General features: G+C 43.9%; 49 protein-coding genes (1 of these 49 only partly in view). 30 read left to right on the forward strand and 19 right to left on the reverse strand.

Features of this window, described 5'->3' with window-relative positions; genetic code table 11:
- Positions 1-4: 4 nt before the first annotated feature.
- Together K5609_RS07720 and xseA are read right to left on the reverse strand one after the other, a co-directional pair.
- On the reverse strand, positions 5-1834 hold the full coding sequence (locus tag K5609_RS07720; RefSeq protein WP_221076659.1) for a bifunctional helix-turn-helix transcriptional regulator/alpha/beta hydrolase: 1830 nt from the start codon (positions 1832-1834) through the stop codon (positions 5-7).
- A gap of 477 nt (positions 1835-2311) precedes the next feature.
- Complete coding sequence (gene xseA / locus K5609_RS07725; protein WP_246611958.1) at positions 2312-3646, reverse strand: exodeoxyribonuclease VII large subunit; 1335 nt, start codon at positions 3644-3646, stop codon at positions 2312-2314.
- 131 nt (positions 3647-3777) lie between these two features.
- Between xseA and guaB the strand changes: the two genes are divergently transcribed.
- The 6 genes from guaB to rlmM all read left to right on the forward strand — a co-directional run bounded on the left by guaB (position 3778) and on the right by rlmM (position 11169).
- Entirely contained in the window at positions 3778-5238 is a 1461-nt protein-coding gene (gene guaB / locus K5609_RS07730) for an IMP dehydrogenase (RefSeq protein WP_221076661.1), read from the forward strand.
- A 77-nt stretch (positions 5239-5315) separates the two neighbouring features.
- Complete coding sequence (gene guaA / locus K5609_RS07735) at positions 5316-6896, forward strand: glutamine-hydrolyzing GMP synthase (RefSeq protein ID WP_221076662.1); 1581 nt, start codon at positions 5316-5318, stop codon at positions 6894-6896.
- Positions 6897-7228: 332 nt separating this feature from the next.
- Entirely contained in the window at positions 7229-8413 is a 1185-nt protein-coding gene (locus K5609_RS07740) for an MFS transporter (protein WP_221076663.1), read from the forward strand.
- Between the two features lie 407 nt (positions 8414-8820).
- Positions 8821-9747 carry a transcriptional regulator GcvA gene (locus K5609_RS07745; protein WP_016401212.1) on the forward strand — a complete coding sequence of 309 codons (927 nt, stop codon included), beginning with the start codon at positions 8821-8823 and terminating at the stop codon, positions 9745-9747.
- Positions 9744-10115, forward strand: coding sequence for a DUF423 domain-containing protein (locus K5609_RS07750; protein ID WP_221076664.1), 372 nt, complete (start codon positions 9744-9746; stop codon positions 10113-10115). The genes K5609_RS07745 and K5609_RS07750 overlap by 4 nt, the downstream gene beginning before the upstream one ends.
- The gene (gene rlmM / locus K5609_RS07755; protein ID WP_221076665.1) at positions 10108-11169 is read left to right on the forward strand and encodes a 23S rRNA (cytidine(2498)-2'-O)-methyltransferase RlmM; all 1062 of its coding nucleotides are present in this window, start codon (positions 10108-10110) and stop codon (positions 11167-11169) included. Before K5609_RS07750 ends, rlmM begins: the two co-directional genes overlap by 8 nt.
- A 74-nt stretch (positions 11170-11243) precedes the next feature.
- On the opposite strand, the gene K5609_RS07760 is transcribed toward rlmM, so the two are convergent.
- The 8 genes from K5609_RS07760 to queF form a co-directional block, all read right to left on the reverse strand.
- Complete coding sequence (locus tag K5609_RS07760; protein WP_221076666.1) at positions 11244-12251, reverse strand: isocitrate dehydrogenase; 1008 nt, start codon at positions 12249-12251, stop codon at positions 11244-11246.
- 194 nt (positions 12252-12445) lie between these two features.
- Positions 12446-12604, reverse strand: coding sequence for a hypothetical protein (locus K5609_RS07765; protein ID WP_221076667.1), 159 nt, complete (start codon positions 12602-12604; stop codon positions 12446-12448).
- Complete coding sequence (locus K5609_RS07770) at positions 12597-13865, reverse strand: glycoside hydrolase family 5 protein (protein ID WP_221076668.1); 1269 nt, start codon at positions 13863-13865, stop codon at positions 12597-12599. The genes K5609_RS07765 and K5609_RS07770 overlap by 8 nt, the downstream gene beginning before the upstream one ends.
- A 3-nt stretch (positions 13866-13868) precedes the next feature.
- Positions 13869-14645, reverse strand: coding sequence for a flap endonuclease Xni (gene xni, locus K5609_RS07775; RefSeq protein WP_221076669.1), 777 nt, complete (start codon positions 14643-14645; stop codon positions 13869-13871).
- 24 nt (positions 14646-14669) lie between these two features.
- The gene (gene ppnN, locus K5609_RS07780) at positions 14670-16031 is read right to left on the reverse strand and encodes a nucleotide 5'-monophosphate nucleosidase PpnN (RefSeq protein WP_221076670.1); all 1362 of its coding nucleotides are present in this window, start codon (positions 16029-16031) and stop codon (positions 14670-14672) included.
- Between the two features lie 92 nt (positions 16032-16123).
- A complete protein-coding gene (locus tag K5609_RS07785; protein WP_221076671.1) occupies positions 16124-17716 on the reverse strand; it encodes a GGDEF domain-containing protein in 1593 nt (530 codons plus the stop codon).
- A 115-nt stretch (positions 17717-17831) separates the two neighbouring features.
- Positions 17832-20006, reverse strand: a complete 2175-nt coding sequence (locus tag K5609_RS07790; RefSeq protein WP_221076672.1) for a tetratricopeptide repeat protein — start codon at positions 20004-20006, stop codon at positions 17832-17834.
- A gap of 14 nt (positions 20007-20020) precedes the next feature.
- Positions 20021-20884 (reverse strand): NADPH-dependent 7-cyano-7-deazaguanine reductase QueF, encoded by an 864-nt coding sequence (queF, locus tag K5609_RS07795; RefSeq protein ID WP_221076673.1) that lies wholly within the window; start codon positions 20882-20884, stop codon positions 20021-20023.
- Between the two features lie 60 nt (positions 20885-20944).
- Between queF and syd the strand changes: the two genes are divergently transcribed.
- Complete coding sequence (gene syd, locus K5609_RS07800; RefSeq protein WP_221076674.1) at positions 20945-21487, forward strand: SecY-interacting protein; 543 nt, start codon at positions 20945-20947, stop codon at positions 21485-21487.
- On the opposite strand, the gene K5609_RS07805 is transcribed toward syd, so the two are convergent.
- From K5609_RS07805 to K5609_RS07815, 3 genes are read right to left on the reverse strand one after another with little or no spacing between them, the layout of a single operon-like run.
- Positions 21484-22257 carry a Zn-ribbon-containing protein gene (locus tag K5609_RS07805; protein ID WP_221076675.1) on the reverse strand — a complete coding sequence of 258 codons (774 nt, stop codon included), beginning with the start codon at positions 22255-22257 and terminating at the stop codon, positions 21484-21486. The genes syd and K5609_RS07805 overlap by 4 nt on opposite strands.
- 2 nt (positions 22258-22259) lie before the next feature.
- Positions 22260-22544, reverse strand: a complete 285-nt coding sequence (locus K5609_RS07810) for a hypothetical protein (RefSeq protein ID WP_221076676.1) — start codon at positions 22542-22544, stop codon at positions 22260-22262.
- Positions 22545-22553: 9 nt separating this feature from the next.
- Positions 22554-23600 (reverse strand): DUF3549 family protein, encoded by a 1047-nt coding sequence (locus K5609_RS07815; protein WP_221076677.1) that lies wholly within the window; start codon positions 23598-23600, stop codon positions 22554-22556.
- Between the two features lie 127 nt (positions 23601-23727).
- Here K5609_RS07815 and K5609_RS07820 point away from each other — a divergent pair, with 127 nt between their 5' ends.
- The 4 genes from K5609_RS07820 to K5609_RS07835 all read left to right on the forward strand — a co-directional run bounded on the left by K5609_RS07820 (position 23728) and on the right by K5609_RS07835 (position 27684).
- Positions 23728-24039, forward strand: a complete 312-nt coding sequence (locus K5609_RS07820; RefSeq protein ID WP_221076678.1) for a YqcC family protein — start codon at positions 23728-23730, stop codon at positions 24037-24039.
- The gene (truC, locus tag K5609_RS07825; RefSeq protein ID WP_221076679.1) at positions 24039-24800 is read left to right on the forward strand and encodes a tRNA pseudouridine(65) synthase TruC; all 762 of its coding nucleotides are present in this window, start codon (positions 24039-24041) and stop codon (positions 24798-24800) included. Before K5609_RS07820 ends, truC begins: the two co-directional genes overlap by 1 nt.
- Before the next feature lie 418 nt (positions 24801-25218).
- Positions 25219-26583 (forward strand): carbohydrate porin, encoded by a 1365-nt coding sequence (locus K5609_RS07830; protein ID WP_221076680.1) that lies wholly within the window; start codon positions 25219-25221, stop codon positions 26581-26583.
- A gap of 96 nt (positions 26584-26679) precedes the next feature.
- Complete coding sequence (locus K5609_RS07835) at positions 26680-27684, forward strand: MalM family protein (protein WP_221076681.1); 1005 nt, start codon at positions 26680-26682, stop codon at positions 27682-27684.
- A gap of 330 nt (positions 27685-28014) precedes the next feature.
- Here K5609_RS07835 and lamB read toward each other — a convergent pair whose 3' ends face one another.
- On the reverse strand, positions 28015-29307 hold the full coding sequence (gene lamB / locus K5609_RS07840; RefSeq protein WP_040307021.1) for a maltoporin LamB: 1293 nt from the start codon (positions 29305-29307) through the stop codon (positions 28015-28017).
- A gap of 543 nt (positions 29308-29850) precedes the next feature.
- Here lamB and ptsG point away from each other — a divergent pair.
- The gene (gene ptsG, locus K5609_RS07845) at positions 29851-31284 is read left to right on the forward strand and encodes a PTS glucose transporter subunit IIBC (RefSeq protein WP_221076682.1); all 1434 of its coding nucleotides are present in this window, start codon (positions 29851-29853) and stop codon (positions 31282-31284) included.
- 60 nt (positions 31285-31344) lie between these two features.
- Here ptsG and K5609_RS07850 read toward each other — a convergent pair whose 3' ends face one another.
- From K5609_RS07850 to map, 4 genes are all read right to left on the reverse strand, one after another.
- Positions 31345-31722 carry a DUF3461 family protein gene (locus K5609_RS07850; RefSeq protein ID WP_016401191.1) on the reverse strand — a complete coding sequence of 126 codons (378 nt, stop codon included), beginning with the start codon at positions 31720-31722 and terminating at the stop codon, positions 31345-31347.
- Between the two features lie 190 nt (positions 31723-31912).
- The gene (dapD, locus tag K5609_RS07855; RefSeq protein ID WP_221076683.1) at positions 31913-32950 is read right to left on the reverse strand and encodes a 2,3,4,5-tetrahydropyridine-2,6-dicarboxylate N-succinyltransferase; all 1038 of its coding nucleotides are present in this window, start codon (positions 32948-32950) and stop codon (positions 31913-31915) included.
- 36 nt (positions 32951-32986) lie between these two features.
- Positions 32987-35596: a bifunctional uridylyltransferase/uridylyl-removing protein GlnD gene (gene glnD, locus K5609_RS07860; RefSeq protein ID WP_221076684.1), complete on the reverse strand. Its 2610-nt coding sequence runs from the start codon at positions 35594-35596 to the stop codon at positions 32987-32989.
- Positions 35597-35619: 23 nt separating this feature from the next.
- Complete coding sequence (map, locus tag K5609_RS07865; RefSeq protein WP_221076685.1) at positions 35620-36414, reverse strand: type I methionyl aminopeptidase; 795 nt, start codon at positions 36412-36414, stop codon at positions 35620-35622.
- Positions 36415-36720: 306 nt separating this feature from the next.
- On the opposite strand from map, the gene rpsB reads away from it, so the two are divergent.
- The 18 genes from rpsB to tilS all read left to right on the forward strand — a co-directional run bounded on the left by rpsB (position 36721) and on the right by tilS (position 56947).
- The gene (rpsB, locus tag K5609_RS07870) at positions 36721-37455 is read left to right on the forward strand and encodes a 30S ribosomal protein S2 (protein WP_016401186.1); all 735 of its coding nucleotides are present in this window, start codon (positions 36721-36723) and stop codon (positions 37453-37455) included.
- 102 nt (positions 37456-37557) lie between these two features.
- Entirely contained in the window at positions 37558-38406 is an 849-nt protein-coding gene (gene tsf / locus K5609_RS07875) for a translation elongation factor Ts (protein ID WP_221076686.1), read from the forward strand.
- Between the two features lie 75 nt (positions 38407-38481).
- Positions 38482-39231 carry a UMP kinase gene (pyrH, locus tag K5609_RS07880; RefSeq protein WP_040307020.1) on the forward strand — a complete coding sequence of 250 codons (750 nt, stop codon included), beginning with the start codon at positions 38482-38484 and terminating at the stop codon, positions 39229-39231.
- 11 nt (positions 39232-39242) lie between these two features.
- Entirely contained in the window at positions 39243-39800 is a 558-nt protein-coding gene (gene frr / locus K5609_RS07885; protein ID WP_221076687.1) for a ribosome recycling factor, read from the forward strand.
- Between the two features lie 69 nt (positions 39801-39869).
- A complete protein-coding gene (uppS, locus tag K5609_RS07890; protein WP_221076688.1) occupies positions 39870-40661 on the forward strand; it encodes a polyprenyl diphosphate synthase in 792 nt (263 codons plus the stop codon).
- The gene (locus K5609_RS07895) at positions 40654-41496 is read left to right on the forward strand and encodes a phosphatidate cytidylyltransferase (protein ID WP_221076689.1); all 843 of its coding nucleotides are present in this window, start codon (positions 40654-40656) and stop codon (positions 41494-41496) included. The genes uppS and K5609_RS07895 overlap by 8 nt, the downstream gene beginning before the upstream one ends.
- A gap of 6 nt (positions 41497-41502) precedes the next feature.
- Positions 41503-42705 (forward strand): 1-deoxy-D-xylulose-5-phosphate reductoisomerase, encoded by a 1203-nt coding sequence (gene ispC / locus K5609_RS07900; protein WP_221076690.1) that lies wholly within the window; start codon positions 41503-41505, stop codon positions 42703-42705.
- Complete coding sequence (rseP, locus tag K5609_RS07905; protein WP_221076691.1) at positions 42702-44054, forward strand: sigma E protease regulator RseP; 1353 nt, start codon at positions 42702-42704, stop codon at positions 44052-44054. Before ispC ends, rseP begins: the two co-directional genes overlap by 4 nt.
- 27 nt (positions 44055-44081) lie before the next feature.
- A complete protein-coding gene (gene bamA, locus K5609_RS07910; RefSeq protein WP_221076692.1) occupies positions 44082-46511 on the forward strand; it encodes an outer membrane protein assembly factor BamA in 2430 nt (809 codons plus the stop codon).
- Positions 46512-46535: 24 nt separating this feature from the next.
- On the forward strand, positions 46536-47045 hold the full coding sequence (locus K5609_RS07915) for an OmpH/Skp family outer membrane protein (protein ID WP_016401177.1): 510 nt from the start codon (positions 46536-46538) through the stop codon (positions 47043-47045).
- A 2-nt stretch (positions 47046-47047) separates the two neighbouring features.
- Positions 47048-48073: a UDP-3-O-(3-hydroxymyristoyl)glucosamine N-acyltransferase gene (gene lpxD / locus K5609_RS07920; protein ID WP_221076693.1), complete on the forward strand. Its 1026-nt coding sequence runs from the start codon at positions 47048-47050 to the stop codon at positions 48071-48073.
- Between the two features lie 14 nt (positions 48074-48087).
- The gene (gene fabZ, locus K5609_RS07925) at positions 48088-48543 is read left to right on the forward strand and encodes a 3-hydroxyacyl-ACP dehydratase FabZ (protein WP_221076694.1); all 456 of its coding nucleotides are present in this window, start codon (positions 48088-48090) and stop codon (positions 48541-48543) included.
- A gap of 12 nt (positions 48544-48555) precedes the next feature.
- Positions 48556-49344 carry an acyl-ACP--UDP-N-acetylglucosamine O-acyltransferase gene (lpxA, locus tag K5609_RS07930; protein WP_221076695.1) on the forward strand — a complete coding sequence of 263 codons (789 nt, stop codon included), beginning with the start codon at positions 48556-48558 and terminating at the stop codon, positions 49342-49344.
- The gene (lpxB, locus tag K5609_RS07935; protein WP_221076696.1) at positions 49344-50486 is read left to right on the forward strand and encodes a lipid-A-disaccharide synthase; all 1143 of its coding nucleotides are present in this window, start codon (positions 49344-49346) and stop codon (positions 50484-50486) included. The genes lpxA and lpxB overlap by 1 nt, the downstream gene beginning before the upstream one ends.
- Before the next feature lie 30 nt (positions 50487-50516).
- Entirely contained in the window at positions 50517-51113 is a 597-nt protein-coding gene (gene rnhB, locus K5609_RS07940) for a ribonuclease HII (RefSeq protein ID WP_221076697.1), read from the forward strand.
- A 2-nt stretch (positions 51114-51115) separates the two neighbouring features.
- A complete protein-coding gene (gene dnaE, locus K5609_RS07945) occupies positions 51116-54607 on the forward strand; it encodes a DNA polymerase III subunit alpha (protein WP_281423338.1) in 3492 nt (1163 codons plus the stop codon).
- Positions 54608-54619: 12 nt separating this feature from the next.
- Positions 54620-55576, forward strand: a complete 957-nt coding sequence (accA, locus tag K5609_RS07950; RefSeq protein WP_221076698.1) for an acetyl-CoA carboxylase carboxyl transferase subunit alpha — start codon at positions 54620-54622, stop codon at positions 55574-55576.
- A 48-nt stretch (positions 55577-55624) separates the two neighbouring features.
- Positions 55625-56947 (forward strand): tRNA lysidine(34) synthetase TilS, encoded by a 1323-nt coding sequence (gene tilS, locus K5609_RS07955; RefSeq protein ID WP_221076699.1) that lies wholly within the window; start codon positions 55625-55627, stop codon positions 56945-56947.
- On the opposite strand, the gene K5609_RS07960 is transcribed toward tilS, so the two are convergent.
- Positions 56925-57671: the 3' portion of a GGDEF domain-containing protein gene (locus K5609_RS07960; RefSeq protein WP_221076700.1), read on the reverse strand. Its footprint extends 135 nt past the window's final position; 747 of the gene's 882 nt are visible here — the last part of the coding sequence; the start codon falls outside the window, past its right edge — the gene reads right to left on this strand; the stop codon is at positions 56925-56927. The two genes, tilS and K5609_RS07960, sit on opposite strands and share 23 nt — an antisense overlap.

A 57671-nucleotide genomic window follows, 5' to 3' on the forward strand; every position in this document is an offset into this window, starting at 1 on the left:
TGCTTTAGTTGCTAGCAACACTTTTGAGTATTTCAGGCCATTGGCGATAAATCATATAGTGTCCTTGCTCAGGGATAACCGTAAGTTTGGCATTAGCTGCACGTTGGGTAAAACGCTCTGCAAGCACCAATGGAATATGCCTGTCTTGCTCGCCATGAAAGAGCTGAGTGCTTACCTTGATATCTTCTAGCTCAAAGCCCCAAGGTGACATCACTTGGCGCACTTCGTCAGAAAAGGCATTGCCGCCTTGGATCTTCGATTCTTTTAAATAGCGGCCAAACTTCTCCCTAAATTGTGGGCTCTCAAATAGTTCTACATCGGCACCTTCTAGATCGCGAGCCAATACCTTAAATAATTTGTTGGGGTCTTTGTGTAGTCCCTTATCTAGAATATTAGTAAACATGCGATGCATACTAGGGAAGTCACGAGCCAACTTCATGTGCATTCGATATAGTTTAGCCGTTGCCTCGTAATCGCTGTCGTAAGTGAGGGCATCACCCGAACTAACAATAGTCATCTTGCTGATCCGCTCAGGAATGGTTGCTGCGCAGCAGGCGGCATAAACGCCTCCTGTGGCATAGCCAAGTAACTGAACTTGCTCTAGCCCTAAGTGATCGAGTAATGCGGTTAAGTCTTTTGACCAGCTAACAAAACCGTAGTGTTCGCAGTAATCAGAGCCTCCGAAACCGGGACGATCGATGCTGATTAAACGCAGGCCTAGGTGTTTTGCTAAATCAACATCATCAAAAAAGTTCTCTAAGCGACTACCCAATATACTGTGGCAATAAACCACTGGCTTGCCCTTCGGGCTGCCGTATTCTTGGTAACACAACTTACGTTGGTCGGGCAGAGTAAAGTAGCGTGCGTTAAGATCGTGAGCTTCGGTAAAGTCAAAGTGACGGCTACTTTGCGATAGCATTCCCCAGGGCCCGGTTAGCACCAAACTGGCTAATTCGCTCTGGCTACTCACATTGGTTTTCTTGAACACTGATTTAAGCTGAGTGCGCACCGTGTTGTAACTAACAAAAATTTTGTCAGCAATATCGGGAGGCGACATGCCTTGCGCAATATAATTAACAATGCGCGCTTCTTTTGGGGTTAAGTTGTAACCGTCGGCAAATGCGGCTAAATCGAGCTCTACATCTGGGCGAGAAGGCGAGATAAACACCACCACACTGGCATTTCGCTCTAAGTTAGGGTTTTGCAGATGGTTTACCGGGCTCAGAATTACCATGGTTTGCACATCTGTTTCTTGACCAATTTGGATCGGTAAACCCCTGCTACTGGATTCATTCGGCCCCAGTGACGACAGCTCTTCTACGTACTGATTGAGCAAGTCTGTTGATTCACTTTGCTGGGTAACTAGGTTTTTGTTGCGCTGGTACAAACCTTGGCCGAGCTGCAGGGTTTCTTCTGCCAGTTCGTTTGTGAGCAAAATTTCACTTTTTGCATTCACCAAAATTACGCCAACTGGGATGTGGTCTAGCAAAGAGTTAAGTGAATGGTTTTTTTCTTCAAGCTGGTAAATACGCTTAGCGATATTTAATGCCTGGTTAAAGTGCTCAAGTAAAATCTGGTTTCGTTCAGAGTATTGGTTCTGAGCCATAGACAATTGCGGAGATACCGCATCGAGCATTTGGCTTAGTTGTGCCGAAGAGGGGTCTGAGTGGCCATGTTCTTCTGTGTTTTGAAGTTCTGGCATCATGTATAGGTGCTCAAGCAAATCGGGCCAATATTCAGGTTCTGCCGCTGCACGGTAAATCATACCGATTAACTGTTCCCTGTTATCGACACTGGTTAGCTCTCGCTCCTTGGTGCTATCCAATGAATTCATAGTATTGCTGCTAATTTACTTTTTATATTGATATCTAGTTAGTTACCCGAATGTTCGCTTCGTCTCTTAGTGGGTTTAGTCGACATTCTAGCTAAACTGCGAACCAACTAGCTATTCGGTTTAGTCGAATCAATCTTATGTCAGAATTAACTAAAATCCCATCAATTTTGATGACTAACTCACTAGATGTGAGCTTGGCGTTTAAAACGCTAGGGGCTGTTAGTCTTTCGTGGTTGAATTTTGTTCGCGAAAAAATCGTTTTAGGCGCAGCAAGGCGTGTGTAGCCTAGCATTCTAAGTGAATACGCCTTAACAAAGCATAAAACGATTTTAGCCGAACCCTTCGGGCAGCGTTTGTGGCTTATTTCTACTGCGTTATCAGCTTCTCATGTAGGCTCGCTACACATTAAAGCTTCTGCCTTGTATAAACCACAAACTGCTGCAAAAAACAGCTCGAAAGATAAACAGCCCCTAGAGCTTATTCAATAATTGTTGCCTTATGCTTGCCATCGGCAAACCTGATGTTGACTTGGTCTCCAATGCTTAAATCCGCAGCAGATTTAACAATTTTTTCTTGTTGAGTCACCAAGCTAAAACCTCGCTCCAATACCCGCAGTGGGCTTAAATTATCCATTTGTCGACAAGCGTTTAACAAAGCGTCTTGCTGATGCTGGAGGTGCTTATCACTGGCTAGATTCAGCCGCTGCTTAAGTTGAACTAAGCGTTGCTGATGACGATCGGTCTTTTGTGCTAAAAGAGAGTGTTTTAAACGTGAGTTAGCTTCTTGGTGACGCTGCTTGCCTCGGCTTAAGCTTTGTTGATGAGCAAAGCTCAAACGGTGGCTAAGCTCGTCAAAGCGTTGCTGCTGCTGTTCTAATAAATGGATAGGGGATTGGGTCTCTACTTGATGATGAAGCTGTTTGAGGCGGATCTGTTGCCGACTGAGCATATGTAAATAGCTTTGCTCTAGTTGCTGGCTTAGCTTATTTAAACTTATTGAAAGGTGGCTAGCTTGTTGGCTAACAATTTCTGCTGCAGCAGAAGGGGTTGCTGCGCGAATGTCTGCCACTAAATCACAAATGCTGTCGTCCACTTCGTGACCCACCGCAGATATCACGGGTATGTTTGAATTAAATACACAGCGTGCGAGTGCTTCATCATTAAAGGCGGATAAATCTTCTTTAGAGCCACCACCTCGGCCAACGATAAGCAGATCCACTTCTTCTCGTTGGTTGGCAAGCTCAATCATACTAATAATTTGGCTTGCAGCGGCATCACCCTGCACAGCTGCGGGATAAACTATTGCTTTTATGGCGGGCGCGCGACGTTGAAGCACCGACAAGATATCTTGTAAGGCTGCTCCAGAGGCAGAGCTAACTACGCCAATGGTGCTCGGATATTCAGGTAAGGCTTGCTTGTCAGCTTGGCCAAATAAGCCTTCGCTCGCCAGTTTCATTTTTAATTGTTCAAAAGCTTGCTGCTGGGCACCATCTCCAGCTGGGTGAATCGCTTCTGCAATGAGCTGGTAGTCGCCACGTGGTTCATACATGGTTATTTTAGCTTTCACTAATACTTGCATACCGTTCTCTGGAGTGAATACAGCCTTGCGATTAGCCCCTTTAAACATGGCACAGCGCACTTGAGCGCCATCGTCTTTTAAACTGAAGTACCAATGACCTGAAAATGGCGTAGCAAAATTAGATATTTCACCTGCTAACCAAACTGTGCCTAGAGAGTTCTCTAGTAATCGCCTAACTTGCTGGTTTAATTGACTTACACTGAGGATATTTTGGGCGATTTGATTGTTTTGCATTAGCCAACTCGAAGCTAAATTGAAAATAATGTAAGAAAATAACATTTTTCAATTTACCTTGGCCAGCTTTATACCTATAATCCGACCGCAATATTTTATCCCTTTATTAACTGATTTAGGCGAATGTTGCTATGTTGAGAATTTCCAAAGAAGCCTTAACCTTCGATGATGTACTACTACTTCCGGCTCACTCAGAAGTACTTCCAAATACCGCCAATTTGGCGACACGTCTAACCAAAGATATCCCGCTTAGTATTCCTATGGTGTCTGCTGCCATGGATACAGTAACTGAAGCTAATTTTGCGATTGCACTAGCGCAAGAGGGCGGTGTTGGCTTTATTCACAAAAACATGAGCATTGAGCAGCAAGCTGCTGAAGTGCGTAAAGTGAAAAAGTTTGAAGCAGGTATTGTACTTGAGCCAATTACGGTAACTCCTGAGTTAACTCTAGGCCAAATTGCTGAGCTGCGTCAGATCCATGGTTTTGCTGGTTTTCCGGTGGTAACTGAAGCTAACGACTTAGTGGGTATTGTTACTGGCCGTGATTTACGTTTTGAAACAGATTTTTCTAAAACAGTTTCTCAAGTAATGACTCCTAAAGAGCGCTTGGTGACAACTACTGACACTTCTCGTGACGTGGTTGAAAAGCTAATGCACGAGCACCGCATTGAAAAAATGCTAGTGGTTGATGAGGCCTTTAAATTAACTGGCTTAATCACCGTAAAAGATTTCAAAAAAGCCGAGCGTAAACCTAATGCTTGTAAAGATAGCTTCGGACGCTTACGTGTAGGTGCTGCGGTAGGCGCTGGCGCAGGCAATGAAGAGCGAATTGATGCCCTAGTTGAAGCTGGCGTAGACGTATTATTAATTGACTCGTCTCACGGTCATTCGCAAGGCGTATTGGATCGTATTAAAGCCACTCACGAAAAATACCCAGAGCTACCTATTGTTGGCGGTAACGTTGCAACAGGCGCTGGTGCTATAGCTTTGGCAGATGCCGGTGTAAGTGCGGTTAAAGTAGGTATTGGCCCTGGTTCAATTTGTACAACACGTATCGTAACGGGTGTGGGTGTGCCACAGATTACTGCAGTAGCTGATGCTGTAGAAGCGCTGAAAGGTCGTGATATTCCGGTTATCGCAGACGGAGGTATTCGCTTCTCTGGTGATATTGCAAAAGCTTTAGTTGCAGGCGCGTCTTGTGTAATGGTAGGCAGCATGTTTGCAGGTACTGAAGAAGCACCGGGTGAAATCGAACTTTATCAAGGTCGTTCGTTTAAGTCTTACCGTGGTATGGGCTCGCTTGGCGCAATGTCTCAAGGTTCGTCAGATCGCTACTTCCAAACCGATAACGCTGCTGACAAATTGGTGCCAGAAGGTATTGAAGGCCGCGTAGCCTACAAAGGCCCAGTTAAAGCGATTATTCACCAGCAAATGGGCGGCCTACGTTCATGTATGGGCTTGACCGGTTGTGCAACGATCAATGAACTAAATACTAAAGCAGAGTTTGTGCGTGTAACCAGCGCAGGTATGGGTGAGAGTCACGTACATGACGTTACCATTACTAAAGAAGCCCCTAACTACCGTATGGGTTAAGCCTAAGTAGATTGTTTTTTCTTCTCTAAGCGCCGCAAGGCGCTTAGTTTTATCAGCCTTTTTAAAAGTAAGTGATTATGAGCAGAGATATCCACGAACATCGTATTCTAATTTTAGATTTTGGATCGCAATATACCCAACTTATCGCACGTCGTATTCGTGAAATAGGTGTATATTGTGAGTTGTGGAGCTGGGATGTTGAAGAAGCTGACATTCGAGACTTTGCACCCAACGGTATTATCTTGGCTGGTGGCCCAGAAAGCGTAACTGAGAACAATTCTCCACGTGCTCCTGAGTATGTGTTTAACGCTGGGGTACCGGTACTCGGTATTTGTTACGGCATGCAAACCATGTCTGAGCAATTAGGCGGTGCGGTTATACAGGGCGAAGGCCAGCGTGAGTTTGGTTATGCTCAAGTTGAAGTGGTAGCACAATCTCCGCTGTTTAAGGCGATTGAAGACGCTGTAGCAGCTAATGGCAATGCATTGCTAGATGTATGGATGAGCCACGGTGATAAAGTGTCGGCCATTCCTGAAGGTTTCACTACCGTTGCGCAAACGCCAAGTTGTGAATTTGCCGCCATGATGAATCAAGAGAAACACTTCTACGGCGTGCAGTTCCACCCTGAAGTGACTCACACTCGCCAGGGCTTGCGAATGCTTGAGCATTTCGTGAAAGACATTTGTGCTTGTGACGCCTTATGGACCTCAGAATCAATTATTGAAAACGCGGTTGCGCAAATTAAGCAACAAGTGGGTGACGATGAAGTTATTCTCGGTTTGAGTGGCGGGGTAGATTCATCGGTAGTGGCAATGCTTATTCAGCGCGCCATTGGTGACAAGCTTACCTGTGTATTTGTAGATAATGGTTTGCTTCGCTTGAATGAAGGCCAGCAAGTCATGGATATGTTTGGTAACCATTTTGGTTTGAACATTGTTCACGTAAACGCTGAGAATCGTTTCCTTGATGCAATGGCTGGCGAAAGCGATCCTGAGAAGAAGCGTAAAATTATTGGCCACGTATTCATTGATGTGTTTGATGAAGAATCGAAAAAGCTGAAAAATGCTAAATGGTTGGCTCAAGGTACTATTTACCCTGATGTTATCGAATCGGCAGCGTCTAAAACCGGTAAAGCTCACGTGATTAAATCACACCATAATGTTGGTGGCTTACCAGACGATATGGAAATGGGCTTAGTTGAGCCTTTACGTGAGCTGTTTAAAGACGAAGTGCGTAAAATTGGCCTAGAGTTAGGGCTTCCTTACGACATGTTGTATCGCCACCCATTCCCGGGACCGGGTTTAGGTGTACGAGTATTGGGTGAAGTGAAGAAAGAGTACTGTGACTTACTTCGTCGCGCTGACGCTATTTTTATCGAAGAACTGCACAAAGCTGATCTTTACCATAAAGTCAGCCAAGCCTTCACCGTATTCTTACCGGTTCGTTCGGTAGGCGTAATGGGTGACGCACGTAAGTACGATTGGGTTGTATCACTGCGCGCAGTAGAAACCATCGACTTTATGACCGCGCATTGGGCACACTTACCTTATGATTTCTTAGGTAACGTAAGCAACCGTATTATCAACGAAATAGATGGTATTTCACGGGTTGTTTATGACATCTCTGGCAAACCGCCAGCGACCATTGAGTGGGAATAAATTTCCCTTCGTTGAATAAAGCGCCGTAATGGCGCTTTTTTTTGCTTCACATTCAGCCAAAGGCTTTCTCTGCGTGCCTCCTTGCTATTTAAAGCTGAACAACTAATTCACGTTCTCTATTTTTAAGATCTGCTCTATGATGATGTTTTAATACCAATCACACTAAAGTAAGTGAGCAGAAGTAACGCAGGGAAAAGGCTCGAGAATAAGGCAGGATTTTTCGATAAGTAGTTATTCTACAATCAAAAATTCTAACGCAGTTATCGAGTATTATTAACCAGTTAGGATGATTAGTTACTTAGTACGATTGGTATAACAGGGAGAGCCATAGCGTGAATGTTTTTGTATGGATGCTGGCTATTTGTCAGGCTTTATTAACTACCGGAAATATTTTGCTCGTGGCAGTCACCGGATTAATTGGCCAGCAATTGGCGCCTTCTGCAGCTTGGATTACCTTTCCTGTTGCGATGCAATTTTTAGGATTAATGCTTGCCACCATTCCCGCTTCTTTAATTATGGGGGCTACTGGCAGAAAAAAAGGGTTTGTTCTGGGTAATTCGATCGGAATTAGTGGAGCATTACTGGCTGTTTTTGCCTTACAAACCGCAAGCTTCTTGTTGTTCTGCAGTGCCACATTTTTGTTAGGTATTGGCATTGGTTTCGGGATGCTTTATCGATTCGCTGCCATCGAGCTGTGTGATGATGAGCAACAGCCGCGAGCAATTTCCACAATTATGGTAGGCGGCGTAATTGCTGCTGTGGTTGGGCCTAACTTAGCTATCTATAGCCAAAGTTGGTGGCCTGAACAGCCATTTATTGGGGCTTTTGTTGGCCTTTTGGCCTTATACATTATTGCGTTAATTCTATTGCTGCTGATTCGATTCAAACCCCTTGTTAATCCAAGATTAGAAAAACAAGACGCTAGGCCACTGTTAGAAGTTGTTAAAGGGCCTGGCTTTTGGGTTGCAATGCTCTCTGCTGCTGTGAGCTATTTTGTAATGAACTTATTGATGACAGCAACTCCGCTAGCCATGCACCATCATGGTTACGCTTTTTCTCAATCAGCTAGTGTTATCGAATGGCATGTATTGGGCATGTTTGCTCCTTCTTTTGTCACCGGGCATCTTATCCAGCGAATCGGTTTGCTTAGAGTGATGTTTATCGGCCTTTGGTTAATGTTTGCCTGCGTGGTGATAAATTTAATGGGCAATAGTTTTGGCCACTTTGCCTTGGCTTTAAGTTTGTTAGGCATTGGTTGGAACTTCATGTTTATTGGTGCTACCCAGCTGCTTACTCAGTCTTATCGACCATCAGAGAAAGCTAAAGCGCAGGCTACTAACGAGTTTACGGTGTTTTCTTTGGTGGCAATATCGGCTTTGTCTGCCGGTTGGTTAGAGCACACTATGGGCTGGCAAGCAGTCAATTACGCAGCGCTACCCATTTTGCTGTTGGGTTTGTTAAGCCTGTTGTTTTATCAATATCAACAAAAACGGCAACTATCTCTGTCTGTGTGGTGAACTAGGGCTGTTTAGTGAGTTGGATCAAGGATTATTTTTTTTAATGTTTGGTTTAGTGTGCTTTTCAAAAAAGTCATAATAATCTTACGTTTACTTCCTTGAATTTAAAGCAAAAAAAAGCCACTGCATAAGCAGTGGCTTAAAATTCTTTTTGACAGACAGGGTCAAAATAAGAAACAGGGAAGCCAGCAATAGGGCTGACAAATGCAAACACAACATAGCAATCAAAGTAATTACAAATCCGGTAACTACTCAAAGAGGCCTGACATAACACCTTGATTTTAGGTGCTGCGTCAGACCCCTTCGCCTGATTGCGTGTGCATAGTAATCTGCAACTGGTCCTACAACAACAGATAAATTATAATGCGCATAGATTAGAAAAACTTATCCGTTAATGGGATGTTAATATGGCGCGTCGTTTGCCCCCACTTAATGCCTTAAAAGCTTTCGAAGCAGCTGCAAGGCACCTTAGTTTTACCCGAGCTGCTGAAGAGCTTTTTGTGACTCAAGCAGCTGTTAGCCACCAAATAAAAGCCTTAGAAGAATTTTTAGGTTTAAAACTTTTTCGAAGAAAAAACAGGGCCTTACTGTTAACCGAAGAGGGTCAAGGTTACTTTCTAGATATTAAAGATATTTTTATCTCGTTAACTGAAGCCACCGATCGTCTGCTAGCCCGTGGCGCCAAAGGAACCATAACGGTTAGTTTACAACCTAGTTTTGCCATCCAATGGCTAGTGCCACGTTTATCGCAATTTAGTGAGATGCATCCCGATATTGATGTACGAATTAAAGCGGTAGATTTATACGAAGGCTCGTTAACAGAAGATGTTGATGTTGCTATTTATTACGGCCGGGGGAATTGGTCTGGCTTGCGAGCCGATAAGTTACATACCGAGTATTTAGTTCCTGTTTGCGCCCCTAGTTTGTTGGTAGGCGACAAAGCCTTAACCAAACCTGAGGATTTGCAATATCACACGCTATTGCACGATACCGCCCGTCATGATTGGAAAGCGTGGTTTAAGTTGGTGGGATTGCGGCAAATGAATGTAAACCACGGCCCTATTTTTTCTCACTCAACCATGGTGCTGCAAGCGGCAGTTTATGGGCAGGGTGTTGCTCTAGGGCATAGCGTATTGGCTAAGCCTGAGATCGAAGCTGGCCGTTTGGTGTGTCCCTTTGAACAGGTGCTGTTAAGCAAAAATGCCTATTACATGGTATGTAAACCCAGCCAAGCCGAACAAGGTAAGTTGGTTGCGTTTAGAGAGTGGATGATTTCACTGGTTGAGCAAGAGCAACAAGAGTTTGTTAATGAAGGTTTGGTGGATGCAGAATGAGTACGTTTAATCAAACGCCTTGGGCTTTACGACTGTTGTTAGCGCTTAGTGGTGCGATAACCGTGATAATGGGCGCTGGCGCGGCGCACGGCTTTAGTCGTTTTTTAGGTGAGGCGCAACTATCGTGGATTGAAACCGGTGTATTTTATCAAATCATCCATTTGGTGGCTGCCTTGGTAGTAATAGATAAACGCCGAACAACAGCCTTACTTTGGATTTTGGGTGGTTGGCTATTTTCCGGTAGCTTATACTGCTTAGCTTTTTTTGGTTCAAAGGTATTTGGGCCAATAACCCCTATTGGTGGGTTTATTTTGATTATTGCTTGGCTATGCCTAGCTTTGCCAATAAAGAGAAGTGCAAATGAGTAGTGTAATTTTGTATTGTCGTACTGGCTTTGAGAGCGACTGCGCCGCAGAGATCCAGTTTCATGCAGAACAGCTAGGCTTCTTTGGTTATGCCAAAGCCAGCAGTGGAGCAGGTTTTGTGGAGTTTAGCTGTTATCAAGCAGAGCACGCACAAGCTTTGTATCAAGCTATCGACTTTCGTCATTTGGTGTTTGCTAGACATTGGTTTTTAGCGCTTGCCGAGTTGCAACTAGATGAGGCAAACCGCGTCGCATCTATTCTTGCGGTGGAGCAAAAGCTACCCAAATGCGGCAGTTTGCGCTTGGAGTACCCCGATACTAACGATGGCAAAGCCTTGTCCAGCTTTTGTAAAAAGTTTACTCGTCCTTTGGAAAACGCCTTAGTTAAGCACCAGTGGCTGAGCAAAAATACCAATCCTAAGTTGCCAGCCATGCAGTTGTTTTTTGTTAGCGGTACTCATTGTTGGTTAGGCTATTCAGATACTCGAAATGGTAACGCACAGCACAACGGTATTTTGCGCCTTAAATTTCCTGCAGAAGCGCCAAGCCGCTCTACACTCAAGCTAGATGAAGCCTTTATGGTGCTTTTAAATGACCAAGAGCGAGAGCAGTATATTCAAAATGGCCAACATGCTGTTGATTTGGGAGCATGCCCGGGTGGTTGGACTTACCAATTGGTAAGACGGAATATGTTTGTCGCAGCCATTGATAACGGCCCAATGGCTCAATCGTTAATGGATACTGGCCAAGTGCAGCATTATCGTGAAGATGGTTTTAAATACCAGCCTGAGCGAAGCAATGTGAGCTGGCTAGTTTGCGACATGGTAGAGCGCCCGGCTAAAGTTAGCCGATTAATGTTGAAGTGGTTGGCAAATGGCTGGTGTCAATATGCCATGTTTAATTTAAAGCTGCCAATGAAGCAGCGCTTTGCTGAGGTAAACCAAGATCTTAACTTACTTAAAGAGGGCTTAAGCGAGTTAGGTTTTGAGCACGAAGTACGAGCTAAACATCTCTATCATGACCGAGAAGAGATCACCGTATTTGCGCGTGTTTACTAGGGTAGCAGCAAGATTTGAACATTAAAAAGGCAGCTTAGGCTGCCTTTGTGGTTACTTATACCGCTATTTGGTGTTTATAAGCGGTCTAGAATCGCTTGAGTAAACTCTTTAGTACCGGCTGTGCCACCTAAATCGCGAGTGGTTCTGTCACCGCTGGCGATAACGTCTTTCACTGCACTAAGAATACTTTCGGCTTTGTCTTCCATACCTAAATATTCAAGCATTTGAATGCTCGCTAGAATAACCGAGGTAGGGTTAGCAATGTCTTGGCCGGCAATATCTGGTGCGCTGCCGTGCACGGCTTCAAAAATGGCTGCTCGTTCACCAATATTAGCGCCAGGAGCCATACCAAGGCCGCCTACTAGACCAGCACACAAGTCTGACAAAATATCACCAAACAAGTTAGTGGTAACCATTACGTCGAAGCGCTCTGGGTACATCACTAAGTTCATACACGCCGCGTCTACAATCATCTCTTCAGATTCGATATCTGGGTATTGCTTAGCCACTTCACGAGCCACTTCTAGGAACAAACCTGAAGTTGATTTCATGATGTTTGCTTTATGAACGGCAGTTACTTTTTTTCGGCCTTCGCGGCGGGCTAATTCGTAGGCAAACTTAACGATACGCTCTGCACCATCTCGAGTGATAATACTCATCGCTTCGGCGCTTGAGCCATCTTCACTACGTTTTTGGCCAACACCCGAGTACATGCCTTGGGTGTTTTCTCGAACGGTAATAATATCTACGTCTTCGTAACGCGCTTTAGTACCAACAAATGAACGCACCGGACGCAGGTTGGCGTAAAGGTCAAAGTGCTTGCGCATAGATACGTTGATTGAAGTAAAGCCAGTGCCAACCGGTGTGGTTAGTGGGCCTTTAAGGGCGATGCCATTTTGCTCGATAAGTTGCAGTGATTTTTCAGGCAACAGGCTGCCATCGCTTTCTAGCGCTGCTAGGCCTGCGTTGGCAAAATCATATTCGAAACCACAACCCGCTTTATCCATAATCGCGATTGCACTTTCGATAATACTAGGGCCAATACCATCTCCAGGTATGACGGTGATTCGTCTTGTTGACATATCTCTTCCTAATTCGTAGGCATTTTTATTATCTAAGGGGGAGGAGGTAACACTCCGTGTTATTGCCCGAAGTTTGAGGTGTTCGGGCAACACACAGTTTACAATTTTTTAACGCGATACTCAAAAGGAAATAGCTAATACTAAGGTATTAGCTTGATTGCAATACAAAAATCTTTTAGTGCTATTGAGTCTCGTTAAAACTTGAATACTTCAACCGATTTATTCAAACGCGTGGCAATATTGCTTAACTCTTCAACCATTTTGCTATTGTTTTCTGAGCTATCAAAGGTGGTTTTAGCCAAGTCATTTATGCCTACAATGCTGCTGTTTATTTCAGCTGTTAGGCTATTCATAAGTTGGCGAAACAGCATCGTAAAAATTCGGATGCCAATGCATATTGGGAGAACTATTTCTAATATTATCTTTCGCAAATTCAATGACATCTTCGTAAAATCCCACAGGAGCCACTTGTTCATTTTTTATATAATAAGTTAATCGTTGATAGTTGCTGTTTGGGGGAATGGTCCACAAGGCTCTGTTATGCGAAAGTTTTTTGAACGACCAAGGGAAATAACCTGCAAGATGTTGCTTTGACCAAAGAGTAATGCGTTTTAAGTTTTGTTCATCAGTTTCACCATATTCACCAAGGATTAGTGGGATGTTTAGTTTGTTAGTGATTTTTTCGCGGCCAAAGGTATCTTTAGCTTGGCCGTAATGGTGGATTTGATACACCAATTTGTCGTCCCATTGGCTATCAATTCCGGTTTTTTGTTGAACTTTAGGATTGCTCCAATCTATTTTCGATAAGTCAGAACCCCACCAAGAGCCCTGCGCAACAATAATATGGTTGATATCTACTTCGCGAATAGCATTGCGAATGGTGATTAATGAGGGGAGAAGTTCGTATTCTCGTCCTGCTTTGGGAACGGGTTCATTTAGTAAATCGTAGCCCCAAATGGTAGGCTCATCTTGGTAGCGTCTGGCAATATGGCGCCATACTTTACTCGCAATATTTATATTTTGCGGATTATCCCAAAAACTTACAGAGCTTCTGGGTTGAGAGGCGTTAGAGTCTAGGTTATCGGCATGGTCGCCAGGATTTTGGTAGCCTGGTGCCGCATGCATGTCGAGTAGCACATAGATATTGTGTTTTTTTGCACTATTGATTAGTGCATCGAAATACTGAAAACCATGATCACTGAGTTGTTCGTCTTGCCAAAACATATTGAAATGAAATGGAACCCGGACAGCGTTGTATCCCAAACGGTTAAGCTCGGATAGGGTATCTTCATTAACATAGTTTAAACGCCATTGGTGCTCAAACTCTTTAGCCTTTTGCGTACTAGCAAAAACGGTTGTGAGTGAATGCAAAAACTGAGTATGAGTTCGATAGTTAAAGTCGCCCATCATCAAATACCCTTCCCAAAGCAACCAATTACCTAAATTTATTCCACTTAAAAATATAGGCTTGCCATGTTCATCGATTATGGCAGTGCCGTTAGTGCTGACAAATTTTGCGTGTACTGAATAACTGACACACATTAAACATAAGCAGATAATGACTAAACGGCTTAGAGTTTTTTTGTTCGCTGGAATGGTGCTTAATGGTTCCATCTTTTAGTTAACTCGCGAGTACCTAAGCTGTTTGAGAGAAAAGCCAAGTTGTAGATCAGTTCGCAGGCTTAGTAGTTGTTTAGCTAAGTTAAGCTGTGCGGAACTATTTTGTACTTTCTGAGCGAGTTTATTAGGTGAGGGAGCATCTAGAATGGCTTGGGCATCTGGGTAGTTGTTTAACAGGGTTTTTGCACTTTTGGCTCCAATTCCCGCAACGCCTGCAACATTAACGCTGCTAATTCCTACCAAGGCCCAGTAGTCGGTAAGCTGAGAGATAGTTATGCCAAATTTGTTTTCTACTTCATCTACGGATATATATTCTCGGCGAAAATAATCGTACAGACTAACCCCTTTGTTAAGCAGGCTGTAGTAGCCTCTGTCGGTAGACACTATTGTTACTGGGTAGTTAGCCGCTGCTGCTTTACTGGCAATAGTTGCGCAGATATCGTCGGCTTCTTCATCTGGAGCGGATACTGAATCAATGCCGAGATCCAATAAATGGTCTTTTAAGCTTTCTAACTGTTTGGCAAGCTTCTCTGGCATGGGTGAACGGTTTTGTTTGTAAGCAGGGAATAGCTGTTCACGCCAAGCGCAGCGTTCTCCATCAAATACCGCAATAATGTGTGAAGGTTTCAGGCTAGCAATAATGCGCTTACAGGCACTGCCCAAGGCCATAGTGGTGGCATTATCTAAAGCCCCATTAGGAGTTCTTTGCTGCTGCACAGCATAGATACGCCTAATGAGGTTTAACGCGTCGATGATGACAAGTTGTTTAGCCAATTTCGAGCTCGCCTATGGTCAAGGTCATTTAGCTTTTCCAACCTCGTAGCAGGGTTCGTAATTGCTTCCTGGTAGCTTCATACGGTGTTGAGAGACAAAATCTTTTAAGAGTTTATCTAACATTTTCATTATTTTAGGGTCACCGTCAATAATAAAAGGACCATGTTTTTCTATTTGTTTTATGCCTTCATCTTTAACGTTACCACTCACGATGGCAGAAAATGCTCTACGTAAGTTTGCGGCTAGATCCTGCGGTGCTTGGTCGAAGTGTAAATTAAGCTTCTCGACATTTTCGTGTAGCGGCTCAAAAGGGTGTTGAAAGTCGCTATCAATTTTTAAGCTCCAGTTAAATGAATAGGCGTCACCAATTGCTCGGCGGTAGTCTTTCACTTTTGGCATCATTTGTTTAATGACTTGGGCCGCGCGAGCCGCATCATCGATGATTATCTGATACCGTTGCTGCGCTTCGTGCCCTAATGTTGCACCAATAAACTCATCGATGCTTTTAAAGTATTCTTCGCTGGATTTGGGACCGGTAAGTACAATAGGTAAAGGTTGGCGGGCATTTTCGGGGTGCATCATAATGCCAAGAATATATAGTAACTCTTCAGCAGTGCCTGCGCCTCCTGGGAAGATAACAATAGCATGGCCTATTCGCACAAAGGCTTCTAAGCGTTTTTCTATATCTGGCAGTATGATCAGCTCGTTCACAATTGGATTGGGTGGCTCGGCAGCGATAATACTGGGTTCGGTTAAGCCAATATAGCGACCATCGTTAACCCGCTGTTTAGCGTGGCCTACAGCTGCTCCTTTCATTGGACCTTCCATGGCGCCTGGGCCACAACCTGTACAAATATTTAGCTCGCGTAATCCAAGTTGGCTGCCTACCTCACGGGTATATTGGTATTCAACATCATTGATCGAATGGCCACCCCAACACACTACCAAGTTGGGCTCTGTTCTTGGGTGAATAACTCGAGCGTTACGCAGCATCGAAAAGACTAAGTTAGTAATGTGTGATGATTGATTGAGGTCGAGGTGGGCTTGTTCTTTAATTTCGTTAGAAACATATAAAATGTCGCGAAGCACACTAAACAAGTGCTCTTGAATGCCGCGAATGATTTCGCCATCAACAAAGGCATCTTCAGGGGCATTGGCGAGCTCGAGTTTTACCCCTCGCTCTCGGCTTAATACATTTATTTCAAAGTTTTTGTAACGCTCTAAAATTTCCCGGCTGCTGTCGGTCTTACTGCCAGAGTTGAGCACCGCTAAGCTGCAGTTTCGGTACAATAAGTAAATATCTTCTGAGGCACTTAAGGTGAGTTGATCTACTTCGAGCTTTGACAGTAAGTTCATACTGCCCACAGGGTTTATATGGGTAATCATCGACACCTCACGGGTAATTTGCGGATCGCAATGTAGAGTATAGCGTGAGGAGAGGGGGTAGCGTTGAATTTCTCAATTCAACGCTAAACTAACTAGCTGATTATGTTAACTTTGTCACGACCGCTACTTTTAGATTCATACAGGGCTTGGTCGGCGCGTTCAAAGGCATCTAGTGGTTTGTCGCTTTCTTTAAACAAGGTAGCACCAATAGAAACCGAGATAGACACTTGTTGGTCTTTAAACCTAAAGGGCAACGCTTTTATTTGCTCTCGAATATTGTCTAGCGGCACCATTACCGCGTCGGGAGAAATATTTGGCATAAGCAGTACAAACTCTTCGCCACCAAAACGTGCTAGAAAGTCGGTATCTCGTAGGTTGTTTTGTAAGGCCCGAGCAATCACCTTAAGTGCTTTATCGCCTGCCATATGGCCAAACTTATCGTTAATCGACTTGAAGTGGTCAATGTCAATAATCGCCATGCCGAGATTGTAGCCGTAGCGCTTCCAGCGTTTGTATTCAAGCTCTAAACGCTCGTCTAGCGCTGCACGGTTATAAACTTGAGTTAGGCTATCAATAAACAGTTTGTGTTTATGCGCATTAAGGCGTTTTTTATATTCGTGAGTTTCTTCTCGAACCAGACGAAGTTTTAACTCAACACTGCCTAGTTCATCCAAGAGATCAGTTGTACGTTGTTCAAGTTGTTCTTTTTCTTTGAACACGTCGGCAATTTGAATCAAACGATTTTGAATCGAGCTTTTAAGAGTGTCTAAATCGTTACTTGAACGAACTTCAGCGCCTAGCTCTAGTAGACGATTTTTAAGTAAACCGTCACTTTGTTTTTGGTCTTTATGAATGGACTTAGATTGACTCAAGGAGTCACTAAATTGATCGTGTACTCCACCTAGGCTCTCATTGAGAGAATACAAGAACTCTTGTGAAGCTTTACGCTCTTCGCGACTGCCTTCAATAACTAACTGAATAACTTTTATACATAAGCTTGGTAGCTCTTCTGGCTCAATGCCTACTAACAGGTCTGAGCGAACTTGGCCAAGTTTAGTCCCTATATCACCGGTGTAATCTAGTTCAGTAATTAGCCGCTGCAGATCATCACAAATACGCTTGTGTAGGCGATTATTGAGAATGCTTTCTTTAGGTTTTACAGCAGGTGTTGAGTCATTTGATAAGGGAGCACCACCAAGAGCAGGTTTGTTGATTAATGCTTGGTAGTAATAATTGAGTAGTTGTTCAAGGCGTTGCTGATTGTCGTTGTGAGAATAAGCCGGTTCTTGTTCTAGAAAGTCGGTGAGCTTGCGACGTAATTGCGGTGGTAAACCGTTGATACGTTTAAGTGATTCCCCCGACGTTTTAATGATTCTTTGATTATGCGCCAGTAGTGTTTTTAGCGTTTCGCTATGTTGCTTGAATAGCCCATCTAATTCGTTTTGGTATTGAGAAATAGCCGACAGGTCGTCATTACTTTCAACTTCTTGGATAAGTTGTTCAAGCTTTTGATCGAGCTGTTCGTCTAGACCATAACAAATTTTTGACAGGCGAGAAATTAGCTGGCTTATTGCTTTTTTTTCCATTCTAACCTTTGCATCTTGGTTTGAAGGATTTTTGTTGGAACTGTCTATTTCGTTTCTCACCAACGCAAGTCGCTTCTTAATAGTGATGATATCGCTCATCGTTTAAACCAATACTTCCTAGCTTGCCTAACAATATAAAAGTTAGCATAACATGAGATCTTTGATAACTACAGCTGCTCAAGTGTCATAGTTTTGGGCTGCTGTTTGCATAAGTTTACCAATTTATTAAGCTCTTATCGCTGGAAGCGTTTACTTTAACTAAGCCTTTGGCAATGGCTTGTTTTACATCTTGAGTAAGGTCGCTACAAAAAAACGCAGCGTGTGAACCACTCATTGCTGTAAGCTCTACCCATTGGGTTTGATTAGTGTGTTTACAAAGCTGTTGAGCTCCTTCAAGCGCTAACCATACAACTTCGGTCATTCCTTTATCGTCAATTGCATCTTTAGCTTTAGCTAAAAATGGCAAGCTACAACATCCAATGGCCATAATTAGTTCTATTTTTTGTTGCTCTGCACAGTTTTTGGCTCGACCACTAAGCTGCTCGCCCAATTGTTGCGGACTCAAATCTGCTTGCTCTATACATAACACCAACTGCTTGTCGCTAATATGACCTAAGTGGAAATCGCCTTCTATGTCTTCAATCAATTCTTCGATAAAGCGTTTTATTAAGTCGCGTTGAGCTTTAAAACCAAGGGTTTGCTGGCTGGCTAAGCTAATGCTCTCTATAGAAAGCATTAATAAAATACGAGCTTGTTGTTTGTTGGACAGATTGTCACGTAAACATACTAAAGGTGCTTCGCTGTTCGCTAACTGTTGTAGGCCAGTTACTGGGTGATGATTAAGTTGATGATTTAATTCGTTAAGCGAAGCGTTTCGACTCAGTAGCTTTTGACGGGTCACCAAGAATAGGAACAGCAGCATGATGCCAAATACACAAACCAGCACAAGAACCAATTGTTGAAAGTTACTTTGCTGCAAAATAATCGCTTTCTCACGAGTTAGGTCAGACAGTTGCTGAGCTTGCTCTATGTATTGATAGTGTTGTTTAAACTGCTCGCGTTTAAGTTCATTGCGAATTTGCTGATATTGCTGATTTAGGCTGTGGTAAACCTTAAACTGCTCTAGTGCTAACGCGTAGTTGCCATTTTTCTCATAGGCTTGGGTAAGCAGTTTATACACTTTACTATGGCTGCTGCTTAGCCCCATGGTGTTAGCCAATTCTTCTGCTTTTTCTAGCTGTAAAATGGCTAAGCCGTTCTCATTATTATTAATATGCAATTCACCTAACAACAATAAGCTGCGCAGTAATTTGCTAGGTTGATTTAAGCTAATAAAAAGCTGTCGAGAAATTTGTAAGTGGACCAGTGCTGGTGTGTAGTCTGACAACTCCATATAGGTTTTGCCTAGTTGCAGCTCAATGTCTGCTAGCAGAGGGAGGTTGTTATTGGCTTTGGCTATCTCTTTCGCATTGAGGTAGTGCACTAGAGCAGCGTCTATATCACCGGCTAGCTCAGACATATTGCCCAAGGTGGCAATCTCTTGGGCTTGTAAATCAAAATTACCTAAGTCAACCGCATTGGCAATGGCATCTTGTTGAATTTGTTGGGCTATTGCTAACTCTCCTTGCCCAAGGTAAACCCGCGCGATATTGGCTTGTAGCATGCTGGTGAGCAACAGTGCTTCATTGCTATTGATGTCTTGTTGGTCTAATTCTGCTTCACTTAAATGGCTAAGTGCCAATTCAGGTTGACTATTTGCTAGGTAATAATTGGCGAGTAATGCCTCTGACCAGGCACGTAATATGGGGGATTTACTAGCGTACGCTTCCTCTTTTGCCTTAAGTAGGTAAGTTTTTGCTTCGTTGCTTTTACCTTGGTTTAGGTGATAGAGCGCTAATACTTTTTGAAGTTGGAAGCGCATGTTAGGTAAAGGGAAGATTTTGAGTTTATCTAAGTTGGTTTGAGCCAGGTTAATGTAAGTTTCTGTTTCGCTTACTCGATTGGGATCATTACTAAGAATTAATGCGGCAATGATGTAGGCTTGCGTTAAGTGAGCTTGATGTTGCTGTTGTTTCGCTAGTTCGATGGCTTGGTCAATATATTGCTGTGCCTGTCGGGTATCGTTAATACGATAGGCACATAGCGCGCCCAGTTGATAACTCAGTAGGGTGGCGCTTTGCGATTCTGAATTTAGAGGTGCTTGTTGCTGATTGTTTAATTGTTGCTCGGTTTGTCTTATGCATTCACGAGGATTAGCAATCAACAGTTGGCGCAGCGGCTCTAGTGCTTTGGGTACATGAACAAAACCGTGCTCGTAAGCAGAAGTATTAAAGCTTACTAGGCACGTAATAAGGGCAAATATACCCGTTAAACAAGCTTGAACTCTCAAAAAATCATTACCTTTTATTGGCGTAGCAAACGCCAGTTGCCTAATTTAGTGTCAACCTTAGGGTCATTAGAGCGCATAGGGTTTATGTCTAATCCGCCACGGCGGGTATAACGTGCGTAAACAGTTAAGGTATTTGGCTTGCAAAACTGCATTATGTCGCTAAAGATTCGCTCTACACATTGCTCGTGAAATTCGTTGTGCTCACGAAAAGATACCAAGTAACGAAGTAGCGCTTCTTGGTTTATTTTCGGGCCCTGGTAATCGATATAAACGCTGGCCCAATCTGGTTGATTGGTGATTAGGCAGTTTGATTTTAATAGGTGGCTAGTTAGCGTTTCACTCACCACTTGCTGCGGGTCAGCTGTATTTTCTAAAAGGTTAGGGTCTAGCTCATAATTGCTGATGCTAATCTCTTGTTGGTCTATATTAACGCCGGGAATTTGCCTTGCATCTATTTCACTAGAGATTGGTAACAGCTTTACTTCTACATCACCTTCAGCGCAAGCTTGCAGATCTTTTTTAAGAGTCGCTGCAACTGCATCAAAGTTTTTAAAGTTGCTTTGGTTAAAGCTATTTAAATACAACTTAAATGATTTTGACTCGATTAAGCAGCGCGAGCTAGCCGCTACTTTTACCTCGGCAACCGCTACAACTGGCAAGCCCATTGGGTTTAACCAAGAGAGTTCGTACAAGTTCCACAAGTCGTAGCCCATAAAAGGCAAGGCTTTGCTTTCATCCAAGTTAATCTGCTGGCGATTTAAGGTGCGAGGTACGCCTTGTAATAACTCGGGAGAGTAGTGACTAATGTAATCGGTGGGTTTACCGAGACTCAAACTGTCTTTTAACTGTTGTGAAGTGTTTAAAGGCTGCTTTTTCATGGTGTTGTTACATGGAATTAGTTAGGCTTAGTCTATCTTAATTCTTAGTGAAACACATCTATGAGCAGCCCTATATCACAACCATTATCTCTGGTTTTTAATAAGTTTGAACAACATTGGCAAAGCGGTGCTTATCCAACGGTTGAGTATGATGAGCAATGGCTGTCTCCTTGCATTATCGGAGAGCCAGAGCAGCAAGAGGTGAGTTGGAAACCAGTGTTGCGCGAGACCAAAGGCGATTTCTCTGGAATTGAGCGTGCCTTAGAAATGACTTTACACCCCAGTATTAAAGCGTTTTACGGTGATTATTTTTCTGAAACTCTAGCTGTAGACTTTCAAAACAATCGCATTGAGTTGGTTCAAGCCTGGAATGAGCAAGATTTCGACATGTTACTTGAGAACATCATTGGCCATGTATTGATGCAGCGTCGCCTAAAGCAAAAAGAGACTGTGTTTATTGCAAGTACCGAAGATGAGATGCAGGTCGTCAGCATCGATAACGAATCTGGTGAGGTTGTGCTTGAGCAACTAGGTAAGGGGATTGACCGAGTGCTAGCAATAACACTCGATGAGTTTGTTGCAAAATTTGAGCTGTGTGACTAGCGCTTAAAATCCCAAGATATATTGGACACTAAACGGCAGTTGTCGCATTTGAAGTCAAAAATATCATGGACGGTGTTTTCCAATAGCCACCCGCCACCGCAACTTGGACAGCATCGTTGTTTTTCCGCTTTAAGGCTTTTGCCGCCAACTCGATAGAGATACAAATAAGTAGGCACTTTGCTTAGGTATTCCAAACGCTTAGCTAAATCTGAACCTCTGCGATAAAGTCTGCTAGTTATCTCACTCATTTCTACTAATGCAGAATGTTCCAATATACTGCCATTCATTTGCAATTGGTCGCAGGCCGACCAATCTTCTTGCCACTTGATTAGCTGTTTTTGATCGCCATTGGCAACTGCTGGCAAATGATATAGAGGAATCGGAGTAAAGTGGTCACCACAGCGGATCGGAGAACAACTTTGCAGATAATTGGTATACAAAACCTGCCAGCTAGGCGTTTCGCAAGTATCACTATCATCTGAGTTTATGTCTCGGCCGAGGTTTTTAAGCTTTGGACTGAGCAAGCCAGCCTCACTTAATGCCAGCTTGGCGCGCTTTACTTGTTTACTTTGAAAACTATCTAATAAGCTAATTTCTTCGGGACAAACGACTCGCACTGAAAAAGTGGCGTCTTTTAATACAACGGGGAATTCTCGACCAATAATTTGTCCATTGTAACGCCAACAATCTAACAGCAGGTTTATCGCTTTTTCAGCGCGGGTGATGGTTGTGTCGGTATAGCACTCAAAGTTAACTTCGCTTAAGTACATTGTTAGCTCTTCGCTTCTAGTTGCTCGATACGTTGCAACAATTGTTGAACTTGGCTTTCTAGTTCCATCACGCGTTGTTCAATGACTTTAGGTGTTTTTTCTACGGGAGGCGCTTCAGCCACGAGGTTCTCAACAATTGAGGGATCTTTTTTATAGGCATTAATAGCCGCAATTACCGTAGGCATTGGCAACCTTGTGGAGAGCTTACCTTTTACTAAGGCAAGGGTGGGTTGTTTGTTTTCATCCAGTAAGGCTTTTATCGCGATTAATGCAATTTGCTGAGACATTACTATTCCTTAGTGGTGTTTAGGTGCTTGATACAGCTTTATCAGCTGAGCAATGGATAACTGCAGCGCTTCGGAGTTATTAGGGTCGCGTAGCTGGGATAATACAAAAGTCCGTAAACTTGGTATGAAGACTAAATCGGCGAAAATTTGCTGAAATAGCTCTGGGTCATCTTGCTTGGCGATGGCTTCGAAGAAAAACCTAAGTAAAGAGGGAGAACTCAACGATTGCCAAAGTCTTCCTGCCACAGCAATAAAACTATGAACAGACTTTGCTTTAGAAAGCTGTAATTCAATCGCCTGTTGGGTGAGCGGCTTGACCGAAGCTCCCGCTAAGGCACGAAGATATAAACTAGCCAGCTCTTCATCTTCTAATAGTTGCTGTTGGTGCAAATGGGCTAGGGTATGGCTTAATTGTTGATCCAACTTAGCATGTTCTAATAGCTCAAGAGTTTTGTTGGCTACCTCTAGTGGAAGGTGAGAGAAAGCCAGATTCAGCAGTTTACTGTTGTCATCTCTATCTAGCCTTGTTACCAAATCGGCGATCCCTTGTAAGGCTAAGCTCTGCCAGTTGTCCCATTCTTCATCGTTTTGTAGATAGCGACGAAAGGCTAAATAATGCTCCGACGGTGCTAACTGGCTATCCCTTTTGTATAGCGCATTAAAAAAAGCTAACTTTTCTTCAAGGGGTTTATAAATATATTGGTTGTTGGCTAAGGCTTGCTGCTGTTCCTCATTAGGCTGACGGTTAAGTTCTTGCCCTAAAGCATCAACAACTAATTGGATGAACTGATCGCGAGCTGCAAGGTTAATAAAACCTTGCTCATCTACGGGTAATTGTAAAAACCATATATATGGTGTAGTAGATTGTTGTTTTTGCCAAAAACAAAGTGCAAATCTTGCATGTTGTTGAATAGGAGCAGGGTAGGGCAGCTTAGCCACTTCCATCTGGTAGAAGTCTTTACTGCTGATGTGATGGATCTGCCGACCCATTTCATAAACCCTTAATTCACTGCCTGATGCCTGAAGAATTTCGCTTAAGGTGCTAAGTTTGTTCATTGTTACTATTCTATCCACAACATTTGGCGCCAGTATCCACATTTATGCAGGTGAGAGCAATTATCACTGTGTGGTGGGTAATGCTTAGGCAAGGTGTTACACTTCGATTTTTGCCGTATTAAACCCTATGTCTCAATCAACCTTGCAGTTGCTTTCACAATTAGAGCAATGTTTAAAACAAACTAATAATTGGCAGAACACTGCGCCCAGCACCGAGCAGCTCGCTAGCAGCCAACCGTTTTGTATCGACACCTTAACTTTACCGCAATGGTTACAGTTTATTTTTATTCCTAAAATGCGTGAACTTATTGAACTCGGCGCTCCGTTACCTCAAAAAGTTGAAATAAGCCCTTATGCAGAAGAAGCGATTAAGCAATTGGCATTTGACGCTAAGCCCTTGCTGGCCGTTATAAAAACAATCGATGAGAGTTTTAAGTAATGACTAACGACTCCAAGCTTAATGAAGAGATTGTTGAAGCTATTCCTGAACAACTACCCGTGTTGTTTGAAGATGACCATTATGTAGCGGTATATAAACCAGTTGGATTGTTAGTTCACCGAAGTTGGATAGCTAAAGAAGCCACCCAATTTGCTTTACAGATTTTGCGTGATCAAATTGGCCAATATGTTTACCCGGTGCACCGGCTAGACAGGCCAACCGGTGGTGTACTTATCATGGCAAAGTCATCTGAAGCTGCCCGCAAGCTTTCCGAACAATTCGCTACGCAAAGTATAGATAAGCAGTATCTTGCTGTGGTGAGGGGCTACATAGAAGGAGAGCACCAGTTAGATTATCCGTTGAAGGAAAAGCTAGATAAGATGGTGGATGCTAAGGCACAGCTGGATAAACCTGCCCAGTCAGCCCTTACTTTTTATAGTGGGCTGCAAAAAGCTGAGTTGCCTTATCCGTCAGGTAAATTTGCAACTTCTCGTTATAGTTTAGTATCACTAAAACCTAAAACTGGAAGAAAGCACCAGTTGCGTCGTCACATGCATCACCTCAGTCATCATATTGTTGGTGACACTACTTATGGTGATGGTCGTCACAACCGCTTATTTCGTGAGCTGGGGCTACCTGGGCTTTGGCTGTTTTCTAAGCAATTAAGCTTTGTTCATCCTTATACTGACAAGAAAATTATCATCGATTGCCCCTTGCCCGAGCGCTGGAAACAGCTATTTAAGCTAATGTCTTGGAAATAGTTCCCTTTTTATTGGTGATTTAGATCACATTTGAGAAAGGTAATTGGAACTTTGAAAAGGCTTTCATGGTCGTGAAAAAAAATTACTTTTTTTAGGTCTGAACCTTAAATATTAGTTCAATTTTTGTTTTTTTTTAGTAATTAACCTACTGAAAGCCTTTTCTTTGTGATTGAAAGCATTTTCAAGGCATTTCTTATGGTCATAGGATGATGTGATCCACACCTTGTTTTCTGCCCTGAAACCCTTGTTTTCAAGCGGTTTTCAGAAAAATCATTCTGTGAGCTAGTTCAAAGTTGTATCGAAGTAGGCTCCCTATAATCCATCTCAGTTAGCGGATATAAGCACACTTACAAATGCACCGCTGGCTCTTACTAAAAAGGTAAGGGACTTAGTAGTTCTAAAGGAAAAGGAAAGGATTATGAAACTGAAAACACTTGCTGTTGCAGTTACTGCAGCAACAATTTCTTCAAGCGCGTTCGCTCTTGATTTCAATGGTTACTTCCGTGCTGGCTTCGGTGTAAACGCAGATGGCGGTTCACAACGTTGTTACGGTACAGGTGGTCCTAACGCCCACGTAGTTGGTCGTTTGGGTGATGAGTGTGATACTTATGCTGAACTAGCACTTAGCCAAGCTGTAGTAGAACGTCCTACTGGTGAAAAATTCTCTATTCACACCTTGATGGCGTTTGGTACATACGAAGATTGGCAAGGTGGTACTGATACTCGCGGTAACTCTTGGCAGGGTGTTACAGATGGCGCTTCAGAAAATGGTTCTCCATGGTCTGGTCAGCGTATGTCTTTCCGTGAAGCTTACGGTAAATACATCATGGCTAGCGGCACAGAAATCTGGGCTGGTAACCGTTACTACGGTCGTAAAGATGTTCACATCAACGACTGGTACTACGTAAATGGTTCTGGTTACGGTTTTGGTGTTGACAATATCAATGTTGGCCTAGGTCAAATTGCTGTTGCAGTTCGTCATACTAAGTGGCATGACGTTTCTGGTGGCGCTGATGCCAACAATACTATGGCATCTACCCCAATTGTTGACTTACGTTGGAAGGGTGTTGATATCGGTTTAGGTTCTCTTGACCTGATCGCTATGGCGGGTAAAGCTAACTTAAGCGACGCTCAAGAAGCTGCAGCAACTGACGGTAACTGGAACGATAAAACCGGTGTTTCTTTAACCGCTGAATGGGCCCTTGGTTTTGCTGGTGGCTTTAACAAGTTAGTTGCTCAGTACAACACTGAAGGTTTTGCTTGGGCTGGTTACGGTATGAATAACCACTTAGGTGATTCTTACAACATCGGTGCTTACAACAACGGTGGTGATGCTCAGTTAGGTCGTAAATCTTGGCGTATCATTGACCATGGTGTATACAACTTTGGTCGCAGCGTAGATTTAGGTTACTCAGTTTTCTTCTCTAAAGTAGATGACGATTGTTGTGATGCTGGTCCTGGTGAGCGTTATGGTGCTACTGTGCGTCCTCGCTACAAGTGGAACGACACTATGAGTACTCAACTTGAAGTTGGTTACTACAGTCAACAAGACCCTTGGGAAAGCGTAAGCTCTGAAATTAACAAAGTTACACTTGCTCAAGCATGGTCTCCACTTAAAGAAAAAGGTGGCTTCTGGGCGCGTCCTGAAATCCGTGTATTCGTAACTAAGTACGGCGGCGACAAGCGTAGCGACGGTACTGGCGAAGACGGCGGCTGGATGGGTGTTCGCGTTGTTGAAAACAACGACCTATTCTACGGTGCTCAAGTTGAAGCATGGTGGTAAGCCATACAAATTTAGCTAAGTAAATTTGTAAGCTAGTCAAGGCCCTCAAAATGCTATATTTTGGGGGTCTTTTTATTTAGTGTCATGGAGATTAATGTGGTTAAAAAAATGGGTGTTGTGTTAGTTGCATCTTTACTAGGTATTTCCGCATGCAGTTCAGGTGATATAGTTGATTTTAGCAGTGATACAAGAGATTTATTTGTTGAGCCTGTTCAAGCCATTGCAATTCTTGATAAAGCACCTGTTTGTTGTAGCGAGTTAAGCCAACTATCTTACAATTCTGTTTCTTATGATTATATTGCTGAAGAAACAGTTAGCAGTCAAAATCAAGCCTTCGAGTTTACCTCGGGTAAAAGTTATGTGCTGGCCTACAAAGTTGCCGCTTTGAATACTGATATACCGGTGAAAATAGAAACCATTATTGGTGAAACTGTATTTGCACCTACAGTAGCTCTGCTAAATGAAAACTTCGAAGTAAATAGAGTCGTTCCCGCCAGCGCTTTTAAGTATCAAGAGCTGAAAGGTTTTTCAGTAAATAAGCTTGCTGCTACTTTTAGAATTAACTCTGAGCAGCGACAAGGGAGAGAGCGAGACGCCTATATGTTGGTTTATACCACTGAACAGTCTCTCGAACAAAGTACTCAAATCGTTCACCCAGAGCGCTCTCGTGCTAAAGCGCAAGCGAAGGCTGATCCTAATCTGCCTGATCCTTTCATACCGCATTCTCCACTAGGTTTGGTCAATGTGACATTTAATCCAGACTTGTCTAAAGGATTTTTCGCCGATGAAGCCTGGTTTGGTGGCGCAAATAACAATGATCCTTCGTTAGCGACCGTAGAAGAGGCCCCAGGGGCTGAGATAGCTGCAGGAGGTACTGCTGTGGTAGCTGCATCTTCAGCTCAAGCTGTTGCTGCAGGACCTGATAATCGTAAGCTGAAAAAGGCTATGCTTCCTGAAACTGAGGCGTTCTACAACAAACTTATCGAAGACATGATTCGTCAAGATGAGGTAGAAAAAGCGCTTAAGTTAGTAGAAGAAGCTGAATATGCAGGCTCACGCTCAGCAAGAAATACCTTTATTGAAGCAGTGAAAAACAAATAAAGCTTCTAATTAGTTTGATATTAAGCCAGCGTTAAGCTGGCTTTTTTGTTGCTTGATATCGAGCAGAAATACCTATGTGCCGATAAGGTTTAGCTGTTGTAGCGTTGGAACAACCCCGAGTCCAGCGGGTAGAAAGGGAAAATAACTGCTAATCTGACTTCGGTTAAAAAGGCGGTTTGCAAGTGATAGTTTCGCGTTAATAAGTGTGTTTATCTGGCGGGTATTACCGCTTAGCACATTTGGTTGGGTTGTTAGTTAAGCTGCTAGACTTACAGGTAATAAAAAAGCCCTCTTGCGAGGGCTAAAAATAGGCATTTTTATCTTTGGTGTTTACCACCAAGCTTCGGCTTGGAAACCAAAGGTTACTTCATCTTTCGAACTAGAGTCGCGAGAGATGTATTGGTCTGATTTTGCGTAAGTAGCAAATGCACGAAGAGCTGGGCGTGCAAATACATTTGGACCAGCTTGCCACTGCTGGGCAATAGTTACTTTAGCTAACTTGTTATCTTCGCTACCGTTAGCTTTAGCTGCATCTTGGAATTCAACTACATCGTAGCCTAGGTCTAAGATAGTAGATAGGTTATTGCTCCAGTTGTACTGAGGACGAACACCAACAGTAAACAAGGTAGAGCCTTTGTTATCATCTTTATCGTAGTTTTCGTAGTTAACTACGTAAGACATGGCTGTTGACTCGCCTAAATCAACCACACCCCAGTTTAGTAAGCGGTACCAGCTGCCTTCATTGCTGTCGGTGCGGTAAACCGGATCATCACCTTCGTCAGCCATATTTTCGTAGCCAAATCCGCGAAGTTGACCACTTGCGCCAATACCCGCCATAGCGTCTGTTGCGTAAGATACAGAGAACTTGTTAAAACCGCCAAAGAAATCACCTTGGGTGTGTTCAGCCATTACGAACACACCGTTGTCTTTTTGGTTTTCGATGTTGAAATCTTGGTCAGCCGCTTCAGAGTACATGCCGTAAATACCTACTAAGCTCAACTCGCCGTTTGAGTTAGTGGAGATGCCATCTAGGCGTAAATCTAAGTTGTTACCTGAGAAATCAGCCATAGTTTGGCCAGAGCCGGCAATGTTGGCATCAAATAATGCTTCAGAAGTATTACGAACCCATGCAGCAGAAAGCTTCGCAAAGCCTACATCGATGTTTTCGATACCAGCACCTGCACCAGCATTAGCTAAGTAGTAGTAGTCAATTTGGTGAACGTCACGACGTTGGTAAAAACGCTTACCAGCCCAAAGGTTTGAACCTTCGAAAGATTCAACCATGTTTTGGCCAGAAACGTACATTTCGCGCACTGCTGATGGGCTTTCTTCCCAGTCATTACGCTGGTCTACAGAGTGAGCAAGAAGGGTGTGTACACCCATTGCTTTGTTGCCTTCTTCGTATAAAGGTGCAGACAAGGCAATTTCTGCATAGGTTTCACATTCGTTACCCAAGCGGTGCTTATAGGGTGAGCCGTCGGCTTGGAAGCACATTTGCTCGCCGCCTGAACCGGTAGCGCCAATTCCAGAACGCATGTAACCGTTAAATTCTGGTGTTGCTGCAATTGCTTGAGTTGACATCGCAGCTGATGCTACTGCGATCGAAAGTGTTTTTAATTTCATTACATAAACCTTATGTGTATTAATTTCCAAATTTGGACATAAATAAGCACCCTGTTCTGTAAATTCCAATTCCTATGGAACATTATGTCGAAAGTATTGTCTCAGTAGTTTGGTTGTTTGTCGTGTGAGCTAACTCACAATAGCAGTGTGAAAAGCCTTTCTTGTGCTTTTTTGTCTTTGTTTGTTGGTTTTTTGTGCTCTTATTGCCATGGTTGTTGGTGGTATATATTGGACCGTGGTGGCTGATTGTTTATTAAAATATTGGTGGGCGACAGGTGAATAAAACGAAATAGTTACTCGATGTGGCATTTTTATCTCAGGCGAGACTAAGTGTTACAAAGTGTTACAAAAAGTGAGGTTTAACTTGTGCTGAATCGCATTTTTCTGTTGAGTAAGTCCTTAAACTATTTACCTGAAATCGTAATAAAACGAATTTAGCGGCTACTTCATAATAAATAACTATAAGTCGCTCAAAAATTGGCCTTTTTAAGGAAAATGGCTAAGGCTTAATTCAGTATACTATCAGCCCACTAGGAGCTAACTATGTTTGGAAATTTGTTTGCACAAGCGCAAAAGGTAGGTAAGGCACTGATGCTACCAGTATCAGTACTACCTGTTGCGGGTATTTTACTAGGAGTCGGCGCTGCGGACTTCAGTTGGATGCCGCATATCGTATCTCAATTGATGATGAACGCAGGTGATGCTGTATTCGGTAACATGGCATTGTTGTTTGCCGTAGGTGTTGCCCTAGGCTTTACCAACAACGATGGTGTTGCTGCATTAGCGGCTATTGTTGGCTTCACCATTATGGAAAAAACATTGACCGTTATGGCGCCTATTATGGACGTTGAAACGATCAATACTGGTGTGCTTGGTGGGATTTTAGCGGGTGCTGTTGCCGGTTGGGCATTCAATCGCTTCTTCCGCATTCAATTACCTGCATATCTAGGTTTCTTCGCGGGTAAGCGCAGTGTACCAATTATCACAGGTTTCCTAACTATTTTCTTAGGTGTGCTACTTGCCATTATTTGGCCGCCTATTGGCAGTGGTATTGCTGCCTTCTCTCACTGGGCCGCAGAGCAAAACCCAACGTTAGCCTTTGGTATTTACGGCATTGTTGAACGTTCATTAATTCCATTTGGTTTACACCATGTATGGAATGTACCGTTCTTCTTTGAAGCTGGTCAGTGTACAACGGCTGCTGGCGAAGTGGCTAACGGCGTATTAACCTGTTACCTACAAGCAGATGAAGCTTCTCGCGCTGCGGGCAATGGCTTTGGTCAACTAGCTGGTGGCTACATGTTTAAAATGTACGGTCTACCTGCTGCTGCTATCGCCATTTGGCATGCTGCTAAGCCAGAGAACCGCGCTAAAGTTGGTGGCATCATGATTTCAGCTGCGCTGACTTCATTCCTAACAGGTATTACCGAACCCATTGAGTTCGCATTCCTATTTGTTGCTCCTGTGCTTTACGTAATCCACGCATTACTTGCAGGTTTAGCATTTGTTATTACAAACTCATTGGGTATGGTTCACGGCACTTCATTCTCACACGGTTTGATTGACTTCATCGTTCTATCTACTAATGCTCAGAAGTTCTGGTTATTCCCTGTAATTGGTTTAGGTTACGCAGCGGTTTACTACACTGTATTCCGTGTGGTAATTGCCAAGCTAGACCTTAAAACGCCGGGCCGTGAAGACGAAGATGATTCGGTTGCTGCGGTAGCAGTATCTGAAGACGAAATGTCTAAGAACTTAGTAGACGCGTTTGGCGGTAAAGCTAACATTGTAAGCTTAGATGCTTGTATCACTCGCTTACGTATTCAAGTTAAGTCAGTAGAATCTGTGGACCAACCAAAGCTTAAGAGCTTAGGTGCTGCAGGTGTAGTTGTGGCTGGCCAAGGTGTTCAAGCTATCTTTGGTACTAAGTCAGATAACTTGAAAACTGATATGGAAGCTTACCTACAAACCGTTTAAGGTTTAATGTAAGTGTAAAAAAGGAGGCTTAAGCCTCCTTTTTTGTATCTGTTTTCCGCTTTATAAGCGCTCTAGCTTAGCCTCAATTTCAGCAATTTTATTCGATACTACTTTTTCCAAATGTCTTAGTTCAGAAAGCACTTGTTGTTTGGTATCTTTTTCTTGTTGATCTCTGCGGGTGATTTTATCTAACTCTTCTACGATAAAACGCAGATTGGCGTTTATCTCGGTAGTATCTTTGTAGGTGCCACGTCCACCATCAATAAGTACGGTTTTTTTCTGCCTTGGGTATTTGAATTTTACACTGCGGGTGAGAAAGTCACCTTTTTCCTTATGGAAGTAAATCTTCAGCGTATCAGAATTGGCTTCTTGGCGGAGGCTATAACGTTCAATATCACTTGGGTTGGTAATGCCAATACTTTTTAGATTTTTGTACATAAAATTTCCTTCATAACGAATTGTCATTCTATTGCTAGAAACAGTCGCCACCGCATTGTTCTGCAGAGCCTGTACATTGCAGCATAGCTCATTACGCGTAGAAGGAGTGTGAACTAGTGGGCTTTTTATGTGGAGGAGTGAAAGAGGAAAAGTAGGCTCAAGCTACCTGAGTAACTTGAGCCGTTTTAGACTAGTTGTGCGCGTGTAACTCTTCGTTTAGGGCTATCGCTGTTTTGTTGGTTAAACATTCGATTGCGCCAGTAAGGCTGTTACGACGGAATAGCAGATCTGATTTACCAGCAAGTTCGCGGGCTTTAATTGTGCCTGCTTGTTGCTTATTTTCGTCAATCAATACCACTTTGGTGCCAGAGGTAATGTATAGGCCAGATTCAATGGTGCAGCGGTCACCTAGTGGGATGCCAGTACCAGCGTTTGCACCAATTAAAGATTCTTCACCTACCGCGATAACAATGTTACCACCGCCCGAAAGGGTGCCCATGGTTGAACAACCACCACCTAAATCAGAACCTTTACCTACAAATACTCCGGCTGAGATGCGGCCTTCGATCATGCTAGTGCCGGCAGTACCGGCATTAAAGTTACAGAAACCTTCGTGCATAATAGTTGTACCTTCACCAATGTAAGCACCTAGGCGAACACGTGAAGTTGCCGCAATACGCACACCACTTGGTACCACGTAGTCAGCCATTTTTGGAAACTTATCTACAGAAGTTACCTGTAGTAATTCACCTTTAGCGCGCGCTGCTAATTGGCGGGCAGGTAACTCGGCTAAATCAATGGCACCTTGGTTAGTCCAAGCAACGTTAGGAAGTACTGCAAAAATACCACTTAAATCGGTACCGTGAGGTTTAACTAAGCGGTGAGAGAGTAGGTGCAGTTTAAGGTAAGCTTCTGGCGTTGAGGCTGCGGCATCATCTTGGCTTAATAAACATAAAACACGAGGCTGCTCGCTGCCTAATAAAGCTTTAAACGCTGTTACTTGCGCAGTTAAACCTAAAGCGTCAGCATTGGCGATTAGTGTATTTAATGCTGCGTCATCTAGTTCAATGTCTTGCTTGCCATTGTTGTAATCTAAACCTTTAGTTAGGCCTGATACTTCTGCTTCGCTAGGATTTAAAACCGGAGCAGGGTAAAAAACTTCTAGCCATTGGCCATTTGCGTTTTTACTTCCCACACCAACGGCGTAACTAAAAAAGTCTTTAGACATGGTTGTCTCCAAAATAGTGGTTGAGCTTGCTAAATATTATTGTTTGAGTGCTTGTTCCAGAATGCTCTTAAGTTGTTGCTTTTGTTCTGGTAGAAGCTTTTCACGTTCACAATTACTAATACTGAAGAAATCTTCTGCTTTCTCACCAATGGTGGTGACTTTAGCTGCGTGAATCGTGTAGTTAAAGGATTGAAATACGGCGCTAATTTTAGCCAATAAACCTGGCTTGTCCAAGGCGACAACTTCAATCAGTGTTCGGTTGCCTTTAGTGGGCAAAAATTCTACGCGCGGAGCGATAGAAAACTGTTGCACTTGGCGTGGCACACGGCGCTGCTTTAAATCGATTGGTGCGGCAACATGTAGTTTCTCAGCTAATGTTTGCTGCAGCAGAATCCCCCGTTCTAGTGAAAGAGGTTCACCCTCATGGTCTAGCACTACAAAGGTATCAAGTACAAAGCCATCGCGGCTCGACATGATTTGTGCATCATGAATATTAAGGTTCTTTTGGTCTAACTCTGCAGCTACAGATGCAAATAAATGCGGTATATCTTGGCAGTGAATAAATATCTCGGTGCCGCCGCGAGTAGCACGGCGACTGACCAATACCAGAGGCTGGTCTTCACTGTGGCCCCACAAATTGTCACTGTGCCAAGCAATTTGCTGGGGGGTATGACGAAGAAAGTAATCGACTCTAAAGCGTTGCCACAAGCCACGCACTTGCTCTTCTGAATAGCCTTTGAGCTCCAATTGCTGAATGGCTTTTTTCTGTTTGTCGCGAATCACCCCACGAATATCCACTGGGTTTTCTAAGCCTCTTCTTAAGGCCTTTTGGGTTGAGTTGTAAAGCTCACTCAACAAGGTTCGCTTCCAACTGTTCCAGGTATCGTCATTGGTTGCACAAATGTCCGCTACTGTTAAACAAAGCAACATGTCTAGATGGCGCTGATCACGCACTACCTTGGCAAACTCGGTAATCACTTCTGGATCATAAATGTCGCGGCGCTGAGCTGTTACCGACATCAACAAGTGGTGCTTAACTAACCAAGCGACTGTGCGGGCCGAAGGTTTACTAAAGCCATGCGCCAAACAGAATTCTTCCGCGTCTACTGCGCCTAGGGTGGAATGGTCGCCCTTGCGCCCTTTGGCTATATCATGAAATATAGCCGCTAGAGCCAGTAAATCTGGTCGTTCTAAGCGCGGATAAACCTGGCAACAGAGAGGGTGGATTTCTTTGGTATCGGCATCATTAAAAGAATGAATTTTGTTTATCAGTCGGTGGGTATGCTCATCAACAGTAAAAGCATGGAATAAATCAAACTGCATTTGTCCAACAATGCGGCTCCATGCTGGGAAGTAAGTTGACAGTACTCCATAGCGATGCATTAGGGTAAGCGGCAGCCCGGTGGCATTTGGGTGTTTAATAAGGCGTCTAAAATAGCGGCGGCACTCTGGTATATCTTGCAACCAATGGGTCAGTCTGCGTCTTGCTTCACGTAACTGGCGCAGGGTGGCTGAATAGATGCCGGTAATTTTAGGGTTGTCGGCAATGTGCAAAAACATCACCAAAATTTGTTCCGGTTGTTCTAAAAACAGCTGGCCATTAGCACTATCAATAAGGTTTCCGCGCAGCATAAAGTGTTCATCAACCGGCTGCACATCCATGGCGGTATTGCCCAAAATGGCTTCATCGAACAACTGTAATAACATTTCGTTTAATTCAGAGATTCGACGTACCGTTTGGAAAAAATGCTTCATTAAGCGTTCAACTGGCGCGTTATGCTCGCCGCTATAACCTAATGATTGGGCCACTGCTAACTGGCGATCAAATAACAAGCGGTCATCACTTTTAGTTAGGTGAATATGCAGGGCAAAGCGTACTCTCCACAAAAAGTCACGGCAATCTTGCAATTCTCGACACTCTGCGAGAGTAAGAAAATTTTGTTTAGTGAGCTCTTCTAAATCACTACTACCAAAGTGGCGGCCAGCAACCCAACAAATGGTTTGAATATCACGTAAACCACCTGGATTAGCTTTAATGTCGGGCTCTAGGGAATACGCATTACCCTTGTATTGACGGTGACGACTTAGTTGCTCGTCTTTTTTGGCACGGAAAAAGGCTTCGCTTGGCCAAAAACTGTCGGCGCAAACGGCCATACAGAGCTCTTGATATAGTGCTTTGTCACCAAACAGCAAGCGAGATTCTTGCAGGTTCGTGGCAATAGTAATGTCCCCTAAGCCTAGCTCTAAGCATTCTGTGAGGGTGCGAACACTTTGGCCTACATCAAGGCGTATGTCCCAGAGTAGGGTGATGAAGGCAGAAATTTTTTCGGCGACTTTGGGAGCTACCTGCTCTCTGGTCAAGATAAGAATATCAATATCCGAGCGAGGGTGAAGTTCACCTCGGCCATATCCGCCCACTGCGAGTAAAGACAGCTCAGAGTGTTCCGCTAAACCAAAATGTGCCCATAAGCAATTAAGCAATAAGTCCATTTGTTGAGAGCGCAACTGCACTAACTCAACCACATGAACGCCTTGGTTGAACTGGTCAGCCAGATATTCTTGCAAGTCGTCCAGATATTGCTTACTGCTTTTAAGCGAAATTTCTTCTGTGCAGGGCAAAGGCGGTGCTGCTAACGTCGTTTCCATGACTAAACCTCTAGACCTGTTTGTTAGTGTTTTATAATGCGCGGTAAGTCTTCTTCGTCACGAAGTGTTAGCACTTCAACACCGTCATTGGTAACTAATAAGGTGTGTTCCCACTGAGCGGAGTTTTTGCCGTCATTGGTACGTGCTGTCCAGCCGTCTTCTTCATCAACCCAGTTGCCTTTTTTACCTTGGTTGATCATTGGTTCAATGGTGAAACACATACCAGCTTTTAATACTGTGCGATCGTTATTGCGATAATGCATAATTTGCGGGTCTTCATGGAAGCCTTCGCCAATACCATGGCCACAAAAGTTATCAACAATACCGTAGCGGTAGTTGCCTTTTTTCAAATACTTTTGAATGGCATTACCGATATCGCTAACTTTATTGCCCGGTTTAACTACCTTAATCGCTTGATAAAGTGCTTGCTGAGTCACACGGCACAGGAGCTTATCTGCAGGGGAGGCATTTCCTACCAAAAACATTTTCGAGGTATCGCCGTGATAACCATCTTTAATGACCGTGATATCGATATTAATCACATCGCCATCTTCCAGCATATGATTATTTGAAGGGATGCCATGGCAAACCACATCATTTACCGAGGTACAGATGGATTTTGGAAAACCGTGATAATCGAGAGGTGCTGGAATAGCGCCTTGCTCGTTAACTATGTAGTCATGGCAGCGCTGGTTAAGCTCACCGGTGCTAACGCCAACCTTTACGTAAGGGGCTATCATGGTGAGTACGTCGGCCGCTAAGCGACCGGCAACGCGCATTTTTTCAATTTGTTCAGGGGTTTTAATTACTATGCTCATGAGTACTAATAGTTGAGTGTTTACCTTGGTTTTGCCGCTAGTTTACCGTAAGGGCGAGGGGAGTTGTAGTAGCTAGAAAAATTAACGAAAAGTTTAGCCTTAGCTTTATCAATATTGCTATTTATGGTATAAAGCGCGCCGTAAGTCATTACTCTAGTTTTCGAATTAGCGTGGATGCTTACATAAATTAAATATTTATATTTTAAACACACACACACATCGTCACGTTTTCCGGGGTGCTGGGCAATTTAGTCTGGTCGGTAAAATGGGATGTGTGGAGGCCTAACCCCATTTGAGGAAATTATAATGGCAAACGTTTCAATGCGCGATATGCTTCAAGCAGGCGTACACTTTGGTCACCAAACTCGTTACTGGAACCCAAAAATGAAGCCTTTCATTTTTGGTGCACGTAACAAAGTTCATATCATTAACTTAGAAAAAACTGTACCTATGTTTAATGATGCAATGTCTGTTCTTAAGAAAGTTGCATCTAAGAAAGGTAAAGTTCTTTTTGTTGGTACTAAGCGCGCTGCTGGTGACACCATCAAAACTGAAGCACTTCGTTCAGATCAATTCTACGTTAACCACCGCTGGTTAGGTGGTATGTTGACTAACTGGAAAACAGTTCGTCAATCTATCAAGCGTCTAAAAGATCTAGAAGCTCAAAGCCAAGACGGTACTTTCGAAAAGCTAACCAAGAAAGAGGCGCTGATGCGTACTCGCGAAATGGAAAAGCTTGAGAAAAGCCTTGGCGGTATCAAAAACATGGGCGGTCTACCAGACGTATTGTTTGTAATCGATGCTGAACACGAGCACATCGCTATTCGCGAAGCAAACAACCTAGGTATTCCAGTTATCTCTGTAGTTGATACTAACTCTGCACCAGACGGTGTTGATTACATCATTCCTGGTAACGACGACGCTATCCGTGCAATTAAATTGTACCTTGGCGCAGCTGCTGATACTGTTATCGAAGGTCGTCAAGACGACATCGTAGTACAAGCTGAAGAAGATGGTTTCGTTGAGGAAGCTGCTGAGTAATTAAATGCAATAAACTGCATTTATACTGAGTAAGCTTGATGATTAGCAGGGGACAAGCTTGTCCCCTGAGTTTTATCCGATAAACAGTCGAGGATCAAACAAATGGCAATTACTGCTGCCCTAGTAAAAGAACTGCGCGACCGTACCGGCGCAGGCATGATGGATTGTAAAAAAGCGTTGACTGAAACTGATGGTGACATCGAGTTAGCGATTGATAATATGCGTAAGAGCGGAGCTGCTAAAGCGGCTAAAAAAGCAGGCAACATTGCAGCTGACGGCGCAATTATTATTAAAGAAGGCGCGGGTTTCGCTGCCTTACTAGAAGTTAACTGTCAAACTGACTTCGTAGCTAAAGATGCTAACTTCACAGCTTTCGCTGAAAAAGTAGCTGAAGCTGCTGCTGCTGAAAAAACTGACATCGAAACTTTGAAAGCAAACTTCGAAGAAGAGCGTGTTCAACTGGTTGCTAAAATCGGTGAAAACATCTCAATTCGTCGTGTTGAGTACTTAGACGGTGCTCCAATTGCTTCTTACCGTCACGGTGAGCGCATTGGTGTTGCAGTAACAGGTGAAGCTGACGTAGAAACGCTTAAGCACGTTGCTATGCACGTAGCTGCTTCTAAGCCTGAGTTTTTATCTCCTGACGACGTACCAGCTGACGTTGTAGAAAAAGAGAAAAAACTACAAATCGAAATCGCTATGAACGAAGGCAAACCTGCTGAGATCGCCGAGAAAATGGTGACTGGCCGTATGAAGAAATTCACCGGCGAAATCTCACTGACTGGCCAAGCGTTCATTATGGAACCTAAGAAAACTGTTGGCGCTATCTTGAAAGAGAAAGGCGCTTCAATTGCTGGTTTCATTCGCCTAGAAGTTGGCGAAGGCATTGAGAAGAAAGAAGAAGATTTTGCTGCAGAAGTTGCTGCACAAATCGCTGCAGCTAAAAAGTAATTTTAGTTGTTCTTCAGGTTGCGGTATCATGCCGCAACCTTCTTGTATTCTTAATTAAGAGAGAACATCATCGCTATGAGCACCAATCCTAAACCTGCATATCGTCGCATTCTTTTAAAACTTTCAGGTGAAGCCCTAATGGGTGATGAAGGTTTTGGTATTGACCCTAAAGTATTGGACCGTATGGCTCTTGAAATCAAAGAGTTAGTAGAATTAGGTATCCAAGTTGGTCTTGTTATTGGTGGTGGTAACCTGTTTCGAGGCGAAGGCCTTGCTAAAGCAGGGATGAACCGCGTGGTAGGCGACCACATGGGCATGCTAGCAACCGTAATGAACGGTTTAGCTATGCGTGACGCGTTACACAGAAATTTTGTAAATGCACGCTTAATGTCGGCCATTGAGCTAAATGGCGTGTGTGATTCATACAACTGGGCTGATGCGATTAGCAATTTAAAAGCCGGTAAAGTTGTGATTTTCTCAGCGGGTACGGGCAATCCTTTCTTCACCACAGACTCGGCAGCGTGTTTACGTGGCATTGAGATTGAAGCTGAAGCCGTGCTAAAAGGCACGAAAGTGGACGGCGTATTTACTGCCGACCCTGTAAAAGACCCCGCAGCCACTTTATACAGTGAGCTGGATTACGCTGAAGTACTAGACAAAGAATTAAAAGTGATGGATTTAGCCGCATTCACTTTAGCGCGAGACCATAACTTGCCAATTCGTGTATTCAACATGAATAAACCAGGCAGCTTAAAGAATGTTGTTATGGGCGCAGATGAAGGCACCACTATCTGTCACGTATCAAATAAAACAGAAACAGAGTAGGGATAGTTATCGTGATTAACGAAATCAAACAAGATGCTCAAACACGCATGGGTAAAAGCATTGAGTCTTTGAAGTCTCAAATGTCTAAGGTTCGCACTGGCCGCGCTCACACAAGTCTACTAGACGGCATTATGGTGCCTTATTACGGTGTAGATACTCCGTTAAATCAAGTTGGTAATGTATCGACTGAAGATTCGCGTACGCTAACAGTAACCGTATTTGACGCGAGCTTAATTAGCGCAGTAGAAAAAGCTATTATGAGTTCTGACTTAGGCTTAAACCCTTCTTCTGCAGGTACGTTAATTCGCATACCATTACCAATGCTAACTGAAGAGCGTCGTCGTGACTTAATCAAGGTTGTTCGCGCCGAAGCAGAGCAAGCTCGTGTGGCTATTCGTAACATTCGCCGTGATGCCAACAGCGATGTAAAAGAACTGCTTAAAGAAAAAGAAATTGGTGAAGATGATGACCGTCGCGCTCAAGACGAGATTCAAAAAATTACAGATGCAGCAGTTAAGCAAGTTGATGAAGCTTTAGCCGCTAAAGAAGCTGAATTGCTGGAAGTTTAATCGATTCAACGATTGAAAATAGCCGTGTCTTGTTACACGGTTTTTTTTTGTAAGTAAGAGTAGTGAATTATGACCTTACCTGAAGCGCAGCAGTTAGCCGTGAAAGATGCTATGCCAAAGCACGTTGCCATCATTATGGATGGTAACGGACGTTGGGCTCAGCAACGCGGTAAATTGCGCATGTTTGGCCATCAAGCAGGGGTGAAGTCTGTAAGGCGGGCTGTAAGTTTTGCCACCCAACTTGGCGTAAAGTCATTAACCTTGTTTGCCTTTAGCAGCGAGAACTGGCGACGTCCGGAAGAAGAAGTGTCAAGCTTAATGAACTTGTTTTTGACAGTTTTGCAACGAGAAGTAAAAAAACTGAAAAACAATAATGTACAACTAAGAATAATTGGTGATACTTCTCGCTTTAGTGAAAAATTGCAAAAACGCATTGCCATTGCCCAAAATGAAACAGCGGCAAACGATGGTTTAGTACTAAATATTGCTGCTAACTACGGTGGCCGCTGGGACATTGTAAACGCTAGCCAACAACTTGCAGAGCAAGTTAAGAAAGGACGCTTAGATGCGCAAGACATTAGTGAAGAGCATATCTCGGCATTAATGGAAAGCGACACTGTGGGCGACGTGGATTTATTAATCCGCACCGGTGGCGATCACCGAATTAGTAACTTTTTGCTATGGCAAACCGCTTATGCAGAGCTTTACTTTAGTGATGTGTTGTGGCCAGATTTTGACGAAGATGCATTTGGCGAGGCCATTGCTGCATTTGTTAGCCGCGAGCGTCGCTTTGGTTGTACTGGGGAACAGGTACAAGCTTTGTTGATAGATAATCAGAAAAATGAGGATCATTTTGCTTAAGCAAAGAATCATAACGGCGCTGATATTAGCGCCTTTGGCCCTAGCTGCAATTTTCATGTTACCACTGTTTGGTTTAGCGGTGGTGTTTGCATTAGTGCTGGTGTTAGCAGCCAGAGAGTGGGCTAGAGTAGTGTCTGATCAAGGCTCAAGACGCTTGAGTTTTTTTGTTGTCTTTTCTTTGGTTTTTGGTTTGAGCTTGTGGCAACTCCCGTTAGATAGCCTCGCGCAATCAACTTGGTTTAGCGCCATGTTGGGCTTTGCTGTAGTAGCTTGGCTAAGCAGTTTATATTTACTTTCAAGTTACCCTCATTCGGCGATGTTTTGGCACAACAGCAGCGTCTTTAAGTTGCTAGTTGGGCTTGTAGTGCTACTGCCATTCTTTTGGTCTTTAGTCTTTTTGCGCTCTGTTGACCCTAGCAATCCAGCTGTTGGTGGTGCTTGGGTGCTTTATGTATTATTGCTAGTCTGGGCTGCAGATACAGGGGCTTATTTTGCGGGTAAGCGTTTTGGTAAACGCAAGTTGGCTAAAAATGTTAGCCCCAAAAAAACCATTGAAGGTTTGTTAGGTGGCTTGGCTGTTGCAGCTTTAGTAACGGTTGGCGCATTTATCTTCTTAGACATACCAGAAGGCAAAGAGTGGGTATTAGTGATTGCCAGTGGATTTACCGTTCTAGCCTCGGTAGTGGGTGATTTAGTTGAAAGCATGTTTAAGCGTCAAGCTGGAATAAAAGACAGCGGTAGTTTGCTTCCAGGCCATGGTGGCTTACTTGACCGGATCGACAGCATGACGGCAGCGATGCCAGTATTTGCTTTTTTCTTCCTTCATTGGATGTAGCCCTTGATGAGCAAGCAATTGGTTATTCTTGGCGCCACCGGGTCGATTGGTAGCAGTACCCTTAAAGTTATTCGCGAAAACCCACAGAGTTTTTCTTTATTTGGTGTGACGGGTGGTAAAAACCTAAGCGCTATGTTGGAAATTTGTCGAGAGTTTTCACCTCAATACGCGCTAATGGCCGACGAAGCTAGTAACCACAAACTGCGTGAAGCGATTAAAGCTGAGTCTCTTAAGGTAGAAGTGCCTAGCGGTGACAAGGCCATCGCTGAGTTGGTTAAAGCCTCTGAAGTTGAATTGGTGATGGCTTCTATTGTTGGCGCAGCGGGTTTGTTACCTACATTGGCTGCTGTAGAGGCTGGCAAAACCGTGTTGTTGGCTAATAAAGAAGCCTTGGTAATGAGTGGCGCTATCTTTATGGAAGCGGCCAAAAAAAGCGGTGCTCAAATTCTACCGGTCGATAGTGAGCATAATGCCATATTCCAATGTATGCCTGAACAAGTACAACAACAGCTTGGCTATTGTGATTTGTCTGATTCAGGCATAAGCAAAATTTTGCTTACCGGTTCTGGTGGGCCTTTCAGATATAATGAGTTGGCCAGCTTGTCTTCGGTAACCCCTGCACAAGCTTGCGCACATCCGAATTGGTCGATGGGGCAAAAGATCTCTGTAGACTCAGCCACCATGATGAACAAAGGTTTGGAGTACATAGAAGCTAAACGCTTATTTAATACTCAGCCTAATCAAATAGATGTAATCATTCATCCCCAGTCAATTATTCATTCTATGGTGCAGTATTGCGATGGTTCGGTGCTTGCACAAATGGGGCAACCTGATATGGCTACGCCGATCGCCCATGTGATGGCATACCCACAACGGCAAGTTTCTGGGGTTGAGGCTTTGGATTTCTTTAGCATCGGTGAACTGAGCTTCATGCCACCCGATTACGCTAAATATCCTTGTTTGAAACTGGCCATCGATGCTTGTTATGACAGCCAAACTGCGACTACTTGTTTAAATGCTGCTAACGAAGTTGCTGTGGAGGCTTTTTTGGCAGAACGAATAAAATTCACCCAGATTGCCGAAGTTGTCGCCACTTGTTTAGATAAACAAAGTTATATGGGCGCCGAAACTGAACTTTCAGTTTTACTAGAGGTCGACCAAAGGGCGCGAATGCATGCTGATGCAGCGGTTAAAAGGATCTGTGCATGAACGAAGTGATTTGGAACACCAGCTTTTTTATTATTGCCTTAGGCATCTTAGTAACGGTGCATGAATTTGGCCACTTTTGGGTTGCTCGTCGTTGTGGCGTTAAAGTCGAGCGTTTCTCAATCGGTTTTGGTAAAGCTCTTTGGCGTAAAACAGCCAAAGACGGTACAGAATATGTAGTGGCAATGATCCCACTCGGTGGCTACGTAAAAATGCTCGATGAACGAGTTGCTGAAGTGCCTGCCGAGCTTCGTTCTCAAGCTTTTAACAATAAAACATTGGCTCAGCGCAGTGCAGTTGTCGCGGCTGGTCCTATTGCGAACTTCTTGTTGGCTATATTGGCCTTCTGGCTAATGTTTGTTATTGGTGTTCCTTCAGTCAAACCGGTTCTTGGTGGTGTTGCACCGAACAGTATCGCAGAGCAAGCAGGGCTTAGAGCTGGTCACGAAATTATCATGATTGACGACCAACAAACGCTGGATTGGGAAAGCGTTAATTTAGCCTTGGTTAGCCAGCTTGGTAATGAGTCCATGGCGGTGGAAGTGCAAGATACCGAAACCCAACAAACTCAAATGGCTTATTTAGATATCCGTCAATGGCAGTTGGACAGTGAGCAGCAAAGCCCAATTATTAGTTTAGGCCTACAACCATTTAGCCCAAGCATCTCTATGAACGTTGCCAAAGTAGTTGATGGAAAACCGGCTGCAGAAGCTGGTTTGTTAGAGGGCGATAAGCTGGTAGCACTCGATGGCGTTAATCTCGCTTCTTGGCAAGATTTTGTTACTTATGTTCAAGCAAGGCCACATCAGCCAATTGTTGTAGATGTGGAGCGTTCTGGTCGCTCAGTACAGCTAACCATGACTCCTGAAGCGAGAGAATACCAAGGGAAAGAGAGCGGCTATGTAGGTTTGGCGCCTGAAGTATCCGAGTTCCCAGAAAAGTATAGAATTGATTTGCATTACGGCTTTTTTGATGCGTTTGGCAAATCTCTCGAACGAACTTGGCATTTAAGCAAATTGACCGTATCTATGATCGGTAAATTGGTGACAGGCGTGGTTTCATTAGATAACCTTAGCGGTCCAATATCTATCGCTAAAGGTGCTGGAGCTACTGCCGACTACGGCTTAGTGTATTTTTTAGGTTTTGTTGCCTTGGTGAGTATTAACTTAGGCATTATTAATTTGTTTCCCTTGCCAGTGCTAGATGGTGGCCATCTAGTGTTTTTTGCCATTGAAGGCATTACTGGTAAACCCGTGTCAGAGCGTGTGCAGGAAATTGGATTTAGGATTGGTGCAGTGTTAGTGATGGCTTTGATGAGTCTTGCTATTTTTAATGATTTTATGCGCTTATAACAATTAAATAGGACGTTCTTTTTTCTTATGTTCAAAAAGCAGTTGGTTGTTGGACTTTTACTAGCCTGCATCTCCGGAACGACTCTCGCCGCTGGAAATTCGGCGTTTACTGTTGCAGATATTCGGATAGAGGGATTACAACGGGTATCGTTGGGTGCCGCATTATTGCAAATTCCATTACGTATTGGCGATGAGGTGGATAGCTCTCAAGTTAGTGACAGTATTAAGCGTTTGTATCGCAGTGGCAACTTTGAGGACGTTCAAGTTTTCCGCGACGGCGATGCATTGGTATTCAAAGTTCTTGAAAGGCCTACCGTTAGCAATATCGAGTATTCTGGCAATAAAGATATCAAGACCGAACAACTCGAAGAGTCTTTGCGTTCATCGGGCATCAAAATAGGCGAGCCCTTAGATAAAACTAATCTTCGTAATATTGAAAAAAGTCTTGAAGACTTTTATTACAGCGTGGGTAAGTACAGTGCGCGGGTTAAAGCGATTGTTACCCCCTTGCCGCGCAATCGAGTTGATTTGAAGTTTAATTTCCAGGAAGGTTTATCAGCGGAAATTGAACAAATTAACATTATCGGTAACCAAAAGTTTTCTTCTGGTGAGCTCATTAAACGTATGACTCTCACCGATAGTGCACCTTGGTGGAATGTACTTGCCGACCAAAAGTATCAAAAGCAAAAGCTAGCCGGTGACTTAGAAACCATTAATAGCTTTTACTATGACCGTGGTTATATTCGCTTTAAAGTTGATTCTACTCAAGTTGCTTTAACGCCTGATAAGAAAGGCATTTACATCACCATTAATGTTGATGAAGGTGAGATCTACACGGTAGAGAAAGTTGAGTTAGCGGGTAACCTCCTAGATAAGAGCGCAGAGCTAAATGGCTTAGTGAGCATTAATCAAGGGGATACTTATAGCGGTGCTGAAGTCACTAAAACTGAAGAATTGTTGTCTAAATTCTTGGGTCGCTATGGTTACGCTTATCCTCAAGTTAATGTTTTTCCAGTAATTAATGATGAAGATAAAACAGTAGTTCTTAACATCAATATAGATCCTGGTAATCGAGTTTACGTTCGCCGAATCAACGTGAGCGGCAATACCATCACGAAAGACGAAGTACTGCGTCGTGAAATGCGTCAAATGGAGGGTACTTGGTTATCCAGCCGTTTAGTTGAGCAATCTAGAGCACGTTTAAGCCGTTTAGGCTTTTTTGAAACCGTTGATGTTGAAACAGTTAAAATTCCAGGTTCCGATGACCAAGTGGATGTGAATTTTGCTGTTAAAGAGCAACCTTCGGGGTCGTTTAATGCTGGTGTAGGCTTTGGTACCGAATCAGGCTTAAGCTTGTCAGCTGGTGTACAGCAAGACAACTTCTTGGGCACCGGTAACCGAGCAGGTATTAATGTAAGCACTAACAAATACTCTAAGAATTTCGATGTTAACTTTACTGACCCTTATTTTACAAAAGACGGGGTGAGTTTTGGTGGCCGTTTCTACTACACCGACTTTGAAGCGTCAAAAGCCGATATTGTAGACTATAACAACGAAACAATTGGTTTACGCGGTACCCTTGGTTTCCCTGTTAATGAATACAACCGCTTGAGTGCAAGTTTGGGTTTAGAGCAAAATAAAATTTCGCAGTTAAATGCTTATGCGCAAATCCAACAGTTTTGGGATATTTATTCCCCACACAGGAATGATGATGGCTCTTTAACTTTCGGATCCTTGGATACAACCTTGGGTTGGAGTCGCAATACCCTAAATAACGGCTCTATGCCTACAGCGGGTTCTTCACAGAAATTCGATACTAAGATAACCATTCCAGGTTCAGATGTTCAGTATTTTAAAATGAGCTTTGATACTCGTCATTTCTTCCCTATTACTACTAACCACGACTGGGCGTTCGCGGTGCGTGGTAAGGTTGGCTACGGCAATGGTTATGGACAGATCGAGGGTAACGACCAAATTTTACCTTTCTTCGAAAACTTTTATGCCGGTGGTTATTCTACCTTACGTGGTTTCCGTTCAAATACCGTCGGCCCACGTGCGCTTTATTTAGTAGATAATAATGGTAGTTCGTATGTTACCGCGTCTGATGACTCGGTGGGCGGAAACGCATTAGCAGTAGGTTCAGCTGAGCTTATCTTCCCAACACCATTTCTTGATGAAGCCTATATTCGTCAAGTTCGTACCACTGCGTTTTTAGACTTTGGTACTGTTTGGGATACCGAGTTTGACTATGAACGTTATAGTCAAATGCAATGTATTAGGTATTGTGACCGTTTTGGTGACTATTCATCACCGGACAGAATTCGAGCCTCAGTAGGTGTGTCTATTCAATGGTTCTCTCCTATGGGGCCACTGGTATTCTCATTTGCTAAGCCAATTAAGAGTTATGAAGGGGATCGTTCTGAAGCCTTCTCATTTAACATTGGCCAAACTTTTTAACTTTTGATTTTAGGAGTAAATCTTTTGAAAAAACTAATTGCTGCTGTTGCCCTTGCTGCAACTATCGTAACCCCAAGTTTTAGTGCGCTAGCAGAAACTAAAATTGCTGTGATTAATATTGCTGAAGTTTTTCAACAATTGCCTCAGCGTGACACTTTGCAAAAAACCTTAAAAGACGAGTTTGAAGTGCGCGTGCAGGAAGTTCGTGGCTTGGAAGCTGAAATGCAGCGTCTTTACGACAAGCGTGAGAAAGATGGGGAGCTGCTAGGTCAGCAGGAAGTGACTAAAATTACCCGTCAGCTTGAAACTATGCAAGCAGAGTACAAGCTTAAGCGTAAAAACTTAGAAGAAGACCAACGTCGTCGTGGCGCTGAAGAGCAACAAAAATTGATGATTAAAGTTCAAGACGCAATTGTTGAAGTATCTAAAGCACAGGGCTACGATTTAGTATTACCTTTAGATGCAACAGCGTATGCATCTGACTCTTTGGATATTACCAAGCAGGTTGTTCAACAAGTGAGTAAGAGTAAGTAAATATGACACTAAGCCTTGGCCAAATCGCTGAGCAACTCGGGCTTCCCCTTCAGGGTGATCCCGAGCTAGTTATTTCAAATATTGCTCCCTTTGAAAAAGCCGGGGAGCAAGAGATAAGCTTTTTAACTAACGCAAAGTACAAACCTTTGTTGGCCACTAGTAAAGCTGGTGCACTTATTTTGTCGAAAAGTCATGCCGACGCTTTTTCTGGAAATAGCTTAATTAGCGAAGACCCTTATGTTAGTTACGCTCAATTAGCGCAACTACTAGATAACACCCCTGCTTGCGCAAGCAATATTCACCCTTCTGCTATTGTTGAAGAAGGCGCGACAATAGGCGGTAATGTAGCTATTGGTGCTAATGCGGTTATTGAAAGTGGTGCTGTTTTAGGTGATAACGCACAAATCGGGGCTGGCTGCTTCATCGGTAAAAATACAAAAATTGGTGCCGAGACAAAATTATGGGCCAATTGTAGCATCTACCATGAAGTTCAAATTGGTCAACAGTGTTTAATTCAAAGTAATACTGTGATTGGTTGTGATGGCTTTGGGTATGCCAATAAGCAAGGCCAATGGGTGAAAATACCGCAGTTGGGCACGGTGATTATTGGCGATAAAGTTGAAATCGGCGCATCGGTGTCTATCGACCGAGGCGCGCTGGATAATACTGAGATCGCGTCAAACGTGATTATCGATAATCAAGTGCATATCGCTCACAATGTAACGATTGGCACCGGAACTGCAATTGCAGGTACTACTGGTATTGCTGGTAGCACTAATATTGGCCGTTATTGCATTATTGGTGGTGGAGTTGGCATTAATGGTCACATTGATATATGCGACCAAGTGACTATCACCGGTTACTCTATGGTTACCAAATCAATTAGTGAACCGGGCACTTACTCTTCAGGCATGCCTACCCAAGCTAATCGTCAGTGGCGAAAATCAATGGCTCGCCTATCTCAAATCGATGAGATGCATAAACGCATTGTGAGCTTAGAGCGCAAGAACAGCGCCAAAGCCGACTAAATTAGGAATAGATTTTGACTACACAACTAAACCGCTTAGAAATTCAAGACATCATGGAGCTATTGCCTCACCGCTACCCATTCTTATTGGTAGACCGGGTATTGGATTTTGAAGAAGGTAAAACGCTACACGCCATTAAAAATGTAACGTTTAACGAACCGTTTTTTACTGGCCACTTTCCGCAACAACCGGTTTTTCCAGGCGTATTGATTCTTGAAGCATTGGCTCAATGTACCGGGATCTTGGCCTTTAAATCTACCACAAAACCAGCTGAAAACGAGCTTTACTATTTTGCCGGTATCGATAATGCTCGCTTCAAGAAGCCAGTTGGCCCAGGTGACGTATTGCACCTTGAAGTTGAATTATTACGCGACCGTCGTGGTATCGGTAAATTTAGTTGTGTCGCCAAAGTAGAAGGCGAAGTGGTATGTAGCGGCGAAATCATGTGCGCACGTAGGGCCTACAAGTAAGTGGAGCTGAATATGATAGATAGCACTGCAAGTATACATTCAAGCGCCATTATCGAAGGTAATGTAAAAATTGGCGCCAACACCACTGTTGGTGCTTTTACCATTATTCGCGGTGAAGTTGAGATTGGAGAAAACTGTCAAATCGCTTCACATGTAGTGATTAAAGGTCACTCTAAAATCGGCAATAATAACCGTATTTTTCAGTTTGCCTCGGTAGGTGAAGACTGCCAAGACTTGAAATATGCCGGTGAAGATACCTATTTAGAGATTGGCGACAACAATACTATCCGCGAAAGTGTAACAATTCACCGAGGCACTACCCAAGACCAAAGCATTACCAAAATTGGCAGTAACTGCTTATTTATGATTAATGCTCACGTTGCTCACGATTGTGTTGTAGGTAATGGTTGTATTTTTGCTAACAATGCCACGTTAGCTGGTCACGTTACTATTGGTGATAACGTTATTTTTGGCGGCCAAGCGGCTATTCATCAGTTTGGTAAAGTTGGCTCTTACGCCTTTGTTGGAGGCTGCGCGGCAGTAAATAAAGATGTTCCTCCTTATGTGATGGCTGTCGGTAACTACGCTCGTCCGGTAGCGGTGAATACTGAAGGTTTACTACGCAGAGGCTTCAGTAAAGATGCTATTAAGGCGATTCGTCAAGCCTATAAAACGCTTTACCGCAGTGGCAATACCTTAGAGGAAGCCCTTAGCCAGATAGAGTTATCTGCTGAGCAATATCCGGAGGTTAAGCTGTTCGCTGATTTTCTAAAAGAAAACGGTCGAGGCATCGTTCGCTAATGGCCCAAGCGGATTTGCATATCGCTATTGTCGCCGGGGAAGTCTCCGGCGATATTTTAGGTGCCGGATTAATTTCTGCGCTTAAACAGAAATACCCCAATGCGCGCTTTTCCGGCATTGCTGGTCCCTTAATGCAAGAGCAGGGCTGTGAGGCCTTGTTTGATATGGAAGAGCTGTCGGTAATGGGCCTAGTGGAAGTGCTAGGGCGCTTGCCGCGTATTCTTAAAATCCGCAAGCAACTGCTCCAACAATATATCCAATCTCCACCAGATATTTATATTGGTATTGATGCTCCAGATTTTAACTTAGGTGTAGAACATAAACTGCACGCTAAGGGTGTTAAAACCGTTCATTACGTAAGCCCCTCGGTTTGGGCATGGAAACAAAAGCGCGTTTTCAAAATTAAACAAGGCTGCAATAAAATTCTGGTTTTCTTGCCATTTGAAAAAGCCTTTTATGATCGCTTCGAAGTGCCTTGCGAGTTCGTTGGCCACACTCTTGCTGATCAAGTTGCTATGCATAGCCCGCAGCTTCCAGCCGTCGAACAGTTGGGTTTAGATAGCACTAGAAAAGTGCTGGCTATTTTGCCTGGTAGCCGAAATGCTGAGGTGGGTTTACTTACGCCAGTGTTTCTTGAGTCCGCCAAAAAATTACTTAAGCTATACCCAGATTTGCAGCTGGTTGCTCCTTTGGTGAATCAACGTCGGCGAGAACAATTTGAAGCTTTAGTTAGTGAGCATGCCCCAGAACTAGATATTAAAGTGGTAGACGGACAAGCTCGCACCGTAATGACTGCAGCAGACGCTATTTTGTTAGCTTCTGGAACGGCAACACTAGAAGCTATGTTAGTAAAACGGCCTATGGTGGTTGCTTATCGTTTCAAGCCTTTGACGTATCGAATTGCAAAGCTAATTGTTAATGCCAAGTTTGCCGCGTTGCCTAACTTACTTGCCGACAAAATGATTGTGCAAGAATATGTGCAAGAAGACTGCACCAGCGACAACATTGTGGCTGAGCTAAGCCGCCTGCTCAAAAGCGATAATAGCGAACTTATTGATAAGTTTACCGAATTGCACCAGCAAATCCGTTGTGATGCCGACCAAAAAGCAGCGCAAGCGGTAATTGAAGTAATAAATAGTTAGTTTTCCTTATACGCGTTTTTTGGAGTTCTCATGACGCCTTTTGTTTATCCTTCTGGTTATTCTGTTTTCGCTGGCGTTGATGAAGTAGGGCGTGGTCCCTTAGTGGGGGATGTGGTAACCGCAGCTGTTATCCTAGACCCTAAGCAGCCTATTACTGGGCTAAACGATTCCAAAAAACTCTCCGAGAAGAAACGTTTGGCACTCGCCGAGGAGATTAAGCAACATGCCATCGCCTGGGCGATGGGGCGAGCAACTCCTCAAGAAATAGATGAGCTGAACATTTTGCATGCAACCATGCTGGCAATGTCTAGAGCCGTTGCGGCCTTGAGCGTTACTCCTGAGTTTGCTTTGATCGATGGTAATCGAGAACCTCAACTAAACATTCCCTGCCAAGCGGTAATTAAAGGTGATGGTTTGGTAGCCGAAATTAGTGCTGCGTCTATTATCGCGAAAGTGGCGCGAGACCAAGAAATGGTTGAACTCGATGCCCGCTACCCAGATTATCAGTTTGCTAAACACAAGGGCTATCCAACAGCCCTGCACCTTGAAATGCTTGAGAAGCATGGTGCGATTGCCGAGCATCGCCGCAGTTTTAAACCGGTACAACGGGTATTAGGAGAGCTGTAGTTTTGTCTGAGTCAGCACTTACACCGAGTCCATCTTTTATTCATCTTCGGGTCCATTCAGACTTCTCGATGATGGACGGCCTTAAAAAAGTTAAACCGATTGTAGCCAAAGCTGCCGAGCTCAACATGCCCGCCATTGCCTTAACCGACCAAACCAACTTTTGTGGCTTGGTGAAGTTTTACGGTGAAGCTCATAATCAGGGTATAAAGCCAATTGTGGGCTGTGATTTTTATGTGCAGTCTGAAGAACTGGGAGATACTCAGTTTAGATTAACTCTACTGGCTAGTAATAATCAGGGCTATCAAAACTTAACCATGCTTATTTCTCGCGCTTATCTTAGAGGGCAATTGCAAGGCAAGCCGGTGATTGATAAGCAATGGCTAAGCGAGCACGCCGAAGGGCTTATTGTTCTATCGGGGGCGCGTCAAGGTGATGTAGGCATAGCGCTGCTTAAGGGAAACCATAAGCTGGTTGAGAGCAGTTTAGCTTTCTATCAGCAGCACTTTCCAAATAACTATTTCTTAGAACTGATTCGCACTGGTCGCCCCGATGAAGAAAACTACCTGCATATGGCGGTAGCGTTGGCTGCTGAGCAGCAACTGCCGGTAGTTGCTACCAATGAAGTGGTCTTTCTGGAGCCCGATCAGTTCCAACCTCACGAAGTGAGAGTGGCGATTCATGATGGTTTTGCTATTGAAGATAGTCGCCGACCGAAAAAATATAGTCCCCAACAATATTTGCGCAGTGAGCAAGAAATGCTGGAACTGTTTGCCGACATTCCAGAAGCTCTACAAAACTCCGTCGAGATTGCTAAACGTTGCAACGTAACAGTGCGTTTAGGTGAATACTTTTTGCCTGACTTTCCTACCGATGGCCTGCCCATTGAAGAGTTCTTCTGTAAAGTATCTTGGGATGGTTTAGAAGAGCGCTTAGAGTTTCTATTCCCCGATCCGGAAGAGCGTGCGAAGCGACGCCCAGAATACGATGAACGTTTGCAAATTGAACTGGACGTAATTAACCAAATGGGCTTCCCTGGTTACTTCCTTATCGTGATGGAGTTCATCCAGTGGAGTAAGGACAATAATATCCCAGTTGGACCTGGCCGGGGCTCAGGTGCAGGATCCTTAGTTGCTTATGCGCAAAAGATTACTGATCTAGATCCTCTTGAGTATGATTTACTCTTCGAGCGATTTTTGAACCCAGAGCGGGTATCAATGCCTGACTTCGATGTCGATTTTTGTATGGACCGTCGTGATGAGGTTATCGACCACGTAGCCGAGCTCTACGGCCGTGATGCGGTATCGCAGATTATTACCTTTGGTACCATGGCAGCTAAGGCTGTGGTGCGCGATGTGGGCCGTGTGCTTGGTCATCCTTTTGGTTTTGTTGACCGTATTTCAAAGCTAATTCCGCCAGACCCTGGTATGACCTTGGAAAAAGCCTTCGAAGCGGAGCCACGTTTACCAGAATTGTATAACGGTGACCAAGAAGTTCGCGAGTTGATAGACATGGCTCGGGTACTCGAAGGCGTTACCCGTAACGCCGGTAAACACGCCGGTGGTGTTGTTATTTCGCCCACTACCATTACAGACTTTGCACCGCTATATTGTGATGCAGAGGGTAAAAACCCGGTTACTCAGTTTGATAAAAATGATGTTGAATATGCCGGCTTAGTTAAGTTTGACTTCTTAGGCCTGCGTACTCTTACCATCATTCAATGGGCCTTGGATATGCTTAACCCCGTGCTAGAAGCCAAGGGTGAGCAGCCGATCGATATTGCGGCAATTTCTACCACTGACCAAAAATCATTTAGACTATTGCAAGACTGCAAAACTACCGCGGTATTCCAGTTGGAATCTCGCGGTATGAAAGACTTGATCAAGCGCCTTAAGCCTGACTGTTTTGAGGATATGATTGCACTTGTAGCTCTGTTCAGACCGGGTCCGCTGCAATCAGGCATGGTAGATAACTTTATCGAGCGTAAACATGGTCGAGAAGCAATTTCTTACCCTGATGAAACTTGGCAACACGACAGCTTGCAACCTATTTTAGAGCCAACCTACGGTATTATTCTTTACCAAGAACAGGTAATGCAGATTGCTCAGGTTCTAGCTGGTTATACCCTGGGTGGCGCTGACATGTTACGCCGGGCTATGGGTAAGAAAAAGCCTGAAGAAATGGCCAAGCAGCGGGCGGTATTTGAAGAAGGCTCAATTAAGAACGGAGTGGATGGCGAACTGTCCATGAAGATCTTTGACTTGGTAGAAAAGTTCGCTGGCTATGGTTTTAACAAGTCGCACTCAGCTGCTTATGCCTTAGTTTCTTACCAAACGCTCTGGATGAAGACGCATTACCCTGCTTACTTTATGGCAGCGGTTATGTCGGCGGATATGGATAACACCGACAAAATTGTTACATTGGTAGATGAATGTAACAACATGGGGTTAAAGCTGGTACCGCCTGATGTAAACACTGGTTTGTTCAAGTTCTCGGTTAACGCCGACGAGGAAATTGTTTATGGTATTGGCGCGATTAAAGGTGTTGGTGAAGGGCCTATTGATGCCATTTTAGAGGCCCGACAAAGTGGCCCATTCATCGACCTATTTGATTTTTGTTGTCGCTTAGACCTTAAAAAAATCAATAAAAGGGTGATAGAAAAGCTGATCATGGCTGGTGCCATGGACAAGCTAGGTCCGCACCGCGCCGCAATGATGGTGACTTTGCCAACAGCTTTGCAAGCCGCTTCACAACACGCAAAAGCTTCTGCTCGCGGTCAAGAAGACTTATTTGGCATTATTGCCGAAGAAGAGGATGAGCGCCCAGAATTTATTGATGAACCGGTTTGGACAGAAAAAGTCTGGTTAGAAGGGGAAAAAGAAACCCTTGGTTTATACCTCACTGGTCACCCGGTTAACCGCTACTTAAAAGAGTTTCGCCAATACACTACTGGCCGCTTGGTGGACATTCGTCCTACCGGCCGCGGTACCACTTCAACGGTAGCAGGCTTAGTACTTTCTACACGAGTAATGCTTACTAAGCGAGGCTCTAAAATGGGCATCATTCAACTAGATGATCGTAGTGCCCGTTTAGATGTAATGTTCTTTAGTGAAGCCTTCGATACCTACCAAGAATTATTAGAAAAAGATCGCATGTTGGTGATTCAAGGAGAGGTCAGCGTTGATGATTTCTCCGGAGGCATTAAAATGACTGCTCGTGAAGTCATGGATTTGTCGATGGCCCGTGAGCGTTGGATGAAAAAACTGCGGTTACGGATGTCTCGTGACCAGCTAGATGAATTGTTCTGGCAAAGATTTTATGAAGTGTTAGAGCCTTATCGAGCGGGAACCTGCCCAATAGCAATAAGTTATGAGGGCGATAATGCCAGTGGCATGTTAAGCTTAGGCACCGATTGGCGAATTACGCCGAGTGAAGATTTAATAGAGGCGTTGACCCAACTGCTGGGACAACAGCAAGTCACCCTAGAATTTAATTAAGAAAAAGATTATATGAATCCGAATTTTCTAGAGTTTGAGCAGCCGATTGCTGAGCTGCAAGCGCAAATTGAAGAGTTGCGCATTGTAAATGAAGAATCTGGCGTAGATGTAGATTTACAGGAAGAAATCTCTCGTTTACAACAAAAGCAAAACGATTTAACCCAAAAGATATTCTCAGACTTAGGTGCTTGGCAAGTTGCGCAGTTAGCGCGTCATCCTAATCGCCCTTATGTATTAGATTACATCGAACACATATTCACCGACTTCGATGAGTTAGCCGGTGATAGAGCCTATGCTAATGATGAAGCGATTGTTGGTGGTATGGCACGTTTAGACGGCAAACCAGTAATGATTATTGGTCAGCAAAAAGGTCGTGAAACCAAAGAAAAGATCCGTCGTAACTTTGGCATGCCAAAACCAGAAGGCTACCGTAAAGCGCTGCGCTTGATGGAAATGGCTGAACGTTTCAATATGCCGATCATTACCTTTATTGATACTCCTGGCGCATACCCTGGTGTAGGCGCAGAAGAGCGTGGACAAAGTGAAGCGATTGCTAAAAACCTATTAGTTATGGCTGGCTTAAAAGTACCGACTATTTGTACCGTTATTGGTGAGGGTGGTTCTGGTGGTGCTTTAGCAATTGGCGTGGGTGACCGCGTTAACATGCTGCAATACAGTACTTATTCGGTGATTTCTCCAGAAGGTTGCGCATCGATTTTGTGGAAGAGTGCTGATAAAGCGCCTGTTGCAGCCGATGCTATGGGCATTACTTCAGAGCGCCTAAAGGAACTCGACTTAATCAATGACATCGTACCGGAGCCTCTAGGCGGTGCGCATCGTGATGTAGCAGCTATGGCTCTGAATCTTAAAGCTAAGCTATTGAGTGATTTAGAAAGCCTATCAGCCTTAGACACTGACACCTTGTTAGAGCAGCGCTATCAGCGCTTAATGTCCTACGGATATTGCTAATAATGAACTAGGGCATTGGTTTCTCCAATGCCCTATTAAGAGGTTAATTTGTCCCTTCAATCTCGCTTTTCCCACTCCCTAGTTTCACTTCCTTCAACAACTCAACGTATTGTTATTGCTCTTAGTGGCGGCTTAGATTCAAGCGTACTATTGCACTTAGCAGCCCAGTACCATAGATCTCACCGGCACTTAGAGTTGCTAGTTGTGCACGTAAACCATGGCCTGCAAGAGCAAGCAAATAACTGGCAACTTAGCTGCCAGCAGCAAGCTGAGGTACTGGGTATAAACTTTGTGGCTGAGGAGGTTGATGTTGAGGTAAGCTCGCGCACCAGCCTAGAAGCAGTGGCGCGAGAAAAGCGCTATCAAGCCTTAGCCAAGTATATTGATGCCAATAGTTGCCTGCTTACTGGGCACCATGCAGATGACCAGTTTGAAACCTTTATGTTGGCGCTTAAGCGGGGAAGTGGCTTGCAGGGGCTAGCCGCAATGCCGCCTATGCGCAGTTTTGCTACAGGGTGTTTGTTAAGGCCTTTATTATCGGTTAAACGAGCAGAGTTAGAAAGCTATGCTCGTCAGCAACAACTCAGTTGGATAGAAGATCCAAGTAATCAGTCTTTAGATTATGATCGTAACTTCTTGCGACATAAGGTATTACCAGAGCTCACCGAGCGCTGGCCTCAATGGCTAGCATCTACTCAGCGTAGCGTTCAACTCTTGCAAGAGTCTGTAGAGTTGTTGGAAGAGCTGGCTGAGTCTGATTACCAAAGCCTCAAGCGAGAGCAAACACTGTGTAGTGAAAACTTGTTGCTGCTTTCTGCAAAACGCCAACGAAACGTGCTCCGTTACTGGTTAAAGCTTATGGGCTGGGCTTACCCAAGCCAAGCGCAATTAGAGCAAATCCTCATTCAAACCTCTGCACAACAAGATGCCAAAGTAGCCGTTGCACTTGCCGAAGGAGAGTGTCGTCGCTACCAAGCGTGTTTGTATTTAGTGCGAAAAGCTGAATTGCTGGAGTCAGAACTGGTAAGCGGCTGGAACCTCGCCACCACGCCAATATTAACGCTGGCTAACGGTAGTCAGTTAGCTTGGCAAGATGGTGGCAAATTGTTGCCGCCCTCTAGCACTCAGCAGGTTTGTGTTAAATTTAGAACTCATCTACAGCAAAGAGAGTTTAATGCTGCTGGGCGAGTGGGCAGCAGAAGCATTAAAAAGCTATTACAAGAATGCAAGTTACCGCCTTGGCAACGAAACCGAGTGCCCTTTGTGTTTTATGATGAGGTATTAGTAGCGATAGCTGACGTTTATATTCAGAAAGACTATGCATGCCCTCATAACAAGGGCATTACTCTTAACTGGTTGCCGACTTGTTAGCGTAAAGCTGCTCATCAGCGCTTTGGATTAGGCTTTCGCTATTGCTGCCTGGTGTCCATTCGCTTACCCCAATACTTGCTGAAATATCGTATTGAGCCAGAAGTGGTGATTCTTCAAGTTTGGCGTGTAAGCGTTTAATCACTTTTTGCGCAGAGTACTCGGTGGCCGGGCGCAATAACATAGCGAACTCATCGCCACCCACTCTAAAAGCCTGATCGCCACTTCTAATTACCGACTCGAGTACTTTGGCAAAGCTAATTAATACTTGGTCGCCAACCGGATGGCCAAGCGAATCATTCACTTGCTTAAACTTGTTCAAGTCTAACAGAATAAGTACTAAGCCACCTTGTTGCTGGCTTTGACGGGTTTGCTGTTCAATAGACGTATGTAAAGATTCATCGAAATGGGCACGATTACCGATACCGGTTAAGTAGTCATTACGCACCCGCTCTTGTAATCGAGCTATCTGCAGGGCATGTTTTAATGGAGCCTGCAGCAGTTGCGTTAGCTGGCGGAGTTGATGAATTTCATTACGCTGAAATGGCGTATCGCGGGTAAAGGTAATAATCGCTAAGGGTTGGCTTTTATTGTTGAGATTAAAACTACGGTAGTAGCGCTGGCCTTCAAATAGGCTAACTTCGGTTTGCAGGCTATCACTAACTAAACGCATGGCCGAAAACTCAACGTAATTCGTTGCCATAGCGGCAAAGTTTTGCAGTAACTC

The sequence above is a fragment of the Agarivorans aestuarii genome, from assembly GCF_019670125.1.
Classification (GTDB): Bacteria; Pseudomonadota; Gammaproteobacteria; order Enterobacterales; family Celerinatantimonadaceae; genus Agarivorans; species Agarivorans aestuarii.

Excerpts from the sequence above, each read along its gene's own strand:
- K5609_RS07720 (WP_221076659.1), bottom strand. The coding sequence starts at position 1,834 with ATGAATTCATTGGATAGCACCAAGGAGCGAGAGCTAACCAGTGTCGAT.
- xseA (WP_246611958.1), bottom strand. The coding sequence starts at position 3,646 with ATGCAAAACAATCAAATCGCCCAAAATATCCTCAGTGTAAGTCAATTA.
- guaB (WP_221076661.1), top strand. The coding sequence starts at position 3,778 with ATGTTGAGAATTTCCAAAGAAGCCTTAACCTTCGATGATGTACTACTA.
- guaA (WP_221076662.1), top strand. The coding sequence starts at position 5,316 with ATGAGCAGAGATATCCACGAACATCGTATTCTAATTTTAGATTTTGGA.
- K5609_RS07745 (WP_016401212.1), top strand. The coding sequence starts at position 8,821 with ATGGCGCGTCGTTTGCCCCCACTTAATGCCTTAAAAGCTTTCGAAGCA.
- K5609_RS07750 (WP_221076664.1), top strand. The coding sequence starts at position 9,744 with ATGAGTACGTTTAATCAAACGCCTTGGGCTTTACGACTGTTGTTAGCG.
- rlmM (WP_221076665.1), top strand. The coding sequence starts at position 10,108 with ATGAGTAGTGTAATTTTGTATTGTCGTACTGGCTTTGAGAGCGACTGC.
- K5609_RS07760 (WP_221076666.1), bottom strand. The coding sequence starts at position 12,251 with ATGTCAACAAGACGAATCACCGTCATACCTGGAGATGGTATTGGCCCT.
- K5609_RS07765 (WP_221076667.1), bottom strand. The coding sequence starts at position 12,604 with ATGAATAGCCTAACAGCTGAAATAAACAGCAGCATTGTAGGCATAAAT.
- K5609_RS07770 (WP_221076668.1), bottom strand. The coding sequence starts at position 13,865 with ATGGAACCATTAAGCACCATTCCAGCGAACAAAAAAACTCTAAGCCGT.
- ppnN (WP_221076670.1), bottom strand. The coding sequence starts at position 16,031 with ATGATTACCCATATAAACCCTGTGGGCAGTATGAACTTACTGTCAAAG.
- K5609_RS07785 (WP_221076671.1), bottom strand. The coding sequence starts at position 17,716 with ATGAGCGATATCATCACTATTAAGAAGCGACTTGCGTTGGTGAGAAAC.
- queF (WP_221076673.1), bottom strand. The coding sequence starts at position 20,884 with ATGAAAAAGCAGCCTTTAAACACTTCACAACAGTTAAAAGACAGTTTG.
- syd (WP_221076674.1), top strand. The coding sequence starts at position 20,945 with ATGAGCAGCCCTATATCACAACCATTATCTCTGGTTTTTAATAAGTTT.
- K5609_RS07805 (WP_221076675.1), bottom strand. The coding sequence starts at position 22,257 with ATGTACTTAAGCGAAGTTAACTTTGAGTGCTATACCGACACAACCATC.
- K5609_RS07810 (WP_221076676.1), bottom strand. The coding sequence starts at position 22,544 with ATGTCTCAGCAAATTGCATTAATCGCGATAAAAGCCTTACTGGATGAA.
- K5609_RS07815 (WP_221076677.1), bottom strand. The coding sequence starts at position 23,600 with ATGAACAAACTTAGCACCTTAAGCGAAATTCTTCAGGCATCAGGCAGT.
- K5609_RS07820 (WP_221076678.1), top strand. The coding sequence starts at position 23,728 with ATGTCTCAATCAACCTTGCAGTTGCTTTCACAATTAGAGCAATGTTTA.
- truC (WP_221076679.1), top strand. The coding sequence starts at position 24,039 with ATGACTAACGACTCCAAGCTTAATGAAGAGATTGTTGAAGCTATTCCT.
- K5609_RS07830 (WP_221076680.1), top strand. The coding sequence starts at position 25,219 with ATGAAACTGAAAACACTTGCTGTTGCAGTTACTGCAGCAACAATTTCT.
- lamB (WP_040307021.1), bottom strand. The coding sequence starts at position 29,307 with ATGAAATTAAAAACACTTTCGATCGCAGTAGCATCAGCTGCGATGTCA.
- ptsG (WP_221076682.1), top strand. The coding sequence starts at position 29,851 with ATGTTTGGAAATTTGTTTGCACAAGCGCAAAAGGTAGGTAAGGCACTG.
- K5609_RS07850 (WP_016401191.1), bottom strand. The coding sequence starts at position 31,722 with ATGTACAAAAATCTAAAAAGTATTGGCATTACCAACCCAAGTGATATT.
- dapD (WP_221076683.1), bottom strand. The coding sequence starts at position 32,950 with ATGTCTAAAGACTTTTTTAGTTACGCCGTTGGTGTGGGAAGTAAAAAC.
- glnD (WP_221076684.1), bottom strand. The coding sequence starts at position 35,596 with ATGGAAACGACGTTAGCAGCACCGCCTTTGCCCTGCACAGAAGAAATT.
- map (WP_221076685.1), bottom strand. The coding sequence starts at position 36,414 with ATGAGCATAGTAATTAAAACCCCTGAACAAATTGAAAAAATGCGCGTT.
- rpsB (WP_016401186.1), top strand. The coding sequence starts at position 36,721 with ATGGCAAACGTTTCAATGCGCGATATGCTTCAAGCAGGCGTACACTTT.
- tsf (WP_221076686.1), top strand. The coding sequence starts at position 37,558 with ATGGCAATTACTGCTGCCCTAGTAAAAGAACTGCGCGACCGTACCGGC.
- pyrH (WP_040307020.1), top strand. The coding sequence starts at position 38,482 with ATGAGCACCAATCCTAAACCTGCATATCGTCGCATTCTTTTAAAACTT.
- uppS (WP_221076688.1), top strand. The coding sequence starts at position 39,870 with ATGACCTTACCTGAAGCGCAGCAGTTAGCCGTGAAAGATGCTATGCCA.
- ispC (WP_221076690.1), top strand. The coding sequence starts at position 41,503 with ATGAGCAAGCAATTGGTTATTCTTGGCGCCACCGGGTCGATTGGTAGC.
- rseP (WP_221076691.1), top strand. The coding sequence starts at position 42,702 with ATGAACGAAGTGATTTGGAACACCAGCTTTTTTATTATTGCCTTAGGC.
- bamA (WP_221076692.1), top strand. The coding sequence starts at position 44,082 with ATGTTCAAAAAGCAGTTGGTTGTTGGACTTTTACTAGCCTGCATCTCC.
- lpxD (WP_221076693.1), top strand. The coding sequence starts at position 47,048 with ATGACACTAAGCCTTGGCCAAATCGCTGAGCAACTCGGGCTTCCCCTT.
- lpxA (WP_221076695.1), top strand. The coding sequence starts at position 48,556 with ATGATAGATAGCACTGCAAGTATACATTCAAGCGCCATTATCGAAGGT.
- lpxB (WP_221076696.1), top strand. The coding sequence starts at position 49,344 with ATGGCCCAAGCGGATTTGCATATCGCTATTGTCGCCGGGGAAGTCTCC.
- rnhB (WP_221076697.1), top strand. The coding sequence starts at position 50,517 with ATGACGCCTTTTGTTTATCCTTCTGGTTATTCTGTTTTCGCTGGCGTT.
- accA (WP_221076698.1), top strand. The coding sequence starts at position 54,620 with ATGAATCCGAATTTTCTAGAGTTTGAGCAGCCGATTGCTGAGCTGCAA.